Origin of the sequence: Pedobacter lusitanus (assembly GCF_040026395.1) — a bacterium.
Classification (GTDB): Bacteria; Bacteroidota; Bacteroidia; order Sphingobacteriales; family Sphingobacteriaceae; genus Pedobacter; species Pedobacter lusitanus.
Genome location: NZ_CP157278.1, coordinates 4,383,027 through 4,440,697, shown reverse-complemented (window position 1 = coordinate 4,440,697; position 57,671 = coordinate 4,383,027). Strand labels below are relative to the sequence as shown.

Here is a 57,671-nt window from a genome sequence, read left to right as displayed (position 1 = left end):
AGATACTCAAAATGATAATTTAAACCTTCAAGACCAGTTTCCAGATTATCTTTTAATACATCAAAAGATAATTTATCATTTGCACTCAGGTCATCACGCTTGTATTTACCTAAACTGTCCAGGTATTGTCTGTAAAATTTTTTAGTGGTATTCAGATAAGCAGCAGAGCCATCATTTGGCAGTTCACCATTATACCTTTCATCACCTGCATAGGTAGCAGAAATGGGATTCAACTTTAAATAATCCTGGTAATACTGATCGCACAGCTTTCCAAATTGCGCATTAGCGTTGCTTTTTTTGTCTTCTTGTTTACAAGCCGCAATAGTGCTGACAAGCAGGAAGGCAAAGGCTATTCTTTTCATAAATTTTGGGTTTAGAAAATAAAGCTAAGGAATATTTATCAGGATATATCTATTCAATCAGGGTATTAAATCTGGACTCAATATGACTTCTGGCCTGCTTTTGAAAGTCTTCAGGAGATTGCCCCGTCTGCTTTTTAAAAAACCTGCTGAAATAAGACCGGTCTGTAAAATTCAGGTTCCAGGCAATTTCTTTAAGCGTGTTTTCACTGTGAATAATTTGTCTTTTAGCTTCCAGAATAATGCGGTCGTGAATCAGCTGCATACCCGTTTTATCCAGTTTGTCTTTTAAAATCTGGTTAAGACGTTTGGCACTCAGCCCCAGTTCCCCGGCATAAAAATCAGCATTGCGCTGTTGCTGATAGTTCTCTTCAAGCAACATCATAAACTCATATACTCTTTTCTGATTTACATCCTGAGTAGTAAAAACATGTTCCTTGATACGAATCAGTTTTAGTAAAAACACTTTTAACAATGCTTTTAAAATCAGGAAGCTGTTGGTCTGCTCTTTATATTCTTCTTCCAGTAACTGATAAATTTTATCGAGCTCAGCAGCATTTTCAAGAGTTAAAGGCAAACAGGAAAACTCCCCCTGTATGTTAAAAATCTTAAAGATATCCAGATAGAACTCCTTATCTTCTTCATCCAGAAAATCTCTTTTAAAAGAGAGCAGAATACCATTTTTCCCGGCTTTATTCAATTGATGCACACGATACGGCGGAATCAGGTAAATCCAGTCTCCCCTGCCCGGGTCTTCCTCGTCTCTGACAGCATGCAGTGGAAATTCCTGCTGTAACCAGACAATTTCAAAGAAGTCTTTCCTGCCTGGATCGTTTAGGTAACTGGGCGGACAATTTTCAAGATTCCTGATATAAATCAATGATTTTTCTAATCCAACGCTCGTATTTTCTTCCATCTGCTGATTTTTCTTTTATTGACCTCCTGAAATTATCCGGATCAGGGATTAAGGGGCAAAGATAAAAGATAAATCAGAGATATGTTAAAGGTCGGGGTTGGTATAGGGTTGGTATACCCCGGGGGTATACCAACCCTATACCAACCCCGACCCCTGAGCGATCCACTACCTATTTCCAAATAGTCCCATACTATGCGCATATAGTGTAACAGCTTGCCTCTGCCCTTCAATTACCTTTGACCACACACAAAAACCAGAGATGAGCAGTCCAGACATCAATCAGCAGGCCATCAGTTTAAAGACAAATCTTGAACTGATATTACAGGAAAACCAGAAATTAGCAGCGCAGATAGATTTTGTTCAGCTAGCCGCCGTAATCCCTCATTTACAGCGGGCAGACCGTCTGTTTATCATTGGTGCAGGGCGTACTGGTCTGGCTTTAAAAGCTGCCGCCATGCGGTTGATGCATTTTGGTTTTACAGTCTTCGTCGCAGGAGAAACAACTACCCCGGCTATCAGAAAAGGAGATCTCCTGATTGCTGGTTCAGGCTCAGGAACAACAGCAACAATTGTCAGGGCAGCTGAAAAAGCTGTTGCCGAAGGTGCAGAAGTAATTGCATTTTCTACCAGCAGCGATTCCCCGCTGGCCAATCTGGCAAACCTGGTATTGATCATACCTGCGGCACAAAAACAAGATCATGGAAAAACCATTTCCGGACAATATGCAGGCAGCCTGTTTGAACAGGCATTACTATTACTGACAGATGCTGTTTTTCAAACCCTGTGGGCTGCAGATGGCACAGCTGCAGAAAAACTCTGGGAAAGACACGCCAATCTTGAATAAATACAATCAGATAAAATAACCGATTAAAAATAAAAACAAATACATGGCAAAGTTACAGGTAGCAATAGATTTATTAACTACAAAAGACGCATTGGCACTAGCTGCTAAAATCGCTCCTTATATTGATATTATTGAACTGGGTACCCCATTAATTAAAAATGAAGGTATCGCGGTAGTCACTGCAATGAAACAGGCGCATCCTGATAAACTGGTTTTCGCAGATCTGAAAACTATGGATGCAGGTGAACTGGAAGCAGATATTGCTTTTAAGGCAGGTGCCGACTTGGTAACCGTATTGGGTGCAGCAGGTAATGCAACAATTGCCGGCGCAATTAAAGCAGGAAAAACACATGGTAAAGGCGTGGTAGTGGATACAATTGGCGTGGCTGACCGTGTTAAACGTGCTCAGGAAGTCATCGGATTAGGTGCTGAATTCGTAGAACTACATGCTGGTTTAGATGAGCAATGGACTGACGGATACTCTATCCAGGTTTTAATTGACGAGGCCGCGCGTGCAGGTGTACCGGTTTCCATAGCAGGTGGTGTAAATATCACCAACATTGACGCTGTGATTAAAGCCGGCGTAAAAGTAGCCGTTGCCGGAGCTGCGATATATGGAGCCCAGGACCCCGCAACAGCTGCAAAGGCTTTACGCGAAGCAATTGATGCTGCATAATTAAAATATTTCACCTTAAAAGGCAGATCGGTATCGTTGATCTGCCTTTTTTATTTAAACGAATAATTTTAGCACATTGTTATGTAATATTTAACCCGACACCGTTGTTTATCGCTATTATGGAACACTATTTGTTGAAGTTGCGGACATAAATAGCCCAACATAATTAATTATGATCAAAAGGATACACGTACTTGAAGATGACAGTGATATCAGGTATATCATTGAATATTTATTGAAGGATGAAGGTTATGAATTACAACTTTCTTCGTCAGTTAGTGAACTTAAAAGTAAACTAAGAGACTCCTTACCTGATCTGTTTATTATCGATGTAATGTTACCTGACGGAAATGGTATTGAAATTTGCGATGACCTTAAAAATGATATGTTCACCAAACATATTCCGGTTATTGTGATGTCTGCCAATCCAAGAAGTAAACAAATGAGTACGCAGGCTTGTGCTGATGACTATATCAGCAAACCATTTGATCTGGACGATGTAGTGAAAAGAATCAATAATCTGCTGGTTAAAAAAACAGCCTAGAAAATGACGGAATGTCTGCCCTGTACTGAACAAGGCAGACATTTAGTTTTTTTGCAGATACTTTAATATCAGTGATGCTGTCCGGGCAGATGCTCCTGGTTTACCCATGATTTTCGCTAAATCATTATAGTCACTCAGCATTTTCTCTCTCCAGGGACCATCAATCAGCCTGGTCAGATTATCCGTAATATTTAGGGTATTGCAATCCTCCTGAATCAGTTCGGTAACAACCTCTTTATTCATAATCAGATTGACAAGAGATATAAATTTAATCTTTACCAGCATCCTTGCAATGGCTATAGAAATTGTACCTCCTTTATAAACAACAACCTGCGGTACATGAAACAAGGCAGTTTCCAATGTTGCCGTACCTGAAGCCACAATCGCTGCTGTAGCCACATTCAGCAGATCATAAGTCTGTCCGAAAACCAGTCTGACATTTTTTGCCCCGATAAACTGCTGGTAATAAACAACCGGGAACCCTGGTGCAGCTGCAACAACAAACTGCTGCCCGGTAAATTGTGCGGTCACACTAAGCATAGCTGGCAACAGCCTTTCAATTTCCTGTTTACGACTTCCCGGAAGCAGTGCAATTAACTGACCTTCGTGCAGGCCATTTTTAGTACGGAAATCCGGATCTGGCACAAAAGAGGCTTTCTCATCCAGTAAAGGATTACCCACATAATCGACTTCCATCCCCCATTCTCTGTAAAAATCAACTTCAAAAGGCAATATGCAGAACAGATGATCAACTATCTTTTTAATTTTAAGTACCCTTTTCTGATTCCATGCCCAGACTTTGGGAGAAATATAATAGCATACTTTAATCCCGTTCTCTTTACCAAAGCTGGCAATTTTCAAGTTAAATCCGGGAAAGTCAATCAGGATCAGTACATCAGGAGCATAGGCCCGGATATCCTCTTTACAGGTTTTCAGATTTCTGAATATCGTGCGCAGATTAAGCAATACTTCGGTGAATCCCATAAATGCCATCTCAGCATAATGCTTTGCCAGCACTCCGCCTTCAGCCTTCATTTTATCTCCACCAAAATATCTGAATTCAGCATCCGGATCCTGATCTTTCAGTGCCTTCATTAAGTTAGCCCCATGAAGATCACCGGAGGCCTCACCTGCTACAAGATAATACCTCATGTTTGTGATAATTTATAGAAAAAGAACAGCAGGCCCCAGATAAAAGTGGCTCCCAGTATTCCCCTTCCGGTATTCTCTTTATTAATCTTAAAAAAATATTTCAGCAGCAAAGCATTCACACCAATACAGCCGATAAGCAACAGATCGGCCTTTGCCAGCCAGGCAACTTTATGCATGATAAACCATACAGCAGCAAGCAGTATCCCTGGTAACAGGATACCAATACCAAAACCTGTCCAGACTTCGTTTTTAATTTGCTTAATCATTCAGTGTCCACGAATTTAATATTGGAATAGCATGATGGGCAGTTAAATCAAACTGTACCGGAACTACGGATACGAAACCATTTTCCAATGCCCATACATCCGTATCTTCTCCTTTATCATTATTCTGAAATACACCTGACAACCAATAATAAGGACGACCATAAGGATCTTTACGCTCATCAAATTCTTCTGCCCATTTTGCATTGGCCTGTCTGCAGATTTTAATTCCTTTTAAATCGGCCCCTTTAGGGAAGTTCACATTCAGCAGAGTTGCCTGCGGCAGGCCATGTTCCAATACCTGACGTACAATAGTTTTAATAAATTTATAACAGTGGCTGAAATCCGCTTCTTCAGAGAAATCATCCAGAGAAAAACCTACAGAAGGAATACCTTCAATAGCTCCTTCTACCGCAGCCGACATCGTTCCTGAATAAATTACATTGATTGAATTATTGAGTCCGTGGTTAATACCAGAAACACATAAATCAGGTTTTTTACCTTTAAATATTCTATTTACAGCCAGTTTCACACAATCTACCGGTGTACCTGAGCATTTATACATTTCCACACCTTCATATAGATGCACCCGGTCAAAACGCAGGGGCTTTCCAATGGTAATTGCATGTCCCATACCTGACTGCGGACCATCTGGTGCCACAACGACTACATTGCCAAATTCTTTAACTGCTTCAATCAGATTCCTGATACCTGGTGCAGTAACACCATCATCATTTACTACTAAAATATTGGGTCTGGATTGCTCTTTCTTCATGGCAGTAAAAGTACAAGATTATAGGATATATATAACTAGTTTCTCATATTTCAAAAGTATATTTGATCATAACTTATTTAATATGAAAAAAAAATTATTTCTTTTATCCTGCTTTATTCTTGCCGGGTCATCTCTGATGGCACAGGTGGGATATCAGTGGAAAACGGCCTCCTCGGGCGGATATACCTACAAGTATGTCACTAATGATCCTACCAAATCACGCTTTTATACGCTTCCAAACGGTCTTACTGTAATTCTCTCTGAGAATGCCAAAGAACCAAGTATTGAGTTCCGTATGGCTGTAAGAGCAGGTAGTAATACTGATCCGCGCACTTCTACCGGTCTGGCACATTATCTTGAGCATCTTCTTTTTAAAGGAACTGATCGTTTTGGTACTTTAAACTATGCTAAAGAGAAACCCCTGCTGGATAAAATAGAGGCCCTGTATGAGAAATATCACGCAACAACTGATCCGGCTAAACGTAAAGAAATCTATGCCCTGATTGATAAAACTTCTGGTGAAGCTTCTAATTATTCTATCGCCAATGAGTATGATAAAATGATTAAATCTATTGGCGGGCAATCTACCAATGCCCATACCTGGTATGAAGAAACTGTTTACAATGAAGATTTACCTTCTAATGCCGTAGATAAATTTCTTGCCATACAATCTGAACGTTTCCGTAACCCGGTATTCCGCATTTTCCATACCGAACTGGAAGCCGTTTATGAAGAGAAAAACCGCGGGCTTGATAATGACTCCTGGAAAGTAGAAGAGAAATTGAACGATCTGCTGTACCCTACACATAATTACGGTCAGCAGACTACTATCGGAACTATTGAACATTTAAAAAACCCATCCCTGGTAGAAATACGCAAATACTATAACAAGTATTATGTCCCTAATAATATGGCAGTCGTTTTATCGGGTGATTTTAAAGCTGATGAAATGATCAAAAAGGTAGATCATGCTTTCTCTTATATGAAAGCGAAACCTTTCGGTCTGTATGCTCCGGCTCCCGAAAAACCGTTGACTAAAATTCAGACTGCTGATATTAACGGACCAAGTGCTGAAGCTGTAAAAATTGGTTACAGAGGATATGCTGAAAGTACAAGGGAAAGTATGATGCTTGACCTGATCGCAAGAATTCTTGCCAATGGTAAAGCTGGTCTGATAGATATTAATTTAAACAAACAGCAGAAAGTATTAAGTGCAGGTGCAAACTACGAGCAGATGAAAGATTATGGAACTTTCGTACTGACTGCACAACCTAAACAGGGGCAATCGCTGGAACAGGCCAAACAATTAGTACTTGATCAGCTGACTGCACTGAAAAAAGGTGATTTTGATGAAAGCCTGATTAAAGCTACGGTAGCTAACAGCAAACTGAGTTTACTGGAATCTTTTGATAAAAATGATTTCCGTGTAGAGGCTGCTACAAATGAATTTATCTTAAACCGTGCAACAAAATGGGATAAATCATTAAGCAACCCGGATGATATGGCTAAAATCAGTAAGAAAGAGATAGTTGATTTTGCGAATAAATTCTTCAAAGACAATTATGTAGTTATTTTAAAGCATAAAGGTGAGGATAAAAATATTCAGAAAGTTGACAAGCCCTTAATTACCCCGGTTAAAACCAATACCAATGAAACGTCTGCTTTTACTAAAAATTTACTTTCGGCGCCTTCAAAACCTATTGAAGCAAAATTCCTGGATTACCAGAAAGATCTGAATTTTAATAAAGCGGGCATTGCCGATGTAGTCACTGTCCAGAATAAAGAAAACAGTATTTTCAATCTGACTTATCGTTTTGAGATGGGTTCCTGGAATAATAAATTACTGCCTTATGCTACAAAATACCTGACTTATTTAAGTACGGATAAATATTCAGCAGAAGAGATCAGTAAACAGTTCTACAATATTGCCTGTACTTATTCAGTATCGGTTAAAAGCGACGTGACTACCATTGAAATCAGTGGTTTACAGGAAAACTTTGATCAGGCTGTCAGTTTAGTGGAACATGTATTTGCCAATTGCAAAGCCAATGAGGAAGCTTTGAAAGAGATGAAAAGCAGCATTCTTAAATCAAGGGAAAATACAAAACTGAACAAAGCATCGATTCTTACCGGGCTCATGAACTATGCACAGTTCGGACCTAAAAATCCAACTAATTTTGTATTGAGTAATGAAGAGGTCAAACAAATAACTTCAGCGCAATTACTGGATATTTTACATCACATCAATGATTTCAGACATTCGATTAATTATTATGGTCCTGAAACTGTTGATGCCTTTGTTAAAAACATAGATAAAGTGCATGTACTGCCGCAGACATTCACTGAAATACCTGCAGCTCTTAAATTCAATTATACAGACAACAAAGACAATCAGGTTTATTTTGCCAACTATGATATGGTACAGTCAGAAATCCGCTGGGTAAGAAACGACGGTATTTATAAGCCGGCAGATATAGCTAAAATCAGTCTGTTTAACAGCTATTTTGGTGGCGGAATGGGATCTATAGTTTTCCAGACTATCAGAGAATCCAAAGCACTGGCCTATTCAACCTATGCGTTCTATTCTGCTCCTGATAAGAAAGAAAAAGATAATTCAATGATGGCTTATGTAGGTAGTCAGGCTGATAAAATGAATGATGCAGTTGGTGCAATGAATGAGCTGCTGAATGTTTTACCTGAATCTGAGAAAAACTTTCAGTCTTCGAAGGCGAATTCCTTAAACTCACTGGAGACCTCAAGGATTACTAAAAAAGCCATTATTAACAGTTATTATGCAGATAAAAGATTAGGTCTTGATCATGATTCAAGAATTGATGAATACAAAGGACTACAGCCTTTGACCTTTGCAGATATCAAAGCTTTCCATGCTGGTAATGTGGCTAACAAGCCTTATAATTATTGTATTGTAGCTTCTGATAAAAAAGTAAAAACAGAGGATATGGAGAAATTTGGTAAACTGAACACGCTTACACTGGAGCAGATATTCGGTTATTAATTTTTTGTATTCCAGCAAAAAAAAAGGCCCCGGACTAATTCCGGGGCCTTTTTTTTACTCCTATAATCCGACTTATAACGATTTTAACCAGTTGATTACTTCGTCACGTGTCTTACCTGTTTTTTGCTGTAATTTACCGTAAAGCTCATCTTCTTTACCTTCTTCATGTTTAAGATCATCTTCAGTAAGTTCTGCATATGCCTGCTTAACTTTACCTTTCAACTCATTCCATTTTCCTTTTAACTCTAAACTGTCCATAGTATCTGTTTTAAATTAATGTTTGTTTCGGTTAAAGAACAGCAGGAAATTAAAATTGTTTTCGGGTTTTTATCTTAAAACTGTTTTATTCCATACAGCTCTGCTATTAAACAGGAAAAGCTCAGACTAATAATTCGGGGTCATATGTCACCGGCTGACCCCAGCAGAAAAAGGCAAATTGGTACTATCAATGGATATCCGAAATTGATAAAGGAGAAGCTGAAAACCTTAAAGAGTAAGCTCAATTTAAAGTTTTTAACACTTTTTGATGGATAAAAGTATTTCGATTATGGCTAATTGCTGGTATGCTTATAATGGTGTTGGTGATCCCACCCAGGCTGTGAGTTATTCTTTAGCCAGTTCACTTCCGTCATGTCTTAACGGCTGTGCTCTCTGTGCTATTTTTGCACCGAACTGTGCTGCGATTCCTGCGTCACCTTTTTCAGACGATTTAAAAACTGCTATTGCTAATGCACTCTCTACCTGTATGCACCAAACGTTGAATGGCGTAACAGTTGTTGCAATGAAAGCTAGTTAAAGACTGATTGAATGGGATAAAAAACAGGTGTAAGTCTTGAGGCTTACACCTGTTTTTTATAGCCCTGCCTGTTTATAACTTCTGCGCAGAACCGATAATTTCCTCTACGACTCCCGGATCAAGTAAAGTACTGGTATCTCCAAGATTAGATGTTTCTCCTTCAGCAATCTTGCGAAGAATCCTGCGCATAATCTTTCCTGAGCGTGTTTTTGGCAGACCGCTTACAAATAGTATTTTATCTGGTTTGGCTATTGCACCAATTACACGGGTTACGGTCTGCAGTATATCTTTTTTGGTTAATTCAGGCTCATCATGCATTTTAGGATAAATAACAAAGGCATAAATCCCCTGTCCTTTTACTTCATGCGGATAACCTACTACAGCACTTTCTACAACACCTGCATGCATATTAATTGCATTTTCTACCTCGGCTGTGCCAATTCTGTGTCCTGAAACATTGATCACATCATCTACCCTGCCGGTAATTTTATAATAACCGTCTTCGTCACGCATACAGCCATCTCCTGTAAAATAAAGATTCGGATAGGTAGAGAAATATGTCTGTTTGCAACGTTCATGATCACCATAGGTGGTTCTCAATATACCCGGCCACGGGAATTTGATACACAGGTTACCGTTTACCCCGTTTCCTTCAATCTCCTTACCGTTCTCATCAACCAGTACAGGCTGAATCCCGGGTAAAGGTAAAGTAGCACAGGCCGGTTTTAAAGGAGTTACGAATGCAATCGGGGAAATCATTAATCCTCCGGTTTCCGTTTGCCACCAGGTGTCTACAATAGGGCAGTTTTTATGACCTACTTCTTCATCAAACCAATGCCATGCTTCTTCATTGATCGGTTCTCCGACTGAGCCTAAAACACGCAGACTGCTCATGTCTATTCCTTTCAGCGGTTCTTTACCATAACTCATCAGCGAACGGATGGCTGTAGGTGCTGTATAAAGAATATTAACTTTATGTTTTTCTACAATCTCCCATAACCTTGATGGTGTGGGATAAGTAGGAATTCCTTCAAATATCAGTGTGGTTGCGCCCTGAGAAAGCGGCCCGTATACTATATAGGAGTGCCCGGTAATCCAGCCAATATCAGCCGTACAGAAAAACACTTCATCAGGCTGATAGTTAAATGCATTGGCAAAGGTATATCCTGCATAAACCATATAACCGCCTACGGTATGAACCACACCTTTTGGCTTACCGGTAGAACCTGATGTATATAAGATAAACAACATGTCTTCTGCATCCATTTCTTCTGCAGGACAGATGGTATCTACCAGTTTAATTTCATCTTCGTACCATAAATCACGACCTTTTAACATAGAAACCGGTGTACGGGTATGTGTCAGTACAATCACTTTCTCTACAGTCGGACAACCGATCAGCGCATCATCAATAACTTCTTTAAGCTGGATCTGTTTATTCCCGCGGAAAGAGCCATCTGCTGTGATAACCAGTTTACAGGCCGAATCGTTTATTCTGTCAGCTATCGATTTAGCTGAAAAACCACCGAATATAACCGAATGTACTGCTCCGATACGTGCACAGGCCAGTACGGCAATAGCCAGTTCTGGTACCATCGGCATATATATACAGATACGATCGCCTTTTTTTACCCCATTTTTCTTTAACACATTAGCAAAACGGCAGACCTGTTCGTGAAGGATTTTATAAGTTAAGGTAACACTTGGTTTCTCCGGATCATTGGATTCCCAGATAATTGCAGGTTTATCTCCATTTTTTTCCAGATGACGATCAAGACAATTCTCCGTAATATTCAGCTTTGCACCTTCAAACCATTTAATCTGCGGATCAGTGAAATTCCAGGATAAGACCTTATCCCATTTCTTTTTCCATTGAAATTTTTCTGCTATTCCAGCCCAGAATTCTTCTGGCTGCTCGACACTGAACTTGTAGGTTTCTTCGTACTCGGCTAAAGATTTAATTTGCATAATATATTTGGTGATAATTTTAAGCTAATATAATTTTTTGAAAGGTATTAAAAGATTCTTACAGCAAAATATGTATAGTCAGTTTATTACAATCAGTCCTAATAGCACAATGAAGTGGCCAAGATTCGTATTTATGGGGTATTTGTGTATCTTTGCCCACAGAGCAGCAGGAAAGAATCCGTAAATTTTTAAAAATAATCACATGGACTCTTGATCGTTACAAATATTTTCATGATATTTGCACACTCTTAAAAAATTAAGCGAAGAACAATTTAACAATATATATTAAAGGCATGTCTAGAGTTTGTGATTTAACCGGAAAAAAGGCTATGAGTGGTTTTAATGTTTCTCACTCAAACGTTAAAACTAAACGTAAGTTTTATCCCAACTTACAACTTCAGAAATTTTATATTCCTGATGAAGACCGTTGGATAACACTGAAAGTTTCTACTTCAGCTATCAAAACCATCAATAAAGTTGGTATTACTGAAGCTATTAACCGTTTCGTAAAAAAAGGATTTTTGTAAAAACATTGTTGATGTGAATCAACTAAATTATTAATAAAATGGCAAAAAAAGGTAACAGAGTACAAGTTATTCTAGAATGTACAGAGCATAAAACTAGCGGCATGCCTGGTATGTCTAGATATATCTCTACAAAAAACCGTAAAAATACTACAGAGAGATTAGAATTGAAAAAATTCAATCCGGTATTGAAGAAAGTAACTGTACATAAAGAAATTAAGTAATACATTTCCAATCTATTTAGATCATGGCAAAAAAGGTAGTTGCAACCCTTAAAACGGGTAAAGGTAAAGAATATTCAAAAGTTATCACGATGACTAAATCACCAAAATCTGGTGCTTATTCTTTCAAAGAAGTTATCGTTCATAACGATCACGTTAAAGATGCTATTGCTGGACAAGGCAAGTAATTTTAATATTTAATGATATTAAAGCCGTCCCTATATTTATGGGAGGGCTTTTTTTGTTTTCATCTACATTTCTATGGGACTATTCGATTTTTTCAAGAAAAAGGAAACTGCTCCTGAAGCTCAGGAAGTATTAAATAAAGGGTTAGAGAAAACTAAAACCGGATTTCTGAATAAAATCACCAAGGCTGTTGCCGGAAAATCAACAGTGGATGATGATGTACTGGACAATCTGGAAGAAGTACTGGTTACCTCGGATGTTGGGGTAACAACAACCCTTAAAATCATTGACAGAATTCAGGACAGGGTGGCAAAAGACAAATACTTGTCTACCTCAGAATTGAATCTGATCCTCCGTGATGAAATCCAGTTATTACTGGCTGAGAATAACAGCAATGATTTCCGCAATTTTGAATACGGAGACCATAAACCCTATGTAATCATGGTAGTCGGTGTCAACGGTGTGGGTAAAACAACGACCATTGGCAAGCTTGCGAACAAACTTAAAGCTGAAGGGCTGAAAGTAGTTCTCGGTGCAGCGGATACCTTCAGGGCAGCAGCCGTTGAACAGATTAAATTATGGGGTGAACGTATTGACGTCAGAGTTGTTGCCCAGGCTATGGGTTCTGATCCTGCGTCTGTCGCATTTGACACGATACAATCGGCAGTTGCCAACGGAGAAGATGTAGTTATCATTGATACTGCAGGCAGACTGCATAATAAAATTGGTCTGATGAACGAACTGGGAAAAATCAAAAAGGTGATGGAAAAGGTAATTCCTGGTGCACCACATGAGATTTTACTGGTACTCGACGGATCAACCGGTCAGAATGCTTTTGAGCAATGTAAACAATTTACAGAAGCTACAGATGTAAATGCACTGGCGATTACCAAACTGGACGGCACAGCCAAAGGTGGTGTAGTCATTGGTATTTCTGACCAGTTTAAAATCCCTGTAAAATACATCGGGGTAGGTGAAGGTGTAAATGACCTTCAATTATTTGATAAAAAATCTTTTGTTGACGGCCTGTTCAAATAAGCCTTCTTTAAGAGTATATATACATACGAAATGAACACAAAAACGACTTCTAAAATTATCCCTGTTAAAAAACCGAAAATCAATGTAATTACGCTTGGTTGTTCCAAAAATATTTACGACTCGGAGGTTTTAATGGGACAATTAAGAGGGAATAGCTTAAATGTGGTTCATGAAGCTAACGACATCAATAAGGATGATATTATCGTAATCAATACCTGCGGCTTCATTGACAATGCTAAACAGGAATCTATTGATACCATCCTTCAGTACAGCCAGTTAAAAGATGAAGGTAAGATCAGTAAAGTAATTGTAACGGGATGTCTTTCTGAACGTTATAAACCTGAACTGGAATCTGAAATCAAAAACGTTGATGCTTTTTTTGGCACAAACGATCTGCAGAATATCTTACACTCACTTGGTGCTAATTACAAACATGAGCTGATTGGCGAAAGATTGCTAACTACTCCATCGCACTTTGCTTATTTCAAAATTGCGGAAGGTTGTAACCGTCCCTGCTCTTTCTGTGCAATTCCGCTAATGCGTGGTAAACATGTATCAACTGAAATGGAAGCTCTGGTAAAAGAGGCTAAAATTTTAGCTGCAAACGGAACTAAAGAACTAATTCTGATTGCACAGGATCTGACTTATTACGGTCTTGACATTTATGGAAAACGTAATCTGGATGAGTTATTAAGACGTCTTTCTGATATCAATGGTATTGAATGGATCAGATTACAATATGCTTATCCTTCAGGATTCCCAATGGAAATTCTGGATGCCATGAACGAAAGAGAAAACATCTGTAAATATCTGGATATGCCTTTACAGCATATCACGGACAATATGTTAAAGTCAATGCGACGTGGAATCACTAAACAAAAGACTATTGACATTGTGAACCAGATCAGAGATAAAGTTCCTGGAATCGCTATGCGTACTACATTGATCTGTGGCTATCCTGGTGAAACTGAACGTGATTTTGAAGAGATGTTACGCTGGGTAGAGGATACCCGTTTTGACAGACTGGGCTGTTTCACCTATTCTCATGAAGAAAAAACACATGCACATAACCTGGTAGATGATGTTCCTGATGAAGTTAAACAGGAACGTGTTGACGCAATCATGGAGCTGCAACAGGGAATTTCATATGAAATCAATCAGGAAAAAGTAGGTCAGACCTATAAAGTTCTGGTAGATCGTAAAGAGGGTGATTTCTTTATCGGACGTACTGAATTTGACTCTCCGGAGGTTGATAATGAGGTTCTGATCGAAGCTTCTACTGGTTACGCCGCAAATGGCAGTTTTGTGAATGTAGAGATTGACCGCGCCGAAGATTTCGATCTATATGGACGGATTGTAAAATAATATGGTGATTTGCTGAATTATGGTTTATTAGCTTAATTTCGTAGCAATGCAGGCCAAGTACATCTCTTATCAGCAAACACACGCTTTTTCGTCCATTGTATTGGATTACATAGATGGAAAAGATAACCTGGAGTCTTTTTATAAGTACTCCCCTACTTTAGAGGGTTTTAAAAAAGCAATCGGAGACCGGAAGTATTCTGGTGACCGCAGCTTATTAGTAAACAGCCTGCACCAGCAGTATCAGCATTTACAGCCTTCTGCTTCAGTTCTTAAAAACATCAGTTTATTGGCTGATGACCGGACATTTACCATAACGACCGGTCATCAGCTGAATATATTTACAGGTCCCCTTTATTTCATCTATAAGATAGTTACTGCTATTAAACTGGCAGCTGATCTACAGCAGCGTTTTCCTGACTTTAATTTTGTTCCTGTCTACTGGATGGCTACTGAAGATCATGATTTTGAAGAAATCAATCATGTCAAAGTAGAGGATAAAATGCTGACCTGGCAAAAAAATGCTGCAGGTGCAACCGGCCGTTTAACTACTGCTGATATCAACGATGCACTTGTGGGTTATAAGGGTTATCTGGGTATCAGCGATAATGGTACTGAGTTTTCACAAATTGTAGAAAAAGCATATACGACCAACAAAACGCTTACTGCTGCCACACGTGAGCTGGTAGATGCGTTATTTGGCAAAAAAGGACTGGTCTGTGTGGATGCAGATGATGCTGCGCTGAAAAAGCAGTTTGCACCTGTTATCTATCGTGATATTACCGAGCAGAATAGTTTTGCGCAGATTAATACCAGCAGTGAGGCTTTAGAGAAAAAAGGTTATAAGCCACAGGTAAATCCAAGAGAGATTAATTTCTTTTATATGGATGACCAGCTTCGTGAGCGTCTGGTGGAAGAGCATGGGGAGTATAAGGTATTGAATACTTCTATCAGCTTCACCAAAGAGACGTTAAAACAGGAAATTGATAATCATCCTGAACGCTTTAGCCCCAATGTGGTTATGCGCCCGGTATACCAGGAGCTGATCTTACCTAATCTGGCTTATATAGGTGGCGGCGCTGAAGTAACTTACTGGCTGCAGCTTAAAGCTAATTTTGATTTTTATACTATTCCATATCCGATACTGATTCTGAGGAATTCTGCATTAGTCATCGATGAAAGAAGTGCAAGAAAAATGCAGATCCTGGATATCAGCCCCATCACTTTGTTTAATAGTGACGAGCAGTTGAAAAATCAGTGGATTAAAGCGCATGTTGGCGATTCGCTTTGTCTTGATGACGAGCAACGCGCCATAAGAGCAGTTTTTGATCAGATCAAACTGAATTCTTATAAAATAGATAAAACACTTTCTATGTCTGCTGAAGCAGCCAAAACAAAAGCACTGAAACTGGTCACTAACCTGGAGAAGAAGCTTCTAAGGGCCGAAAAACGAAAACATACGACTTCTCTGCAGCAAATTGACGCCTTGAAGAATAAGTTATTTCCATCTGGTGTTTTACAGGAGCGTGTGCTGAACATCGCACCAATGTATGTGCTTTACGGGGATGACTTTATTGAAAGTCTTTTAGCTGCATTCAAACCTCTTGATTATAAATTTACAGTTCTATACGCTTAATTCATTCAAATGACCTTCCATACTTTTACAGAAACACGTTTAAGAAATTTCACTAAAAGCGTCTTTTTGAAGATGGGATGCTCTGAAACGGATGCAGATTTAGCTACTGATGTTTTAATACGTTCTGATCTCAGAGGTATCGATTCTCATGGGGTAGCGCGCCTGAGTGGCTATATCCGTCTCTGGGAGAAAGAAAGAATCAATGCGACACCAAACATCAGGGTAGTACATGAAACTCCAACTACAGCTACTATAGATGGTGATGCGGGGCTCGGCCTGGTAGTAGCACCTTTCGCCATGAAAGTGGCCATGGAAAAGGCTGCTGTCTATGGCAGCGGATGGGTTGCTGTCAAAAATTCCAATCACTTTGGCATCGCTGGTTATCATGCACTGCTGGCTGTTGAAAAGGATATGATCGGAATCAGCATGACTAATGCCAGTCCGTTAGTTACGCCTACTTATGCGAATGAAAGATTACTGGGCACCAACCCTATGTGTTACGCGTTTCCAGCAGGGAAATACCCTCCTGTAGTTGTTGATATGGCCACCGCCGCTGCTGCAAATGGTAAACTGGAAATTGCTCAGCGGGCAAACCTGCCAATTCCTGAGGGATGGGCACAGGATAAAGATGGTAAAACAACCACTGATGCGAATGCATTGAAAGATGGAGGATCTTTACTTCCTCTGGGCAGCGATAAAGACCATGGAAGTCACAAGGGCTACGGCCTGAGTGCAACTGTCGATATCCTGACTGCAGTACTTTCGGGAGCCAATTACGGCCCGTGGGTCCCTCCTTTTGTCGCTTTCCTTGAACCTTCTGCAAATCCTGTTGGTGAAGGCCTGGGACACTTCTTTGGCGCCATGCGCATAGATGGCTTCCGCCCCGCAACAGATTTTAAAAATCATCTTGACAACTGGATCGAACGCTTCCAAAATGCAAGAACTATTGATCCTGACAAAAAAGTAATTATACCAGGCGAACCGGAATATGCATTTGAACTGGAACGCAAAGTGAAAGGTATTCCACTGGTGGAAGCAGTGGTAAAGGATTTGGATACCCTCGCTAAGAAGCTCCGGATTAGCGGCATCTAAGGGATTTTAAAAAAATACATGCTATGTTCAGGCTGCATTCTCTTTTGCCCTTCGGGGCAACGGAACGCTAGGCCTTTCACATTAGCATATATTTTTTTAAAATAGTATAGAGTGCATCCAAATCCTACGCCATTTGGGAAAAATGTTTAAGTATTACTCTTTACTTGAATTTTAGATTTACAACGCTTAGAAACACTCTTGAAGACCTCGGTTCATTAGTTTTCCGGTGATGCCTATTCAGAAATGTTTTTTAAGTATTTCTCTTTACTGGAATTTCAGATTTACAATGCTTAGAAATACTTTTGAAGACCTCGGTTCATTAGTTTTCCGGTGATGCCTATTCAGAAATGTTTTTTAAGTATTTCTCTTTACTTGAATTTTAGATTTACAACACTTAGAAACACTCTTGAAGACCTCGGTTCATTAGTTTTCCGGTGATGCCTATTCAGAAATGTTTTTTAAGTATTACTCTTTACTTGAATTTTAGATTTACAACACTTAGAAACACTCTTGAAGACCTCGGTTCATTAGTTTTCCGGTGATGCCTATTCAGAAATGTTTTTTAAGTATTTCTCTTTACTGGAATTTCAGATTTACAATGCTTAGAAATACTTTTGAAGACCTCGGTTCACTAGTTTTCCGGTGATGCGATTCAGAAATGTTTTTAAGTATTTCTCTTTACTGGAATTTCAGATTTACAATGCTTAGAAATACTTTTGAAGACCTCGGTTCACTAGTTTTCCGGTGATGCGATTCAGAAATGTTTTTAAGTATTTCTCTTTACTGGAATTTCAGATTTACAATGCTTAGAAATACTTTTGAAGACCTCGGTTCACTAGTTTTCCGGAGATGCCTATTCAGAAATGTTTTTTAAGTATTTCTCTTTACTGGAATTTCAGATTTACAATGCTTAGAAATACTTTTGAAGACCTCGGTTCATTAGTTTTCCGGAGATGCCTATTCAGAAATGTTTTTTAAGTATTTCTCTTTACTGGAATTTCAGATTTACAATGCTTAGAAATACTTTTGAGGACCTCGGTTCATTAGTTTTCCGGTGATGCGATTCAGAAATGTTTTTTAAGTATTGCTCTTTACTGGAATTTCAGATTTACAATGCTTAGAAATACTTTTGAAGACCTCGGTTCATTAGTTTTCCAGTGATCCCGCTCCAAAAGAAGACTTTTGAGGGTATTTAATAATGTCCGGTCATATGTACTGATTCGGATATATGACCGGACATTTTCTAGAAGGTACCGCTGAAAGCTAATCCTACGGCCTTTTGCTGGTAAGTTGGCATCAGAGAATATTTCACGGCCCGGTTACCTACAACCAGCTTTTTCAAACTGGGATAAATCAGATAAGCCAGCTTGGTCGAAGCTATACCAACTCCGGCACCTGCAATGACATCACTTAGCCAATGTTTGTTGTTGTACATTCTTAACACACCGGTTGCTGTAGCTACAGTATAACCTGCATAACCTATCCAGGGTGATACATCCCGGTATTCCTGATTTAGAAACTCAGCATTGGCAAATGCACTGGCAGCATGTCCTGAAGGGAAAGACTTCGTATCTGCAAAATCCGGACGCTCCCTGGCAAACCCATACTTACCTGAATAGGTCGCAACTCCCATTATGGCCTTGGATAAAATATAAATAGCCGTACCATCAACCAAACTGTGTTTACTTTTCACACCAGCCAGATTCAGAGCATAAAAAGCAACCCCAGGCGCAAACTGAAGATAATCATCTATACGGACTGAAAAACCAGGATGTTTCTTTTGCAAATTCGCCTGGATATTAAAATCCAATCTTCTGACTGCATTGTTCCCCAGAGAAACCAAACCATAACTGAATAAAACTGCCGGGATAATAAATGATCTCATCTCCGGAGGATCTACTCCCCGGATATTCATCGTAGTTATTTCTTTGTTTATTTTAATCGAATCCTTATTCTGGATATTATATTGTGCGCACACCACCCCTGGCAAACATACCATGGCGATAAGTCTTAAAAAATTCATAGGATAATTCTATAGCTGACAGAGGACAACAATCCCCACTAGATTAATCTATACGTGTAATTTATACCGCGTTTCTAAAAAAAACATTCAATTATCCATACATATTCATCCCCACCTCATAATGAATACTTCACTTACTGGGTATACGTGAAAAAATGAAGATAATCAGGAGATTAACCTTGGAGGCTGCCAGAACGAAAGATCTATAGTCTTAAATTCTCCAGTCAAATGAGCCGAAAGCTCAGGAATATAATAAACGGATGAAATTGTAAGCACCATCACTTCTTTAGTCACAGAAGCTATAGAACAACACGAACAATTACAAAAAAAGTACAATCATCATTATCCTGCCGGGCATGAGAAGAAAACTCAATCTTAACTCCCCCACCCAACGACGATAAAGCATCATCACCACATGGTACAAAACTTAGTACCACCACCAACACAATCCCTATGAATGCCAATAATCATCATATAATTCTGATGAAGATAACAAAGAAATTACCAGAATCCCTAATCTACTAATACAGCACTCATAATTGAAGACACGAACTGAGCCACAGATAATCAATCCATAAACAGAAGTGCAATTAAATTACTCCCTGTTTGTTGGACAAGCTTTGACCAAACTCAAGATAATTATGACACTTTCTTATGAGTTTGATAGAATAAGTAACAAAATATCTCTGCAATACTCCAAGGTCATCGCACTAGAAACACCCTAGCCCACGATCTTTTGGCTGTAGATATCAATAAAAAAGGCAAACATGAACATGAAGCTTCTGAATATCAGCATATAGGTGATGTCAGCCTGCTACACCTGCCCTGGATGGACCATTTTCAGTCCTTTGGTTTGTCTGATAGTCAAAAATTATTAATCAGCATAACTAAAAACTAACTAACTAACTAACTAACTAACTAACTAACTAACTAACTAACTAACTAACTAACTAACTAACTAACTAAAAACCAACAAACACTCTCCCCCCCAACAATGAGATAGGTCTTGGAGAGTCATCCTTCTGGGGTGCTAAAAAAAAGCGTGTCCTGTCTTTCCAGGCATCATTCCCCCTTCAGGGAATGCCAGCCGGAAAGACAGGACACGCTTTTTTTTTAGAGCCAGCCTATGCTAACACAGACCTAATGAATACTATTGAATAGTCTGCCCCACCTGATCTTACTAAAGAATGACCCATTCGTATCATAACTCATCCAGATGAACAAAGCCTTTCCAACGACATGGTCTTCAGGCACAAACCCCCAATATCTTGAATCCAGTGAATTATGCCTGTTATCTCCCATCATCCAGTAATAATCCATCTTAAAGGTATAAGTCGAAGCTGGTTTACCATTAATCAACCATCCGCCAGCAACCTTCTCTACTTTATTACCTTCATAGATAGCTATTGCACGCTGATACAAAGGCATAGAAACACTATCCAGTTTTACAGTCCACCCCTTTTTAGGAACCTGAATAGGACCCCAGTTATCAGCATTCCATTTTCTGTTAGGATCCTGAGGGAAGACGTTCGCTTCCACCGCTCCGGGAGCAGCAGTACGGGTAACCACCGAAGCAACAAAGTCCAGCTTCTTTACCTTTTCCATCATTACTGGTGTACCTACAAAATTATAGCTATCCTGAGATAAAGCACTGATATCCCTGTCTATCACAAAACCCATATCTTCAAATAACTGGAAATTAACGTCACTGGATTTAAATTTCACCAGGTAATCAATCTGTCCGGTATTTTTCATTGGCTCAGGCTTTCCATTGATTGTAACCAAACCGTTCGACATACTTAATACATCACCACTAATTCCGATACAACGCTTAATATAGTTTTCTCTTTTATCAACAGGCCTGCTTACAATGGTATACTGACTCTGAATCGCCTGCCTGCCAACTGCACGCACCATATCATAATAATCTCTGTCCTGAGCTTCAAGCGCTACGGTATCTCCATCCGGAAAATTAAAAACGACAACATCATTTCTTTTGATATCCTGCATTCCAGGTAATCTGCGATATTTCCATTGTATTCCATCGTAATATGCTTTTGTACCGGTAACAGGCATGGTATGATGCGCAAAAGGGAAAGCAACAGGAGTCATTGGTATTCTCGCTCCGTAATTTACCTTACTCACAAATAAAAAATCGCCTATCAACAGCGACTTCTCCATAGAGCCCGTAGGAATTGTATAGGCCTCGATAAAAAATACACGGATAACCGTGGCGGCAATTACTGCAAAAACAACAGCATCAAACCATTCTCTGCTTCTTGTCTTTTTCTTTTTTGGTGCAGCATCATTATTTTTTTGCCAGAACTTCCAATTCATATGTTTTGTTATTTTAAATTAAATATATCAGATATATTATAGAATCCCTGCTTATTTTGTAACCACTCAGCTGCGACAACCGCACCTAAAGCAAAACCAGCACGGTTATGAGCAGTATGCTTCAATTCTATTTCATCTACTTCTGAACTATATATCACAGTATGTGTACCTGGTATATTCTCTATTCGCTGCGAAGCAATTAAAACCTGCTCCTGCTTAAGCACATCTATAGTCGGATTTCCATCCAGTTCATTTACCCACTCCGACTTACGATCCAGATTTTCTATTATTCCCTCCGCAAGTGTCATAGCTGTACCGCTTGGCGAATCGAGCTTCTGTGTATGATGAATCTCTTCTACCTGTACATCATATACCGGATAGTTATTCATCACCTTTGCCAGCACTTCATTAATATGAAAAAACAGGTTTACTCCAATACTGAAATTAGATCCATATAACAGCGTATTATTACCACGCAGACATTCGTCTTTAATTTCCTGCAATTGTCCATACCAGCCAGTTGTACCTACAACCAATGGCACATTTGCCTCAAAGCAGGTATATATGTTATTTATAGCGGCATCAGGTGTACTGAAATCTATCGCTACATCTGCTTTTCTTAAGTTAGAAACAGTTAGGTCGGCCAAGTTATCTCTACCGATTTTCAGGACAACTTCATGTCCTCTTTCTATAGCAAAACGTTCAATAATCTGACCCATTTTACCGTAACCGATTAAAGCTATATTCATTTATATGTATTTTAAAAAAGATGGTTGATCAATCATATGGAAATCTAGAATCTAAAGGCAATCTTTAAGCCCGGATTAAAAGCATTATAGCCATATAGGGTTTGTGAGCCAATTACTGTAGGCGAAATTCTGATAGCCAGGTTATCTCCCACATCAAAATAGGAAAGTCTTGCATCAACGTAAGCCTCAACAATATTCACCACATATAATCCTACGAAAGAAAAAAGGACAACCTCTCTGTTTCTTCTGTAAATTTCTTTGGCCGTGGTTAATCCCTGAGTACTGATATTTGCCAACGGACTTCCCTGGGTAGGGCTACCAGTCCTGGCTCTTTCCTGAAGCTCAGTAAGATATTCTTTATACTTGTTGTTATTCTGAATATAAGACATAGCCAGCAGCGTTCCCCCGGTATAAATAGCAGCAATCTTAATTCCACGGTAAACAGTAAGTCCATTTCCATACTGCCCCCATCCCGGAATCATTGCAGATCTGAGTGCTGCCCTTCTGCCAGCAATACGCCCCAGATTAACATAGCCTGTATCTGCTTTCACAGGAGCGCGTTTAAGACTATCGCCTTTAACAGTAAATTTTTCCTGTCCGCTAACTGCAAAAAAAGTACAGCAGAACAAAACCGATAACAGTAAGTTTTTTGGCATTACCAATCTAATAATTCTAATATTCTGCTCAGATCGTCATCAGATACAAACGGAATTTCAATTGCACCTTTACCATTTTCACCTACCTTAAGTTTCACTTTAGTCGCAAATCTTGAAGCCAGATCCTTTTGTAATTTCTGATATTCGAAAGACACACCTACCGGCTGTTTTGTGCTTTTAGGTTTCAGCTGAAGACTATTGATACTTCTTACCAGCTCTTCTACTTTACGAACTGACAACCCCTTGTCTATAATTTCCTGATGAATAAATAATTGTTTATCCGTCTCTTCCACATTAATCAGTGCACGGGCATGACCCATAGAGATTTTCTGATCACGAATAGAAACCTGTATTGCCGGAGGTAATTTAAGTAAACGCAGATAATTGGTAACAGTGGAACGGTTTTTACCTACCCGCTCACCCAACTGTTCCTGTTTCAGATTACACTCTTCAAGCATCCGCTGAAAACTCAAAGCAACCTCAATCGCATTTAAATTCTCCCGCTGAATATTTTCAATCAGAGCCATTTCCAGCATCTGCTGGTCATTAGCCTCCCGGACATAAGCAGGGATTTCTGTTAATCCCGCTAACTTAGATGCCCGCAGACGTCTCTCTCCTGAAATTAACTGATATGTACCACCTTCAGCTTTTCTGACAGTAATAGGCTGGATTAACCCCTGCACTCTGATGGAATCAGCCAGCTCATTTAAAGCTACCTGATCAAATTCAGAACGTGGCTGATAAGGATTAGTTGTAATATCATTGATTTTGATATTACCAATATTATTTGATGGCGTTTTCTGTTCAGTTTCACTGACCGGATTAATCACATTCTTTGGCGGATGAGCCGAATCTGAATCATCCAAAAGCGCACTTAATCCTCTGCCTAAACCTGTTTTTCGCTGAAACGATGTCATTAAATTATATTTAAATAGTTGCCGAAGTCAAACCCTGGCTTTCTTTGACTAATCCGTTTTTGCGGACAATCTCCCGGGCAAGGTTCAGATAATTTATTGCTCCCTTACAATTTGCATCATGCATGATGACCGAAATCCCATAACTTGGTGCTTCACTTAAACGGGTATTTCTTTGTATGATCGTATCAAAAACAAGTTCCTGGAAGTGTGTTCTTACCTCTTCAACAACCTGATTGGATAAACGTAAACGCACATCGTACATGGTAAGTAAAATACCTTCAATTTCCAGTTCAGGATTCAACCTGTTCTGTACTATTTTTATAGTATTTAATAATTTACCTAATCCTTCCAATGCAAAGTATTCACACTGAACAGGAATAATGACAGAATCTGCAGCGGTTAAAGCATTGATTGTAATCAAACCAAGAGAAGGAGAACAATCAATAATAATGAAATCATACTGGTCTTTGATTTTTTCCAGAACTGCCTTCATTTTATATTCCCTGTTGGTCAGATTGATCATCTCTATTTCTGCTCCAACCAGGTCAATATGCGCTGGTAATAAATCAAGATTAGGCGTTTCGGTCTTTTGAATAGCTTCAGAAGGTTCTACATCATTAATGATGCATTCATAAATGCTATTTTTGATGCTTCTGGGATCAAATCCAATTCCAGACGTCGAATTGGCCTGAGGGTCTGCGTCTACTAATAAAGTTTTATATTCTAACACGGCCAGGCTGGCGGCTAAATTTATAGACGAAGTTGTTTTACCTACTCCACCTTTCTGATTTGCCAATGCAATAATTTTACTCATTTATCTTTTTAATAATTACCAATTATTTCCTGAGAATTTGTGAATTAGATCCTTTATGTAAAAAACGCTATTTTTACCTACATTTAGGGGCTTTTTAACAATTAGCTAAGATACAAACTAAATAACAATATTAGCGTTAAACAATAGAGTGTTTTAAACATCTTATTAACAATTTTTACATGATTACGATCATTTCCGGCACAAACAGACTTGAAAGCAATACGCTGAAAGTAGCAAAATATTATCAGAACTCACTTACTAAAAAGGGACAAAAGGCTAATATACTGAGCCTGACAGATCTCCCGGGAGACTTAATTATCTCGGATTTATACGGAAAAAGATCCCCCGGATTTAAAAAAATACAGGAGCAGATTACCGCAACTGAAAAATTCGTGTTCATCATTCCTGAATATAACGGAAGCTTCCCCGGTGTTCTCAAAGCACTCATAGATGCATGCGATTTCCCCGACAGCTTTTATGATAAAAAAGCATGCCTTGTAGGAATTTCTTCAGGTAAATATGGAAACATCCGCGGGATTGACCATTTTGGTGGGGTTTGCAGTTACCTGCATCTGCATGTACTCCCTTTACGCCTGCATATTCCTGCGATTAAAACAGAACTGGATGAACAGGGTAATTTCTATAAGGAGGATACAGTCAGATTTACCGGACAGCAGATGGATAAGTTTATCGCTTACTAAACCGCAAAGGTCGTCCAGTTTTTACCTTCATTACCAAAAATAAAATAACCGGGATAAAGCATTTCTGCCATGTCTTCCATTGCCTCTACAAAGGATAAGGGATCACTTAAAAAGGCAGAAGTGTCTTCCATCAGATAAACTCTGTTATAAGCTACTGCAGGCCATTCCTTTTCCAGAAGAGAAGGGATAAGACCCATCATTTGCCCAATTCCCATATTGGTCTGATGATAGATCAGGACTTTTGCCTGCTGCACAATCTCAACAATTTCTCCACCCACACATTCAATCAGCACATTTAAAACACCATTGGGTGTATTATGCGTATCCAGACAGGTCACTGGCACCTTGTCCATAAACTTAATCTTATGCAGAATGATATCCACACGCTCTTGCAGATCTTCGCGTAGCGCTTCATCCTCAACATTATTTATAACTGCATTTAAAAAAGACATACCGATTAATTTATTACTTTGTGCAAAAGTAATATTCCTGACCTGATGCCCCGAATTATAAAAAATATTTTTTACACTTTATGCGTTATTGCAGTCTATGGCTGTCATTTTGAGGTTAAAGACAAGGACAAAAAAGTTTTTAATCTGAACTTTGATCAAAGCCTGACTTCTTTAGATCCTGCATTTGCACGTAATCAACCTGCAATATGGATGATGAATCAGCTGTATAACGGACTGGTCCAGGCAGACAGTCAGCTAAACACTGTTCCTGCTATAGCCAAATCTTGGGAAGTGTCTGCAGATGGTCAGCAATACACTTTTCATCTCCGGAATGACGTGTTTTTTCATAATGATCCGCTTTTTTTAAACGGAAAAGGCAGAAAAGTAATCGCATCAGATTTCGCATACAGCTTTAACCGCCTGTCTGATCCCAAAGTAGCTTCTTCCGGAGGATGGATTTTCAGTGATAAAGTAAAGGACGCACATAGCTTTGAAGCACCTGATGACAGCACTTTAATTATTCATTTAACCAAACCATTCCCCGCCTTTCTTAACCTTTTGACTACACAATACTGTGTAGTTGTCCCTCATGAAGTGGCAGATCATTATGGAAAAGACTTCAGAAGCCATCCTATAGGAACCGGCCCTTTCCGTTTTAAATACTGGAAAGAAGAAGAAATACTCGTACTGCTGAAAAATGAAAATTACTGGGAGAAAGAAAATGGCAGAAAACTACCTTATCTGGATGCTGTTAAGGTTTCTTTTATCACTGATAAACAAAGTGCCTTTATGTCTTTTATCAAAAAAGATCTCGATTTTTTTTACAGTGTGGATGGAAGTTACCGCGATGATATTCTGACAAAAAGCGGTCATATGACCAGCAAATACAAAGGAAAATTTCAGTTGATCAAAGGGGCTTATCTATGTACAGAATATGTAGGGATATTAGTTGACACCTCAAAGGCTATAGTCAGAAACTCTCCGCTAAGATTCAAAAAAGTACGTCAGGCAATCAATTATGGAATAGATAAACCAAAACTGATCAAATATCTGCGAAACAGCACTGGCACCCCGGCTACTTCGGGTTTTGTACCCAAAGGTATGCCCGGATTTGATAGCCTCAAAGTAAAGGGCTATCACTATGACCCTGTTAAAGCGGCAAAATTACTTGCTGAAGCAGGTTTTCCCCATGGAAAGGGAATGTCTGAATTAACATTGAGCACCTCTACCACTTATAAAGACCTGATTGAGTTTATTCAGGGAGAGCTCAATGCCCTGGGTATTAAAGTCAAAGTAGATGTAACTCCAAGCTCCAGCCTGCGTGAATTAATGTCTAAAAATGAGGTTAATTTTTTCAGGGGCTCCTGGATTGCTGATTATCCTGACGCTGAAAATTATCTCTCGGTTTTCTACTCCAAAAACCGGGTGCCGTATGGACCGAATTACACAGGTTATTTTAACAAAGAATTTGACAGGCTGTTTGAACAGAGTTATTTCGAAAAGGATGCAAAAAAACGATATGCGCTTTACCAGAAAATGGATAATATGGTAACAGAAAATGCTTCTATTGTACCTATTTTATATGACCAGTCTGTTACGATGCTGCAAAATAATATCAGCGGTTACCCTATTAATCCTTTAAGTATAATGATCCTGAAAAGAGTTAAAAAGAAATAATCTCCGTCTCTGCAGCTCAGACAAATTTTACAGCAAAAAAAACACGTTTTGTTTTTGGGCTTGTATTTCCCTGTCAGAGAAAAGCATTCAAAAACAAAACGTGTTTTTTTATATTAAAGGTTTACTGTTTCGGGGTTCCGCCAGCTCCTCCTCCAAGCCCTCCGGCACCTTCATCCTGTTTTAAGTCATCGTTATTAATCCCTTTTTTCTTTTTAGGCCCCGTAAAGGTTACTTTTCCAAATTTATAGCTGAAATTAACTCCAAAAGATCTTAACGGGTAATAGATATTCATATTCTGGCGGAAATCATCTCCTTTATTCTCATTATGAATATGCAGATCTCTTGAAAACACATTCAGCACATTGATACCTACAGTAGCTTTCTTTTTCATGATATCTTTCTTAAACGCACCTCCGTAAAAAGCCATCGGCCCTGAAGTTCCCTGAAAAGTTCTTCTTGAAGCATTATACACCCCAAAAAGTTCTGTATTCCAACCGCCCTTGAATGAAATTGCAGACCTGGCAAACACAGAATAGTTAACATATACACCAGTGCGCTGATTAGTTTGAAAGTTATTCAAATCATAAGTATTTAAACTAAAATTCCCCATCAGAGTCCATTTAGGCAATGGATTATATGTAGCAAACACGTTAGCTCCAAATGACTTATTTCTGCCTACGTTAAAATAGGTAGTCAGCTTTTGCTCAGGAATAAACAGACTCTCAATCACATCCTGCGTATTACGATAAAATACAGAAGCGTTAATCACCGATCCCTTAATAAAGGTTGAATAACCCAGCTCTATGATATCACTTATCTCAGGACTCAGATTTGGATTACCCTGTTGCTGATTCTCCGGATCATTCCTGTTTAAGAAAGGATTCAGATAAGATAAACTCGGTCTTTGCATCCTTCTGTTATAACTCAGTTTCAAGGTTGAATTTCCTTTCAGCGTTTTTGAAATAATCGCACTTGGGAATAGGTTAAAGTAGTTATTGTTAAAATTCAGAGAAGAACCGGATACACCACTGATATCAGTGTATTCAGCTCTCAGACCACCTTTCACGTCAAGCGTTTTTGCCAGTTTAAAACTCAGAACACCATAGGCAGCACCTACATCCTGTTTGTAATCAAAGTCCTGCTCACTACTCTCATATTTACTTTTTATGTTTCTTAAGATCCCCTTAACACCTGTTTCCAGAGTCATAGTTTTAGAGAAAGGATATACATAATCAGTTTGTAAAGTATACTCGTTATTTTTACCTGTATTATCCCCGATAACAGTCGGAGCTAATGGCGATCCGTCAGGGTTAATCAGCCTGGTATTAAATTCTGCAGTATTTCTGCCAAAACTAGCTTGTCCGGAAACCGTAAACTCTTCTCCTTCTTTCTTTGTTGTTTTTCTATAGTCAGCACTCCAGTCTATATTTTTAAAACTATTATTGTTATCTGAAGCACGTACATAATTCGTGGTTTTCAGTATAGCATTCTCCAAAAGGGTACTGGTTACGTCAGAACTACCATTTGATCCATTTGTAAAATTATTATACTTGATATTGGTAGAAAGACTGTTATATCCGTTTATATCATAATCCAGCCCAACACTTCCATTATAGCCGTATCGTTTTGCCCTGGTAAATCCATCCTGAAAAATATGAGATTGTTTGCTATAAACATCATTTTCCAGAACAACTCTTGTGTCCTGCGGAATAGCATACTGACCACCAAAATTAGAACTGATTCCCAAACGTCCCTGTTTGGCATTCAGACTAAAGTTTCCATTATTCTGACGGGTACCAACAGATACTGCTGCATTTCCATTTATACCCTGAGCAGTTTTCTTTTTAGTAATAATATTAATAATCCCACCAGCACCTTCTGCATCATATTTTGCTGATGGACTCGTAATTACCTCAACACTTTTAATCTCTTCGGCAGGAATCATTTTTAAAGCATCGGCCACACTGTTTGACATGGTTCCCGATGGCTTTCCGTTAATCAGCACTCTCACAGCTGAACTTCCGCGAAGTGATGGATTGCCATCAATATCCACAGAAACCATAGGTACTTTGCGCATGACATCACTCGCATTACCGCCTGCAGTAGTCACATCCTGTTCTGCATTGTAAACCAGTTTATCAATTTTGGTTTCTACCATCGGAGTTTTACCGACAATAGCAACTTCTTTTAAGTTACTTTCGGTACCACTCAGATAAATATTACCTAAATTCAAATCTGGTTTTTCCTGGCTGGTCTTCACCTGTATCGTTTTACTTTTATAGCCCATAAAGCCAATCAGTAATTTATACTGCTCAGGTGATACATTTTGGAGAACAACTTTTCCTTTAGCATCAGTTACCCCCCCATTAACTGATTTATTATCCTTAATTCTTATCAGTGATACTGTCGCATAATCAACAGGTTGTTTTGTAGCAGAGTCAATAATTACTGCACTTATCCTGCCCGTTATAGTTACCTTCTGTGCTCCCCCACCCAGATTGAACTGTGCGTTCACCTGTTGCATCAATCCCAGAAAGGCAAATAATAGTAATAGTCTTTTCATAATTTGTAATAGTGTGATTCGGTTATTTCATCATTAGTCAGCACAAATCTAACTTTGTTACAGGCTATTTAAAATAGTTTTCGTCCTTCAGGGGATTATAACCGGTGAATCACTGGAATTTGCCGGTGAAGCATCCGGCCAGAATTTCCCGATTCAATTATGAATTTCACAGGGTGCTTTTCTGTTTCAAATAGGTTAATTCAGACCTTTCCATTCTGAAATTTTAATTCGCTTAACTGTATAATAAATTTATTACAATCTCTATTAAACCCGGATAAAAAAAATGGTTATTAAGGATTTTACTCCTTAATAACCACTCCGGATTAAAATATGCTTATGGGGTATTAAACCACAATATTAACAATACGGCCTTTAACTATAATTACCTTTTTAGGTGTTTTACCTTCAAGATATTTTTGAACCTGCTCATCTGCGAGTACAATTTCTTCAATCTCTCTGGCTTCAAGAGTCAAACTCAGATTTAAGTTTAATCTTGTTTTTCCATTTACAGAAACCGGATAGCTGAATTCATCTTCTACTAAATGAGCTGGATTAAACTCAGGATAAGTAGCATAAGACAAACTTTCCTTATTACCCAGTAATGACCACAACTCTTCAGTAATGTGCGGCGCATATGGGGAAAGTACAATAACCAATTCCTGCAGGATACTGCGTTTATTACATTTAAGATCTGTTAATTCATTCACAGCAATCATAAAACTGGATACTGAAGTATTGAAAGAGAAACGTTCAATATCATCCTGTACTTTTTTAATAATTTTATGCAAAGCTTTCAATTCTGCTTTTGTAGGTTCGGCATCCGACAAAGTAAATTCCCAGGAGTCATTATGGAATAAGCGCCAGAATTTACGAAGGAATTTAAACACGCCCTCAATACCATTCGTATTCCATGGTTTACTTTGTTCAAGTGGCCCCAGGAACATCTCATACATCCTTAAGGTATCGGCTCCATAACTGGCAATCAATACATCCGGATTAACAACATTAAACTTGGATTTAGACATTTTCTCTACCTCTACACCACAGATATACTTTCCGTTTTCCAGGATAAATTCTGCTTCAGCAAATTCAGGTCTGAATAATTTGAACTTTTCAATACTCAGAATCTCATTCTCCACAATATTTACATCCACATGCAATGCAGATGTTTTATAATTGTTTTTCAATCCATGAGAAACCAGGGTATTTGTACCTCTTCCGCTTTCGTCAACTACACGATAAACAAAATTACTTCTACCCTGAATCATACCCTGATTGATTAATTTTCTGAAAGGCTCTTCTTCATTTACATAACCAAGATCTTTCAAAAACTTATTCCAGAAACGGCTGTAAAGCAGGTGACCGGTAGCATGTTCAGCACCTCCAATATATAAATCTACATCCTTCCAGTACTCAATTGCTTCTTTACCGGCAAATGCTGCAGAATTATGGGCATCCATATAACGATACCAATACCAGCTTGAACCAGCCCATCCTGGCATTGTACTCAGCTCATAGGTATACTGATGCTCATAAGTCCAGTTTTCTGCTCTACCCAATGGCGGCTCACCTGTTTCAGTCGGGAGATATTTGTCAACCTCTGGCAACAGCAAAGGCAGCTCTTCTTCTTTAATCAGATAAGGTAATCCATTTTTAAAGTAAACAGGAATTGGTTCTCCCCAGTAACGCTGACGACCAAAAATAGCATCACGCATTCGGAAATTAACTTTAGCTTTTCCTACCTTCTGATCTTCCAGCCACTTATTTAAAGTTGCAGTTGCCTCTGTATAGGTCATTCCGTTAATGAAACCGGAGTTGATATATTTTCCTTCTTTGGTTGGGTCTGCCTGTACTTCAATTTCCTGCTGTGCATCAAGAATCTGAACAATTGGCAAATTGAAATGTGTGGCGAACAACCAGTCACGCTGATCCCCGCTCGGCACTCCCATTACTGCACCTGTACCATAACCGGCAAGTACATAGTCAGCAATCCATAACTGAATACGCTCACCACTTACAGGATTAACTACATAAGTACCTGTAAAAGCACCGGAAACTGTTTTAGTATCCGCCATGCGGTCTAATTCAGATTTCTTTTTTGTTTGCTCTATATAATCCTTAACACTGTTTTGCTGTTCAGGAGTAGTCAATGCTGACACCAGCTCATGTTCCGGAGCTAATACCACATAAGAAACACCAAATATTGTATCCACACGGGTGGTAAAAACCTCAATATAGTCAGTATTTACAGCCGCTTCAGTTTCAATTTTGAAGCGAACGCTTGCTCCAACACTTTTACCAATCCAGTTACGCTGCATTTCTTTAACCGGCTCAGGCCAGTCAATAGTATTCAGTCCTTGTAACAAACGTTCTGCATAAGCAGAGATACGCATGCTCCACTGCATCATTTTTTTCTGTTCTACGGGATGTCCGCCACGCTCAGAAAAACCATCTTTCACTTCATCATTAGCTAATACAGTTCCTAGCGCGGCACACCAGTTCACCGTACTTTCTTTCAAAAATGTCAAACGGTATTTCAGCAGTTCTTCCTGTTTTTCTTCGGCAGTCATAGCCGCCCAGTCGCTTGGCATAAAACTTTTTACATCTTCATCACTGACTGCTTTTACATCAGCACTACCCGCAGCATTGAACTTTTCAATTAAAGTAGTGATATCTTCTGCACGATCTGTTTCCAGATTATACCAGGAATTGAATAACTGCATGAAGATCCACTGCGTCCATTTATAATATTCGGGTTCACTGGTGCGCACCTCACGACTCCAGTCAAATGAAAAACCAATCTGATCTAACTGACGACGGTAAGTACTGATATTTGCCTCTGTAGTTACCGCCGGATGCTGACCGGTTTGTATCGCATATTGTTCTGCCGGCAGTCCGAATGAGTCATACCCCATAGGATGCAGGACATTGTACCCCTTTAATCTTTTGTATCTTGAAAATATATCGGAGGCTATATAGCCCAGTGGGTGGCCAACATGTAAACCTGCACCCGATGGGTAAGGAAACATATCAAGCACATAAAATTTAGGTTTGGCTGATGTCGCCTCTGCTTTAAACGTTTGGTGTGCCGCCCAAAACCCCTGCCACTTCTGTTCTATTTCTTTAAATTGGTAATCCATTACAAAAATCCTTTATATACGGCGAAAATAAAGAAATTAAGGAGGTTTTAGAAGCCTTATCAAAAGAACTTTAGCGATATAAACGATATTCATACCAAACAAGATATTTTACCCGTTTAAAAGGTATCTTTTTGCATATATTTTTTTATTTTCGCAGAACATAAAATACACCCAACACATAAAATATGGAAGAATTTGAAGTTAGTGATGCTTCTAAGAAGACGAAAACCATTTATATCTCTACTATATTTAGTATAACCCTGGTTTTGTTAATGCTTGGCGTATTGGGACTCATACTGGTACATGCCAAGAATCTTTCTAACTACGTAAAAGAAAATATTGTATTAAATATTATAGTTGACGAAGGCGCGAAGGAAGCGGATGTATTGCAATTCAAAAAGGAACTGGATGCCAATCCTGCTATTAAACAGACGCAATATGTCAATAAAGAGCTGGCTGCAAAAAATCTTACTCAGGATTTAGGAGAAGATTTTGTTAATTTCCTGGGCTATAACCCGCTTTTATCAACCGTAGACGTTTACCTCAAAGCTGATTATGCCAACAATAAAAGTATTGATGCATTAAAAGCTACCATCAGTAAAAATCCTGTTGTCAAAGAAGTAATCTACCAGAGTTCATTAATTGATATGGTCAACAAAAACATCAATACAATTGGTTTAATTGTATTGGGATTTGCAGCCATCTTACTGGTAATCTCCATTGCATTAATTAATAACACGATCAGGCTGGCCATTTATTCTCAGCGTTTCCTGATCAAAAGTATGCAACTGGTTGGTGCTACGAAGAACTTCATCCGCAAGCCCTTTATTTTCTGGGCAATGCTGCATGGTTTGATTGCTTCTTTTATTGCCATCCTTATTCTGCTTGGACTTTTATACTATGCTCAGAAAGAAATTCCTGAAATCATTATTCTAAGAAATTATACCGAATTTGGTATTGTTCTTCTTGGTCTGATAGGAATGGGAATCTTCCTGACAGCGCTGAGTACAACCTTTGCAGTAAGCAGATATTTACGTTTAAAAATTTACGACCTTTACAGATAATAGCAAATGATTGAGAAAAAAACTAGTCCGGCAACGCAGGACGCCAAAAATGAAATGGTTTTTACCAAAAAAAATTATCAATTGCTGTTAATCAGCATTGCCATTGTTGTAGTTGGATTTATGTTAATGATAGGCAAAACTGATATCTATGATGTTAGAAAAACTCTTCTGGCTCCAATGGTAGTACTTTTTGGATTTGGATTTGGTATTTACGCAATCCTGAAAAAGTAACCTGTTCATGAATTTCTTACATGCTATTATTCTCGCTGTTATAGAGGGGCTGACGGAGTTTTTACCTGTTTCTTCTACCGGTCACATGATCCTTGCCTCTTCCTTTATGGGAATCGCATCTGATCCTTTTGTTAAATTATTTACTATTGTAATTCAGCTGGGAGCTATTCTTTCTGTGCTGGTTCTGTATTTCAAACGTTTTTTTAAGTCTGTAAATTTTTACTTTAAACTGCTGGTTGCTTTTATTCCCGCAGCTGTATTTGGCTTATTGCTAAGTAAAAAGATTGACGAAATGCTGGAAAGCCCGATGACAGTTGCTGTTTCACTGGTAGTTGGAGGGGTTATTCTTCTTTTTGTGGACAAATGGTTTAACAAGCCGGTAATTCATGAAGAGGAAGAGATTAATTACCTGACTGCTTTAAAAATTGGCTTTTTTCAATGCCTTGCAATGATTCCTGGTGTTTCAAGATCTGGCGCGAGTATCGTAGGTGGTATGTCGATGAAATTAAGTAGAAAAGTAGCTGCAGAATTCTCTTTCTTTTTAGCCGTACCAACAATGTTTGCTGCTACAGCCAAGAAGTTACTGGATTTCTATAAAGCCGGATACCAGATTACACCTAAAGAATTACAGCTTTTAGCTGTTGGTAATATCATTGCATTTATCGTAGCCCTGTTGGCTATTAAAAGTTTTATTGGTTACCTGAACAAACACGGCTTCAAAGTGTTTGGCTGGTATCGTATCATTGCTGGATTGATCATCATTGTATTAATATATAGCGGGCATAACCTGCAAATAATTTAATGTGTAAATTGCAGCTTAATTTAGATTACCATTTTGAGCGCAGAAAAGTTACTGGAAAGAACCTTCAATTTTGCTGAAGGAGAGTTATTACTCATCAATAAACCCTATAAGTGGACAAGTTTTGATGTAGTAGGAAAGATCAGGAATTCGTTAAAACCCCTGAAATTAAAAGTTGGTCATGCGGGTACATTAGATCCCCTGGCTACTGGTTTGCTGATTTTATGTACAGGAAAGCTGACAAAACAGATTGACACCTTTCAGGCAGAAGATAAAGAATATACCGGAACTATGATTCTTGGGGCAACGACTCCTTCCTTTGATATGGAAACAGAAGTTGATCAGGAATATCCGCTTACAAATTTAACGGAAGAAGCAATTTATGCTGCAACCTCACCATTTACCGGCGATATACAACAATACCCACCTGCCCACTCTGCAGTGAAAGTAAATGGGGAGCGCTTATATGTCAAAGCACGCAGAGGCGAAGAACAGGAATTAAGACTCCGTTTTGTTTCTGTACCCGTTTTTGAAATTACCCGTATTGCTTTACCGGAAGTTGACTTCAGAATAGTTTGCAGCAAAGGCACCTATATCAGATCATTAGTATCTGATTTTGGAAAACATCTGGACAATGGTGCGTATCTGTCTAAACTAACGCGCACCAGGAGTGGCAGTTTTCTTTTGGAAGATGCATTTGAAGTCACAGATCTGGTTGAGTATCTTAAAAATAAAAGAGAAAAGCTCTCAGCTGAACAACCGACCTCACAAAGTTAATATATATGCACAATCACCTGAAAAACTCTTATTTGCGTCATCTAAAAGATTTTATCCTGATTGGACTGGGCATTGTTTCTGCCTGTTTCGGTCTTAAAAGTTTTCTGATGCCAAGTGAGTTTATTGATGGTGGAGTAACGGGCATATCCCTGCTGATCAGTACGCTAACAGGATTTAAACTTTCTTATCTGATTCTGCTGATTAATATCCCATTTGTAATTCTGGGTTATTCGCAGATAGGAAAAGCTTTTGCTATAAAAACGGCCTTTGCAATTATTATACTGGCAATATTTCTGATTATCCTGCCTTTTCAACCTATTACTCATGATAAATTACTGATTGCTTTTTTTGGTGGTTTGTTCTTAGGGGGTGGTATTGGTCTGGCTATGCGTGGCGGCTGTGTAATTGACGGGACTGAAGTATTGGCGCTATATATCAGTAAAAACAGTATGCTGACTGTAGGAAATATTATTCTGATCCTCAATATCCTCATTTTTGGAGTAGCGGCAACTTTACTGGATATAGAAACTGCGATGTACGCGATTCTGACCTATTTATCGGCCTCTAAAACCATTGATTTTGTAGTAAATGGGTTAGAGCAATATATTGGGGTAACTATTATATCTGAAAAGAAAGAAGACATTAAACTGTTCCTGATCAATGACATGAAAAGGGGCGTGACTATCTATAAAGGAGAAGGCGGATATGGAGAGAAGAAAAAAATAGATATTTTATATACAGTAGTAACTAAACTTGAAATGGGTAAACTGCAAAATGAAATCCGCCAGATTGATCCGGATGCTTTTATCGTGCAGCAACAAATTTCTGACATCAAGGGCGGAGTAGTAAAACGACATGCCCTGCATTAATTTTAAAGATTTTGAAACCATCATGTGCTGCAGAACACAAACCGGAATGAACAGGAACCAGGTAGCACGTGATAGCTTCATCATCAATAAATAACAATTATATTCTGATGAAAATATATAATCACCTTTCTGAATTTAAAAGGTTGAACAATGCGGTTGCAACCATAGGCACTTTTGATGGCGTACATTTTGGGCATCAGAAAATCATTAACAGACTTTGCGAGCTTGCAAAAACCAGCGGAGGAGAAAGTGTAATTCTTACTTTTTTCCCTCATCCCAGACTGATTATTGACCCCGAAAATCAGGATCTGAAAATGATCAATACGATTGAAGAAAAAGCCGAAATCTTAGCTGGTTTAGGAGTTGATCATTTAATCATTACTCCTTTTACGCGTGATTTTTCTAATCTCAGCCCTGCTGAATATATTAAGAATATTCTGGTAGATACCATAGGAATCAAGCAACTGATAGTAGGTTACGATCATAGGTTTGGGAAAGACCGTTCTGGTGGCATGACAGATCTGGTTGCCTTTTCCGGTCCTTATGGCTATGAGATTGAGGAAATCAAAGAACAGGACATCAACGATGTTGCTGTAAGTTCTACAAAAATCAGAAAATCCCTGCTGGAAGGACAGGTAGGCCTCGCAGCAAAATATCTTGGTTATCATTTTTCATTATACGGGCCGGTTATTAAAGGTGATAAGATAGGCAGGACCATTGGTTTTCCAACGGCAAACATATTTATTGAGCAGCCTTATAAGCTGATCCCTTCGGACGGGATCTATGCGGTAACTGTAGAGATGGAAAATGAATCTTATAAAGGAATGGCTTATATAGGTCAGCGTCCAACAATTAACGGAATGACCAGAAATATAGAAGTTAATATCTTCGATTTTAATAAAGAAATATACGGCCAATACATCAAAATGAACTTTATGGAGTTTTTGAGACATGATGTAAAATTCACTGGTCTGGAAGCTCTTAAGCTGCAACTTCAAAAAGACAAAGAAGATACACTGGCCTATTTTGAAGGCATCAGCTAATTAAGATAGCTATCTCTGGTTATCGAAATAAACGTCATTTTTCTAAAATAAACGCCTCTTTTTTTGTATATTTACGATAATGAGGCGTTTTTTAATGATTATCACAATCTTTTTCATAACGAATTCATGCTTTGCCTTAAAGCCTGAGCCTGCTCTCACTGCCAGTCTGCGGGGTTTGGAAATTAAACCAGTTTCTCTTCATAATCTGTTTAATAAAACACAACAGGAAGACGTATCTAATCTGAATGAAGATGATACAACGTATCCTACGCTGATCCAGCAGAGTCTGAATAAACAATATATAGTTAGTCTGCAGTTACTCCGTCTGCCTGAGAATAAAACAGTCAGTAATACTCCATTCAAAATTTACAATGCACAAACGCATTTCTTTTATAATTTCATACACGATTTTTTGTATCCTAAGCATGTTTTCTGGTAATGTAGTAATGCAAATCCATTAACCCGTTTTTTTACAATTAAATATTACGTATGCTTCACCTACCCGTATTAATAACTGATTTAGGTTTAATACTCGCTGCAGCTGGAATTACAACCCTGCTTTTCAAAAAAATCAAACAACCACTGGTATTAGGTTATATCCTGGCCGGTTTACTGGTTGGCCCACATATTAAATTTGTCCCTACAGTTACAGACAATGACAGCATTCATATCTGGGCCGAAATAGGAGTTATTTTCCTGCTATTTAGTCTTGGACTGGAATTCAGTTTTAAGAAACTGGTTAAAGTTGGCGGTTCAGCTTCCATAACCGCTATTGTAGAAGTTGTCTGCATGCTTCTGATTGGCTTTGTTGCCGGAAAGGCAATGGGCTGGGCAACTATGGACAGTATATTTCTTGGAGGTATTCTATCTGTATCTTCTACCACAATTATTATACGCGCCTTTGAAGAATTAGGTGTCAAACACAAGAAGTTTGCTGGTCTGGTTTTCGGTGTTCTTATTGTCGAAGATCTTGTAGCTATTTTACTTTTGGTCCTGCTTTCTACATTAGCGGTAAGTCAGCAATTTGCCGGAACAGAAATGTTCCTCTCTATTCTCAAACTCTTTTTCTTCCTGATTTTATGGTTTATAGGTGGTATTTTCCTTGTTCCATCCTTTCTTAAGGCCACAAAGAAATTAATGAACGACGAGACCATGCTGATTGTCTCTATTGCTTTATGTCTGTTAATGGTATTATTAGCTGTAAAAGTAGGTTTCTCTCCTGCACTCGGGGCTTTTATTATGGGTTCAATTCTTGCAGAAACCACACAGGCAGAAAAAATCGAGCATCTTACTAAATCAGTAAAAGACCTATTTGCTGCTATATTCTTTGTTTCAGTAGGGATGTTAATTGATCCGAGCATCCTTATAGATTATGCAGTCCCAATTCTGGTGATCACTATAGCCACAATTCTGGGTAAGTTTCTGAGTTCAGGTTTAGGTGCTCTGGTATCGGGTCAGCCGCTAAAAACCTCTGTTCAAACCGGGATGAGTTTAGCCCAGATCGGGGAGTTTTCGTTTATTATTGCTACCCTTGGTCTGACACTGAAGGTAACCAGTGATTTCCTGTATCCGATTGCTGTAGCTGTTTCTGCAATTACCACTTTTACTACCCCCTATCTGATTAAAGCATCAGAACCATTTTATCTTTTTCTGGAACGTACCCTTCCAAAAAGCTGGGTTGCTGCAATTAACAGATACAGCTCCAGTACCGCAGGGATTACGGCAATGAGTGATTGGAAAACACTGCTAAAATCCTATACTTTCAATACCATTATTCATTCGGTAATCCTGATTGCGATTATTTTTTTAGGTTCACGTTATCTGCACCCGTTTATTACAAAAAATCTGGTTAATGGCAATAATGGAATTATTATCAGTCTGATAGTTTCGCTGATTATTATGGCTCCTTTTTTATGGGCACTGGCCATCAGAAGAATTGAGAGGAAAGCCCATTCCCATTTATGGCTGAATAAAAAATATACCCGGGGGCCACTAATCGCTCTTGAGGTACTGAGAGTAGCCTTAGCCTTATTTGCTGTATGTTTTCTGATCTTCCAGTTTTACAATACCTGGATCGCTATTGTCATCGCGCTTGCCTTAATTATTAGCGGGATGATTATTTTCTCCAGGAAACTACAGGCATTTTATGACAGACTGGAACATCGCTTTCTCTATAATCTGAATGCGCGCGAAGAGCAGAACAAACAACCAGAGATATTACCCTGGGATACCCACCTAACAGAATTGACTATTGCTCCTGAATCATCACTTGTCGGAAAGTCTCTGATAGAACTGGCCGTCAGAGAAAAATACGGAGTTAATATTGCTCTTATTGAAAGAGGAAATATGATGATCCCTACTCCCGGACGTGATGAAAGGTTATATCCCAATGATAAAGTAATGCTGATCGGGACAGATGATCAACTGGCAGCAGTTGGTGAACTCTTTAAAGGAACTACAAACGAAAACCAGGAGAGTACATTTCCTAAAAAGGATATGACATTACAAAAGATCGTTATAAACGCCTCTTCACCTGTATTTGGCCAGACCATTCGCGGATCCGGAATCAGAGAGAAAACACAAGGATTAGTTGTTGGTATTGAACGAAATGGCGTGCGTATCCTCAACCCTGATTCTGATCTCATTTTTGAAAATGAAGATATCGTCTGGATTGTGGGCAATATTAAAAAGATCCCGGATCTGCTAAAGAAAAGCTGAAAATGCTTAAGCAAACTGAATCCCTGAACTTTATAGTCTCTGGCCTGTCCTAAATTATTTTTTTGTTTATTCAATTAAACCAGTAGCTTCGTTAAGCCTGAATCGTATTAAAATTATGGTTCAGGCTCAACCAGCCAGTTAATGAAGATAGACCAGGAAAAGAGTGATTTTTTAGATGAAATGTTGGAGCATTGGAAGGAAGAAAACCTGCTCACCTCCAGTGATGTTGAGAAATTAAAAGCAAGTTATGAGGCCAAGTCCTTCGACTGGCGCCGGCTTGCCCAGTATTCTTTTTGGGTGGCAATGGCTTGTGGTGTAATCTCTCTTGGTGCATTACTGATCGACAATAAATTCCTCGATTATCTAAAGAATCTTTATGATACTCCCAACAGTATTATAAGCTTAATCTCTGCAGTCGCAGCTGGTATACTTTACAAAATAAGCTTTACCCGAAAAAAGACTCTGCCTATGCAGGTATTCAGTAACGATGCTATTATTTTTACTGCTGTAATGCTTACTGCAAATGCTATAGCCTATATGGGGAAGGCTTTTGATAAAGGAGACGGGCATTTCTCTATACTTATCCTGCTCTCTGTAATAATCTATGGAATATTAGCCTATATCTTTAATTCACGCCTCATCTGGATCTTTGTTCTGATTTCCCTTGGAGCATGGTTTGGGACAGAGACTGGCTATCTTTCCCGTGATAATCTATATTTTCTGGGGATGAATTATCCTTTAAGATTCGTCGCCTTTGGCTTCGTCCTAACTGCTTTATCCCTTTCTTTGAAAAAGGTTAAAGTCTTTACCTACTTTTATGATACTACCTATATCTGCGGAATGATTTATCTTTTCGTTTCCCTGTGGTTAATCTCTGTATTTGGTAATTTCGGCACGCTGGACAAATGGTATACCATCAAGCAGATAAGTCTTTTCTACTGGGCTATTATTTCGGCAGTTGCTTGTGTAACCAGTATTTTTATTGGATTAAAGTATAGGGATGATATAGCCAGAGAATTCGGAATTACCTTTCTTTTCATCAATCTCTATACCCGTTATTTTGAATATTTTTGGGACAGCTGGCATAAAGCCCTTTTCTTTAGTGTGCTGGCAGCTTCCTTCTGGCTTATCGGACGTAAGGCTGAAAAGATCTGGAATGTAGAATTCCTTAAAAAATAGGGAGTCCTTTTATTTCAGATAAACGAGTCCCAGCTTGATCACATGATAAATAGAAAGTGCAAAAAATAGAATTGCAATGGCTCTGTTAACGACATAACTGCTTAGTGCAAACTTTGTCTGAATGTACTGTGCAAATCTGGCAAAACCATATAAGGCTACCCCTGCACCAATTCCTGACCCAATGCTGAACACTGTCAAAGAAAGATAGCCAATATCAATCCACTCATGAGAAATCAGATAGGTTCCTACAAATAACCAATAAGGGATCTGCATCGGATTAAGCACACCTAGTAACATACCATAACGGATACTGTCCTTCTTCGAATAATCAGCCTTAGGCATTTCCTTTCTGGATCTCCAGGTAATTATTCCTAATACTGTGAACATCACAATCATGACAACATCAATATAATTACCGACCTTAATTTCACTCGATAACCATTGTACAAACCTCATTACACCGAATGTAAACAGCACCTCAATACAGGAGAATGCCAGAATGAAATATAAAGCTTGTTTTATTCCACGGGTGATGGTAATCTGTACAACCGTAAGGTTAATGTTTCCGGGAGGAATATAACCTATCGAATTAAGAATTATTCCTAGGAATAGGGTTAGAAAAAGCATGCGCTAATATAAAGATTTAATTGATCTGTAGTATTGGTCATTGTCTGGCTAATGATACCTTCATTAGCCAGACATGATATTACACGTTAATTATCAGCCAAAGATGGCTTCAGATGCGGCAGTAAATATTTTGCTGTATACGAATCTTTTGCGTGAATAAGATCTTCAGGTGTCCCTTCAAAAACGACATTCCCTCCTTTATCACCACCTTCCGGTCCAATATCAATCACCCAATCCGCAGATTTGATCATATCCATATTATGCTCAATTACTAAAATAGTATTCCCCTGTTCAATCAGCGTATTCAATGCAATCAGTAATTTTTTGATGTCATGAAAGTGAAGCCCAGTAGTAGGTTCATCAAAAATGAACATCGTTTTACTTGCACTGTTTCCTTTAATTAAGAACGATGCCAGTTTAATCCTTTGTGCCTCACCACCTGACAATGTATTGGAAGACTGCCCTAAATGGACATATCCCAATCCCACATCAACCAGTGGTTGCAGTTTATTTAAAATTTTAGGATCATTCTTAAAAAATTCTACTGCTTCATCAATGGTCAGATCCAGGATATCAGCAACATTTTTATCCTGATAGGTTACATCCAGAATCTGTTGTTTAAATCTGCGGCCACCACAAGCCTCACAAGGCAGATAAATATCCGCCATGAATTGCATTTCTATTTTCACTTCACCTTCCCCCTGACAGACGTCACAACGTCCGCCTTCTACATTGAAAGAAAAAGCAGCTGGCTTTAATCCCGCAGCTTTAGCGACAGGTAAAGCAGAGAACAATGCACGAACATCATCCCATGCCTTTACATAGGTAACCGGATTTGATCTCGAAGAACGCCCTATAGGATTCTGATCTACCATTTCTACCTGACTGATCAGCTCATAGTTACCAAATATACCATCATATAATCCTGTCTGCTCTCCAGCATAATTACCTATTGCTTTTTGCAGTGCAGGATAAAGTATTTTCTTAACCAGACTCGTTTTACCAGATCCGGAAACACCACTCACAACAGTAAAGACACCCAATGGAAATTTCACCTCTATATTCTTAAGGTTATTCTCTCTGGCTCCTTTAATCAGAATATGGTCAGCCCATTTTCTGCGCTTTACAGGAATTGCTATACTTTCTTCGCCTGACAGGTATTTTCCAGTCAGACTCTTGTTGTCCTTAATAATTTCTTCATAGGTACCTGTGAAAACCAGATTCCCTCCTAAAGTTCCAGCTTCAGGACCAATATCTATAATATGATCTGCAGCACGCATCATCTCCTCCTCATGCTCAACCACGATTACCGTATTGCCTACATTACGTAAAGACTCCAGTACACCAATCAGCTTATTGGTATCCCTGGGATGCAGACCAATACTGGGTTCATCCAACACATAAATAGATCCAACCAGGCTACTGCCTAATGAAGTTGCGAGGTTAATACGTTGCGACTCACCACCAGAAAGTGTATTTGATAACCTGTTCAGTGTCAGATATCCTAATCCTACATTATTCAGGTAAAGTACCCGGCTGGTAACTTCGGCCAGTAAACGTTTTGATATCTTTTCGTCTGTTTCAGAAAGCTCCAGATTATCAAAGAAATCCTGTATAACAGACAAAGGCATTAATACCACGTCCACTATAGATTTCCCACCGATCTTTACATAGGAAGCATCTTTACGCAGTCTTGATCCTTTACAGTCAGGGCAAATAGTTTTTCCGCGGTAACGTGATAACATGACTCTGTACTGAATTTTGAAAGTTTGTTCTTCTAATTCTTTAAAGAAAGCATCCAGTCCTTCAAAATATTTATTTCCGGTCCAGATTAACCGTTGTTCTTTTTCAGTAAGTTCATTAAAAGGTCTGTGAATAGGAAAGTCAAACTTCGCTGCATTTTTGATCAGTTTATTTAACCATTCCCGCATTTTCTCTCCGCGCCATGGAGCAATAGCGTTATCGTAAAGGCTTTTACTTTTATCAGGTACAACAAGATCTTCATCTATGCCGATTACATTTCCATAACCTTCACATCGTTTACAGGCACCATAAGGATTATTGAAACTGAAGAAATTTGGGGTTGGTTCCTCAAAACGGATACCATCCAGTTCAAAACGATCGCAGAAATGTGTGATTTTCCCTTCATGTTCTACATAACAATCACCCTTACCTTCAAAGAAGGCAGTCTGAACGGAATCCGCCAGTCTGCTCATCGTTTCATCATCCTCATGAAAAACGATGCGGTCTATCAGAATCTTAATCGTATCAGCGTCTTTAAGTTCAGTATCCTTAAATTCCACATCCTCCAGAACAGTTTCTATTTTATGCACAGTATCACCGATATAAACTCTCAGGAATCCTTTTTGCAGTAAAACAGCAAGTTCTTCTTTAATTGACCGGTTATTATGCGGATGAAGCGGACAAAAAATCGTCGCTACACTATCCTCACCCAGCCGGGATACAAAATCAACGACAGTACTTACGGTATCTTTCTTAACAATTTCACCCGATTCCGGGGAAATGGTTTTGCCAATTCTGGAAAAAAGCAATTTAAGATAATCATAAATCTCCGTTGAGGTTCCGACAGTAGATCTTGGATTGGAGGTAATTACCTTTTGTTCAATCGCAATTGCAGGGGCAATACCTTTAATGTAATCAACATCCGGCTTATTCATCCTGCCCATAAACTGACGGGCATAAGAAGAAAGGCTTTCGACGTATCTTCTTTGTCCTTCAGCATAAAGCGTGTCAAAAGCCAGGGAAGATTTCCCAGAGCCGGACATTCCAGTGATGACAACCAGTTTATTTTTAGGTATTGCAACATCAATATTTTTGAGGTTATGTACCCTGGCGCCCTTTATAATAATGTTTTTATGTGGATCTTTCTCCGTTTCCTTACTCATTTACTTCCTTATAGGATTTGCTAATATAACCCAAAAAACACAAAATTAGTTTGTAGGGAGGGTGCAAAAATACGGCTCTTTGAACTAATTTAATTTTTTTTACTACTTTTATTCTTGTAATCTGATAAAAAAATGCTTCTTTTGAACTTGTAAGCCAATCAATTAAATCACCAACTTAAAAAATCATAGGAGAACCACTATAGCAAAAACATCTACTCAATCTTTTTTAGCACACCAAAGCAAAGGAATTTAGTTTAGATAATCCTATGAAGTTACAATCATATAGTGATCAGGAGTTAGTGAAGTTATACCTAAAAGGAAATGAATCCGTTCTCGAAGAACTGTTGAACAGGTACAAATCCAAAATATACACTTCCATATATTTATTAGTCAAAGACCAGTACTTAGCAGAAGACATTTTTCAGGATGCCTTCATCAAAGTAATCAATACACTCCGTTCAGGAAGATACAATGAAGAGGGTAAATTCTTACCCTGGGTAATGCGTATTGCGCATAATTTAGTCATCGATTATTTCAGACGTGAAAAACGCGCACCGGTTATCACCAGTGCAGACGGCACTGATGTGCTTAATATGCTGCAGATCCATGAGGAGAATGCAGAAGATAAATTATTAAGAGAGCAGACACATACCGATCTTAGGGTATTGATCCAGCTTCTTCCCGATGAACAGAAAGAAGTACTCATCATGCGTCATTATGCAGATCTTAGTTTTAAAGAAATAGCAGACCTTACAGATGTCAGTATTAATACAGCATTGGGAAGGATGAGATATGCACTGAGTAATCTTCGCAAAATGATGAAAGTGAAGGAAGTAACCTAAATACGGGTTTATCACTCATCAGGGATATATTTTTATAATTGTAGTGCGCCTGAGTACAAGAAAAACAGGCATCACGAAAAAACAATATGTTCTGATGAAAATAAATGTTGAATTGTTTCGTTAAATTAGAAAACAAAAACAGTTTAATGCTTATGATAACAACCTCTACTCCTATTTCAAATTCACACTACTTAAATCAGCATGCTGAAAATATAAGTAGTGAGTATTTCAACGACCTGGATTTAATGTTTTACGAAAGCATTAAATCACAGATGGACTTGTTGAATAAGAACCCTGATGAGGAAACTATTTCCAAAATCCTGGCTTACTCCAAGTCACTGTAATTGACTTAAAAAAAAATTAAGCTGCCTTCAGGGCAGCTTTTTTTGTTTTATCTTTGTCCCACTATGCTCAAAAAAGAAAGATATAAACAATTTGTAGCCTATTTTTCTGCTAAACAGCCTGATGCTGAAACAGAACTCCATTACAACAATCCTTTTCAATTACTGGTAGCCGTCATTTTATCTGCTCAGTGCACTGATAAAAGAATCAACCAGGTTACACCGGCCTTATTTCAGCGTTTTCCTGATGCAAAGGCACTGGCCGAAGTAACCCCCGACATTGTTTTTGATTATATAAGGAGTGTAAGTTATCCGAATAACAAGGCAAAGCACCTGGTAGGCATGGCAAACATCCTGTTAAATGAATTCAACAATGTGGTTCCTTCGGATATTGACCAGTTACAGAAAATGCCGGGAGTAGGCCGTAAAACAGCCAACGTTATTGCATCTGTAATTTACAATGCACCGGCAATGGCAGTAGACACCCATGTATTCCGTGTAGCTAACCGTATTGGGCTTACCAACGGAAAAACCCCACTTGCTGTAGAAAAAGATCTGGTTAAATATTTACCGGAAGAAACTATCCACGTGGCACACCACTGGCTGATACTTCATGGAAGATATGTGTGTGTTGCACGCTCACCAAAATGCAATATTTGCGAAATCACTTCGATCTGCAGATACTACGAGAAGTTAAACAAACCGGCTAAAGCTATTAGCCAGACTGAACACTAAATTCAATATTTTTAGATATTTTATTATTTATTGAAAAATATTACTTAATATTGCTAAATAAATTAGTATAATTACTACGATATATAGTTTTAAATATTTTATATTTACGACCTAATTAAATAAGATGATCCCAAACCCAGATAAATTAAAAGCATTACAACTTACACTAGATAAGTTAGAAAAATCTTACGGTAAAGGTGCCGTGATGAAATTAGGTGATACTCCTACTGAATCTATTGAGTCTATCTCAACCGGCTCTATCAGTTTAGATATTGCTTTAGGTATTGGTGGTGTACCAAAAGGACGAGTAATTGAAATTTACGGTCCTGAATCTTCAGGTAAAACAACTTTGGCAACCCATATCATAGCCGAAGCACAGAAACAGGGCGGTGTGGCAGCATTTGTTGATGCAGAACATGCTTTTGATAAATTCTATGCTAAAAAGCTGGGTGTAGATGTAGACAATCTGTTGATTGCACAACCAGACAATGGTGAGCAGGCATTAGAGATTGCAGACAATCTGATCAGATCAGGAGCTATTGACGTAATCGTTATTGACTCTGTTGCTGCTTTAGTACCAAAAGCTGAGATTGAAGGTGAAATGGGTGATTCTAAAATGGGTCTTCAGGCACGTTTAATGTCACAGGCATTGAGAAAGTTAACAGGAACAATTGCTAAAACAGGATGCTGCTGTATTTTCATCAACCAGTTACGTGAAAAAATTGGAGTGATGTTCGGTAACCCGGAAACAACAACCGGTGGTAACGCATTAAAATTCTACGCGTCAGTACGTCTTGATATTCGCAGAACATCTCAGATTAAAGATTCTGATGAGGTTTCAGGTAACAGGGTAAAAGTAAAAATCGTTAAAAACAAAGTTGCACCTCCTTTCCGTATTGCTGAATTCGATATCATGTTTGGTCAGGGAATCTCTAAAGTTGGTGAAATCATTGACTTGGGTGTAGACTTCAACATTATCAAGAAAGCAGGTTCATGGTTCTCTTATGGAGAGACCAAATTAGGACAGGGAAGAGATGCTGTCAAGCAATTATTACTGGATAACCCTGAATTAGCTGATGAGATCGAAGCTAAAATCAGACAAGAAGTAACTGGTGAGAAACTGGAAGAATTATTATAATTCAACGGGCTGCAGATAAAAACAGCTTCAAATAAATAAAAAGCGGCATACCTTATTGATAAACCCCAAAAGTTTTTGTCCAACTTTTGGGGTTCACTTCATATCGGTATGCCGCTTTTTATTTATAGGCTATTCACCATGTACATAATGATGATTACCTGCTCCATCATCAAATTACCAGGGCATTATCCCCAATCCTATTAGTCTCAGCAGAACCTATGGATTCATAAACTTCATATCAACATTAACCGCCACATAAGCAGCGATAAATATAGCAGCTACTAATACGACAAGACCGATATAATTCTTATTCTTATCCTGCTTAATCATCCAGATCAAAAGCAAAATAAAGGGGATCAACATCATGCCAAAAAACAAAAAACTCATTGAACTCATAACAAAAAATTAGTATGATTAATATTTAAAACTCCATCCTTGATGCAGGAGCAATGTCCTGACCAACAAATTCCTTATTTATAAATTTGTAATGTCCTGCAATCGCAATCATCGCAGCATTATCCGTACAATACTCAAATGCCGGAATAAAAACCTTCCAGCCCAGCTCTACTGATTTCTCTTCAAGCGCTTTCCGTAATCCAGTATTCGCGGAAACACCACCAGCAATAGCAATCTCTTTAATATGATATTGCTTCGCAGCTTTTTTCACTTTATTTAACAGAATCTGGACTATACTATGCTGTACAGATGCACAAATATCGTTCAGATTTTCTTTTATGAAATCAGGATTTTCCTTTTCCCGAGCCCTGATAAAATATAATATTGCCGTCTTTAAACCACTAAAACTATAATTGAGATCTTTAATCTGAGGTTCAGGAAATTTATAGGCCAGCGGATTCCCAAGAGCAGCGTGCTTGTCAATAAGCGGACCGCCCGGATAAGGGAGATTTAAGATCTTGGCCGTTTTATCAAAAGCTTCTCCGGCGGCATCATCCAGAGATTCCCCTACGATCTCCATATCAAAGAAATCTTTGACTAGAACAATCTGCGTGTGCCCACCTGAAACTGTTAAGCACAAAAATGGAAATGAAGGCTTTGGGTCATCAATAAAATGAGCAAGAATATGCGCATGCATATGATTCACAGCTATAAGAGGTAAATCCAGAGCCAGGGCAAATGATTTGGCAAATGACACACCTACCAATAAAGACCCCAATAGTCCTGGTCCTCTGGTAAAAGCTATGGCATTTATATCCTTTTTACTAACTTTAGCATCGATTAATGCTTGTTGAATAACCGGTACAATATTTTGCTGATGTACTCTTGAAGCTAATTCAGGAATTACACCACCATAATTTTGATGAATAGTTTGGTTTGCAATAACATTGGCAGTAATTTTGCCGTTAGTACAAATAGCAACAGAAGTTTCATCACAAGAGGATTCGATAGCAAGTATTACTGACACGTTGATTATTATTAAGCTACAAAACTATCAAAAAACTATTAAAAATACTTCTTTGGTTTATTGCATCGATTCTGCTGCTGCTCGCGATTATCATATTTTCGCTTCAGTTTCGTCCTGTGCAGACATTTGTAGCAAAAAAAGCAGCCGCTTATCTCTCCAAAGAATTAAATACGACGATTTCTTTACATGGCATTTACGTTAAGCCGTTTAAATCTGTGGTTATCGAAGACCTTCTGGTTCTCGATCAGCAAAAAGACACTCTACTGAGTACCCCTAAATTTATTGTCGATCTTAACCTGTTGTCTCTGGACAGACGGATTATCGATGTCAATACAGTACAGGTAAACAATGGCACTTTCTTCCTGAAAAAGTATAAAGGAAAAGATAAAGGAACAAATCTTGACTTTATTATCGATTACTTTGACTCCGGCACAACCACAACAGCTAAAAAGAAAAAACCATATAAAATATCTTTTAACCGGGTAATTCTTAACAATCTTCAGCTAAAATATAAAAACCTCAACGTAGATACAGTCATCAATGGTGTAAACTTCGAAGATGTAGAATTAACCAGCCTCAATGGTATTTTTGAAAAACTGAACACTTCAGACCATCTTTTACAGGCAGATATAAAAAATCTCACGTTCAAAGAGAAAAGCGGTTTTTATCTAAAAAATCTTACTGCTTTTACTACGATAGATACCAACCGTATAGAACTTAAAAAGCTATTACTTAATACCAACAGAAGTCATCTTACAGACTACTTCGAAATGAAGTTCCATGACTATGATGACTTTAATGATTATGTCAATAAAGTGAGAATGAAAGCTCATTTTAAAAACAGTCACCTGGAGTCAAAGGATGTTGCATATTTCACTTCTGAGGTAGCCCACATGAACCTCAACATTGATATAGATGGGCAGATTACCGGATTAGTAAACAACCTGAAAGCAAAAAAACTAGCGGTAAAAGCAGGAAAGGCCACTTATGTCAAAGGGGACTTCAATCTTAAAGGCTTACCTAACCTGGACGAAACTTTTATGGAGATGAAAGTTGACATGGCTTCTACTAATAAAAAGGATTTAGATGAACTTGTGACTAACATTACCGGAAATCGCAAAAAGGTAATTCCTGTTATTGTACAGAAGTTCGGAGACATCTATTTTAACGGGAATTTCACTGGTTTCCAGAATGACTTTATAGCCTATGGAGAGTTTAAGACAAAATTAGGAAGGGTTGTTTCTGATGTAAACATGAAAATCAGTAAAAAAGGTGTCCCTTCCTATTCAGGAAATGTTAAAACATATGACTTTAATCTGGGTAACCTGATCGATGAGAGCAGTCTTGGACGTATAACTGCATCCGCCTATGTTAAAGGTAGAGGAACAGAGCTGAATGAATTATCCGAACAAATCAATGGTGACATAAAATATATAGATTTCAATGATTACCGTTATTCCAATGTTAAAATCGATGGTACTTTTGATAAAAAATACTTCGATGGCAAACTGAATATAAATGATAAAAATATACAGCTCGCCTTTGACGGAGGAGTAAATTTAAATCCTAAACTTCCCGTATTCGACTTTAAAGCCTCCATTAAAAAGGCCAAACTCCGTAACCTTCATTTATTTAAGGATTCACTGATGGTTGATGCAGAATTCAGCACCAATTTCTCAGGAACCAACCTCAATAATATCCAGGGAAATCTCCTGATAGAAAAGATAAAACTCAATAATGTTAAAGGCATATACAATATAGATTCAGTACAGCTGCAGGCCAAAGGAATTGGAGCCGACAGAACGCTGAGAGTCAATTCTGATGTCCTTGAAGCAAGTATCCAGGGACAATATGATTTGAATACCCTGCCATCCTATTATAAATCACTGGCTAAAACCTACATCCCTTCGCTCAAGGCCGATATCGTAAATTTCAAAAACCAGATCTTCAGGTTCCAGCTTAAGATCAAGCGGTTTGAACCTGTAGCCCAATTAATTGCTCCTGGTCTGGAGATAGAGGATCAGGCAGAATTAATAGGAAATTTCGATTCCGAAAAGAAAATAGCCACTCTGAATGGTTTTATCAAAAAACTGAAATATAAAGGTGTGGTTGCAAACAATATAATTATTGATGAGAACACAACTACCAATCAGCTTCAGGCGATTATAACCTCAGACCGGGTAGACCTGAATGATAGTCTGTATATCAAAAATATCAATATTTCAAATGTTTTACGTAACGATAGTCTTGCGCTCAACGTGAAACTCTCAAATGCTGACGATGCAAATCAGCTGGATTTAAACGGTCTGGTTGAATTTGGAAAAGACAGTACACGTATCAGTGTACTTCCTTCTTTACTTAAAATAAACAGCCAGGATTGGGCCGTACAGGATAAAGTAAGAATCAGTTTCAAAAGCGGAAAAACAGAGATCAGTAATTTTGACTTGCGAAATGGCAACCAGCTGTTAACCGTTGATGGTATCTTATCTGAAGATCCCAAAGATGCCTTAAAAGTCGGGTTTAAGGCATTCAGTTTAACCACGCTTAACCCATTCCTTAAAACTGTAGGGGTGCAGTTATCAGGAAATGTAAACGGACAGACAAAACTTTACGGGCTGCTTAAATCACCAAAAATAAACGACGACATTAAAATCGACTCTTTGAATTTTAATGATACTTATATAGGCTCATTGATAGACACCTCATCTTACAATCAGGAGTCCAATCGTGCCAATGTATTCATGCGCATTAACAGAGAAGGAAAAGAAACCCTTAAAGTCAATGGAAATCTGGATCTGAAAGAGAAAAACATAGACCTGACAGTTAAAATGGATGAAAGTGAGCTTACCGTATTATCCCCATTCGTAAGTGACCTGGTATCTAATCTTAAAGGACATATTTCTACTGATCTGACTATAAAAGGAGCCTTCAACGCACCTAAAATAGATGGAGATATCACCCTGGACAAAGCACAGCTTACCGTTAATTATCTGCAAACGTCCTATACTATAACCAATAAAGTAATTGTTGAAAACAGCGTTTTAATGATTGAGGATCTCGATTTAAAAGATTCCGGAGGAAATATTGCCAATGCTCACGGAACAGTAGATCTGAACAATATCAATACACCCACCCTTGATATAAATATTAAAGCCAGGGACTTCATGGCCCTGAACACAACAATAAAAGATAATGAACTTTACTTTGGTCAGGCATATGCCACTGGTACTTTCATCTTTCGCGGGCCAACAAACAAGCTTTTCATTGGTATAGATGCAAAAACAGAAAAAGGGACCGTATTTAATCTCCCTTTAAACAGTTCAGAAACCGTATCAAGTAAAGACTTTATCACGTTCCTGAACAAGGATACTACAGCAAATGTTAAAAAGGCAATCAATTTTGATGGTATAACCATGAGCTTTAAGCTGCAGGTAGACCCGCAAAGTACGGCCAATCTGTTTACCAGTCTGGGGAATTTAAGCGGAAAAGGAAATGCAGATCTCAATCTGGAGATTAACAGCCTTGGAGATTTCGAGATGTCAGGTGACTATATTATCGAATCCGGTAGTTTTGACTTTACCGCTCAGGAGATTATTAATAAAAAGTTTAACATCAGACAAGGCGGTACAATCAGATGGACCGGTAATCCTACCCAGGCACAGATACAGCTTAAGGCTATCTACGAGCTCAGAGCAGGACTGAATGATCTATATGGTGCTGCTAACAGAGACTTCAGCAGCAACGCTAATTTAAGGGTTCCTGTAGAAGTTGAAATGGGACTGAGTGGTTTGTTATTGCAACCAGACATCAAACTTGATATTTTCTTTCCTTCAAATCCATCTATCAAAGAAGAATTACAGGCTTATTTCAGTGATCCTAACAACCTGAATCTGCAGGCTTTCAGTTTAATTATCAGGAGAAGCTTTGCACCAGGATCAGGTAAAGAAGATTTTGGTAAACAGGTCACCTCAGGTGTAGCCAGTACAGCAACGGAGCTGCTTTTCAATCAGTTTAACAATGTACTCTCTTCACTGAATCTTGATTTTGTGGATATCAACATCCGTTCACTGAGTGAAGCCAGTGCATCATTCAAGTTCTTCAATAACCGGATTATTGTAAATGCGGGTGTCATTGACAACAGAAGTACGAGTGATCTTTCACCTATTGGATTTTCAAGAAACAGTGTAGGCAGTGAGGTTGAGGTTCTGGCGTTGATCCGTAAAGATGGTACACTCATTGGTAAGCTGGCCAATAAACCACCTACCCAGCAAAGTATTTTTGTAAATACCGGAATAAATCAGAACATGAATGTAACTTCATTTGGTCTGATTTATTCACAGCAATTTGATAATTTCAGAGAGTTTGTTCAAAAGGTTACCGGAAAATACCGCAAAAACCAGAAGAAAAAACTGGATGACATGCATCAGCATAAAGAGACTAAACAGTCTGTAAATAAAGATGCCGTAACCGAAGAGCAGAAAAGATTACTACAAAAAGTAACTCCTCCTAGCCCTTCATTATAGTATGACCCATTTTATCTCTTTTGGTTTTCAGGTAAGTCTCATTATGTGAGTTACTCACTATCTCAATAGGAATATTCTCTACAACTTCTAAACCATAGCCAATCAGGCCAGCTCTTTTTGTCGGGTTATTGGACATCAGGCGCATTTTACGCACACCCTGAGCTCTTAAAATCTGAGCACCAACACCATAATCGCGTTCATCACCTTTAAAGCCCAGTTTTATGTTTGCTTCAACAGTGTCAAAACCAGCATCCTGAAGATTATAAGACAATAATTTATTGACAAGACCAATACCACGGCCCTCCTGATTCATGTAAACCACAATTCCTTTACCCTCCTTTTCGATCATCTCCAAAGCCTTATGAAGCTGAGGGCCGCAATCGCACCGGCAGGAGCCAAAAATATCACCAGTAACACAAGAACTGTGGACTCTGACTAAGATAGCTTCATCCGCTGTCCACTCCCCTTTACTAAGCGCAAGGTGTGTTGCATTGTTTTCCAGCTGAGTATAAGCCGTCATTTTGAAATTGCCCCATTCGGTAGGTAAATTAATAGTCACCTCTTCTTTAATCAGACTATCATTTTTCAGACGATAAGCAATCAGGTCTTTAATTGATATTATTTTCAGCTGATGCTGAGCAGCTATTTTGATCAGATCCGGCAGTCTTGCCATCTCCCCATCTTCTTTCATAATCTCTACAAGGACACCTGCAGGCACCATTCCTGCTAAACGGGCTAAATCTACAGCAGCCTCGGTATGGCCTGCACGTCTCAGTACACCACCATCTTTGGCACGTAAAGGGAATATATGACCAGGTCTGCCCAGTTCATCAGGATTTGTGTCCGGGTTAATCAGTGCCTGTATAGTTTTAGAACGATCCGACGCAGAAATACCAGTGGTACAACCATGACCGATCAGATCAACAGAAACTGTAAAATTAGTTTCATAAGCAGCGGTATTTTTACCTACCATCAGCTCCAGATTCAATTCATCACATCTTTCTTCAGTAATTGCCGCACAAATAAGCCCTCTTCCGTGAGTGGCCATAAAGTTGATTACTTCGGGAGTTGCATTGCCAGCAGCAGTAAGGAAGTCACCCTCATTTTCACGATCTTCATCGTCTACAACAATCACAACTTTACCGGCTTTTATATCTGCAACAGCATCTTCTATTGCGTTCAGTTTAATTTCCATTTTTTATCAAACCACTTAAACGAAGGACATATCATTAAATCCAGTTTAAGATCATAAACAAAGTTACAACCTTCCCCGGATAATATATATTATAAAATATCATCATTAAGTAAGAGTCTGTTTAATGGATACAGATTTCAGAAAATATTACTTTCCGACTGCTTTTTTCTTTTTGAACAGGTTCGTGATTAAAGACTTATAATAAGTAATATCAAAAAGAGCAGAATCCACCGTTGCCTTATAAGTCAGGAATGCCCCGACCGGTGAAAGTACAATAATAGCCATCCAGATACCCACGACAGGATTGATATTGCCCTGATTAGCAGCCTTCTCTGCTACAGTAGAAATGATGTGATAAAACAGGAAGAAAATAATAGCCATCACGACCGGTAAACCCAGTCCGCCTTTCCTGATAATTGCCCCCAGAGGTGCACCGATAAAGAACAGCATCAGACAAGAGAAGGCAAGCGTAAATTTCCGCTGATATTCAACTCTGATCCTGATCAGGTTTACTACCCTGTCTTCATGATCAGGAATCCTTCCCTCTACCGTTTGTTTGATAGAATTAGCCTGGTCCAGAGCAGCCTGAACTGTATTCGCCCTTTTATCTTCCGGTATATTATTCAGGATAGCCGCATCAATCTTAACCGGTTTAACCTGACGTTTTGTATAGCCTTTAGTATAATTATTCTGCTTATAATAACTACTCACAGTAGCTCTTGCATAACGGTTTACACTATCGAGTTCTTTAGTTAAAGAATCTCCCTTATGGGTCAGTCCTTTAAGATTGAGCATCTGGTTATTTGACCTGAAACTGTTTTCATCAGTCCTGTTCATTTTGAAACTGGATAAATCAAACTTCTGTTCCGTCTGTCCGAAACGCATTCTGGTTAACTGTTGTCTTGGATCATAACCCGAGTTCTGTCCGCTGGATTCTTCATATCTAACCCCGTCATTGAGTTTCAGAATCAGATATTGTTTATCCTTGGTCGTGTTCATTGTACCATCCCTGGCCACAATAATTTTTGCGACACCGTTATTTCCGGTATGATCATAAATCATGATCCCTTTTAACGTAGTACCATCTTTACCCTTTTGATCCACACGGATTGAATATCCGGGGATACTATTATTAAATACCCCTTCCTTAATCAGAAAAGAGAGTTTTTTATTTCTCACATCCCATAACAGAGAGCCAAACTTAAGATTGGCTTTAGGTAACATATATTCAGAGAACAGAAATGAAGAAAAAGCTATTCCTATAATCAGAACCAGCAACGGTCGCATAGCTTTTTGAAGAGATATTCCTGCAGACTTGATAGCCACCAGTTCATAGTTCTCCCCTAATGTCCCGAAGGTCATGATAGAAGACAACAATATTGCCAGTGGCAAAGCCATGGACACATTCGCAGCCGAAGCATAAAACATCAGCTCGACTATAGTGTACCATTCAAATCCTTTTCCTATGAGATCGTCAACATATTTGAACAGGAAAAACATCAGCAAAATAAACATCACTATAAAAAACGTGACGATAAATGGTCTTATGAATGCTTTAAGAAGCAGTATGTGGATCTTTTTCAATGTACAAATGTAGGCAATGCAACTGAAATACTATGCACCAATTACAATACTATGCACCAATTACGCTATGCAGGTAGGTAATTTGATTATCCCAAATCTGTGTTCTTTCTTTAAGTGTTTCTTCAGTGGCGAAGTCAGTGATAGACAAAGCTACATCATTAGTCAGTTCGTCCTGTACAATTTCCATTTCAAAATAACAATGAGGTTCGTCGTCAATCCATTTGAACTTAACCATTTTATTCTCTTTAAAACTTAACATTTTCGCTTTTTGGACTTCATC

Annotated in this window: 51 protein-coding genes (2 of these 51 cut by a window edge); 28 read left to right on the top strand and 23 right to left on the bottom strand. The window is 38.6% G+C overall.

The features are described from left to right. Together PL_RS19030 and PL_RS19025 are read right to left on the bottom strand one after the other, a co-directional pair. Positions 1-362 carry the 5' end (the start) of a DUF885 domain-containing protein gene (locus tag PL_RS19030; RefSeq protein WP_348620109.1) on the bottom strand. The gene continues 1,411 nt to the left of window position 1, outside the view, so only the first 362 of its 1,773 coding nucleotides appear in the window; it begins with the start codon at positions 360-362; the stop codon falls past the left edge of the window. Between the two features lie 49 nt (positions 363-411). Then, positions 412-1,275 (bottom strand): helix-turn-helix domain-containing protein, encoded by an 864-nt coding sequence (locus tag PL_RS19025; protein WP_041887211.1) that lies wholly within the window; start codon positions 1,273-1,275, stop codon positions 412-414. A 259-nt stretch (positions 1,276-1,534) separates the two neighbouring features. On the opposite strand from PL_RS19025, the gene hxlB reads away from it, so the two are divergent. The 3 genes from hxlB (at position 1,535) to PL_RS19010 (ending at position 3,339) form a co-directional block, all read left to right on the top strand. After that, positions 1,535-2,119, top strand: a complete 585-nt coding sequence (gene hxlB / locus PL_RS19020; protein ID WP_041887239.1) for a 6-phospho-3-hexuloisomerase — start codon at positions 1,535-1,537, stop codon at positions 2,117-2,119. A gap of 43 nt (positions 2,120-2,162) precedes the next feature. Then, positions 2,163-2,795, top strand: coding sequence for a 3-hexulose-6-phosphate synthase (gene hxlA / locus PL_RS19015; RefSeq protein WP_041887240.1), 633 nt, complete (start codon positions 2,163-2,165; stop codon positions 2,793-2,795). Between the two features lie 172 nt (positions 2,796-2,967). Then, on the top strand, positions 2,968-3,339 hold the full coding sequence (locus PL_RS19010) for a response regulator transcription factor (protein WP_041887241.1): 372 nt from the start codon (positions 2,968-2,970) through the stop codon (positions 3,337-3,339). 42 nt (positions 3,340-3,381) lie between these two features. Here PL_RS19010 and lpxB read toward each other — a convergent pair whose 3' ends face one another. Genes lpxB through surE form a run of 3 tightly spaced genes read right to left on the bottom strand, consistent with a single transcriptional unit; the run spans position 3,382 to position 5,529 of the window. After that, positions 3,382-4,491 carry a lipid-A-disaccharide synthase gene (gene lpxB / locus PL_RS19005; RefSeq protein WP_041887242.1) on the bottom strand — a complete coding sequence of 370 codons (1,110 nt, stop codon included), beginning with the start codon at positions 4,489-4,491 and terminating at the stop codon, positions 3,382-3,384. Continuing rightward, entirely contained in the window at positions 4,488-4,757 is a 270-nt protein-coding gene (locus PL_RS19000) for a hypothetical protein (protein WP_041887243.1), read from the bottom strand. Before PL_RS19000 ends, lpxB begins: the two co-directional genes overlap by 4 nt. Continuing rightward, complete coding sequence (gene surE, locus PL_RS18995; RefSeq protein ID WP_041887244.1) at positions 4,750-5,529, bottom strand: 5'/3'-nucleotidase SurE; 780 nt, start codon at positions 5,527-5,529, stop codon at positions 4,750-4,752. The genes PL_RS19000 and surE overlap by 8 nt, the downstream gene beginning before the upstream one ends. Positions 5,530-5,611: 82 nt before the next feature. Between surE and PL_RS18990 the strand changes: the two genes are divergently transcribed. Beyond that, positions 5,612-8,545 (top strand): M16 family metallopeptidase, encoded by a 2,934-nt coding sequence (locus PL_RS18990; protein WP_348620105.1) that lies wholly within the window; start codon positions 5,612-5,614, stop codon positions 8,543-8,545. 72 nt (positions 8,546-8,617) lie between these two features. On the opposite strand, the gene PL_RS18985 is transcribed toward PL_RS18990, so the two are convergent. After that, positions 8,618-8,803, bottom strand: a complete 186-nt coding sequence (locus PL_RS18985; protein WP_041887246.1) for a CsbD family protein — start codon at positions 8,801-8,803, stop codon at positions 8,618-8,620. Positions 8,804-9,092: 289 nt separating this feature from the next. On the opposite strand from PL_RS18985, the gene PL_RS18980 reads away from it, so the two are divergent. Further along, on the top strand, positions 9,093-9,341 hold the full coding sequence (locus PL_RS18980) for a hypothetical protein (protein ID WP_152620411.1): 249 nt from the start codon (positions 9,093-9,095) through the stop codon (positions 9,339-9,341). 72 nt (positions 9,342-9,413) lie between these two features. Here PL_RS18980 and acs read toward each other — a convergent pair whose 3' ends face one another. Further along, the gene (gene acs, locus PL_RS18975) at positions 9,414-11,309 is read right to left on the bottom strand and encodes an acetate--CoA ligase (RefSeq protein ID WP_041887248.1); all 1,896 of its coding nucleotides are present in this window, start codon (positions 11,307-11,309) and stop codon (positions 9,414-9,416) included. A 293-nt stretch (positions 11,310-11,602) separates the two neighbouring features. Here acs and rpmB point away from each other — a divergent pair, with 293 nt between their 5' ends. The 7 genes from rpmB (at position 11,603) to PL_RS18940 (ending at position 17,368) form a co-directional block, all read left to right on the top strand. Next, entirely contained in the window at positions 11,603-11,836 is a 234-nt protein-coding gene (rpmB, locus tag PL_RS18970) for a 50S ribosomal protein L28 (RefSeq protein ID WP_041887249.1), read from the top strand. A gap of 38 nt (positions 11,837-11,874) precedes the next feature. Beyond that, positions 11,875-12,057: a 50S ribosomal protein L33 gene (gene rpmG, locus PL_RS18965; RefSeq protein WP_008242799.1), complete on the top strand. Its 183-nt coding sequence runs from the start codon at positions 11,875-11,877 to the stop codon at positions 12,055-12,057. 23 nt (positions 12,058-12,080) lie between these two features. Beyond that, the gene (locus PL_RS18960; RefSeq protein WP_082036098.1) at positions 12,081-12,242 is read left to right on the top strand and encodes a DUF4295 domain-containing protein; all 162 of its coding nucleotides are present in this window, start codon (positions 12,081-12,083) and stop codon (positions 12,240-12,242) included. 73 nt (positions 12,243-12,315) lie between these two features. Continuing rightward, on the top strand, positions 12,316-13,278 hold the full coding sequence (ftsY, locus tag PL_RS18955) for a signal recognition particle-docking protein FtsY (RefSeq protein WP_041887250.1): 963 nt from the start codon (positions 12,316-12,318) through the stop codon (positions 13,276-13,278). 30 nt (positions 13,279-13,308) lie between these two features. Continuing rightward, a complete protein-coding gene (gene rimO / locus PL_RS18950; protein ID WP_041887251.1) occupies positions 13,309-14,643 on the top strand; it encodes a 30S ribosomal protein S12 methylthiotransferase RimO in 1,335 nt (444 codons plus the stop codon). 46 nt (positions 14,644-14,689) lie between these two features. Beyond that, positions 14,690-16,276, top strand: a complete 1,587-nt coding sequence (gene bshC / locus PL_RS18945; protein ID WP_041887252.1) for a bacillithiol biosynthesis cysteine-adding enzyme BshC — start codon at positions 14,690-14,692, stop codon at positions 16,274-16,276. A 9-nt stretch (positions 16,277-16,285) separates the two neighbouring features. After that, positions 16,286-17,368 (top strand): Ldh family oxidoreductase, encoded by a 1,083-nt coding sequence (locus tag PL_RS18940; RefSeq protein WP_041887253.1) that lies wholly within the window; start codon positions 16,286-16,288, stop codon positions 17,366-17,368. A 1,243-nt stretch (positions 17,369-18,611) separates the two neighbouring features. On the opposite strand, the gene PL_RS18935 is transcribed toward PL_RS18940, so the two are convergent. From PL_RS18935 to PL_RS18910, 6 genes are all read right to left on the bottom strand, one after another. Next, positions 18,612-19,391 carry a phosphatase PAP2 family protein gene (locus tag PL_RS18935; RefSeq protein ID WP_087149118.1) on the bottom strand — a complete coding sequence of 260 codons (780 nt, stop codon included), beginning with the start codon at positions 19,389-19,391 and terminating at the stop codon, positions 18,612-18,614. A 1,140-nt stretch (positions 19,392-20,531) separates the two neighbouring features. Then, a complete protein-coding gene (lepB, locus tag PL_RS18930; RefSeq protein WP_041882292.1) occupies positions 20,532-21,728 on the bottom strand; it encodes a signal peptidase I in 1,197 nt (398 codons plus the stop codon). A gap of 8 nt (positions 21,729-21,736) precedes the next feature. Next, positions 21,737-22,477 carry a 4-hydroxy-tetrahydrodipicolinate reductase gene (gene dapB / locus PL_RS18925; RefSeq protein WP_041882295.1) on the bottom strand — a complete coding sequence of 247 codons (741 nt, stop codon included), beginning with the start codon at positions 22,475-22,477 and terminating at the stop codon, positions 21,737-21,739. A 44-nt stretch (positions 22,478-22,521) separates the two neighbouring features. Further along, positions 22,522-23,133 carry a DUF5683 domain-containing protein gene (locus PL_RS18920; protein WP_041882297.1) on the bottom strand — a complete coding sequence of 204 codons (612 nt, stop codon included), beginning with the start codon at positions 23,131-23,133 and terminating at the stop codon, positions 22,522-22,524. Next, on the bottom strand, positions 23,133-24,050 hold the full coding sequence (locus PL_RS18915) for a ParB/RepB/Spo0J family partition protein (RefSeq protein ID WP_041882299.1): 918 nt from the start codon (positions 24,048-24,050) through the stop codon (positions 23,133-23,135). Before PL_RS18915 ends, PL_RS18920 begins: the two co-directional genes overlap by 1 nt. 10 nt (positions 24,051-24,060) lie before the next feature. After that, complete coding sequence (locus tag PL_RS18910; RefSeq protein WP_041882301.1) at positions 24,061-24,864, bottom strand: ParA family protein; 804 nt, start codon at positions 24,862-24,864, stop codon at positions 24,061-24,063. Between the two features lie 179 nt (positions 24,865-25,043). On the opposite strand from PL_RS18910, the gene PL_RS18905 reads away from it, so the two are divergent. Beyond that, positions 25,044-25,565, top strand: a complete 522-nt coding sequence (locus PL_RS18905) for an NADPH-dependent FMN reductase (RefSeq protein ID WP_041882303.1) — start codon at positions 25,044-25,046, stop codon at positions 25,563-25,565. Here PL_RS18905 and PL_RS18900 read toward each other — a convergent pair. After that, the gene (locus PL_RS18900) at positions 25,562-26,017 is read right to left on the bottom strand and encodes a hypothetical protein (RefSeq protein ID WP_041882305.1); all 456 of its coding nucleotides are present in this window, start codon (positions 26,015-26,017) and stop codon (positions 25,562-25,564) included. The genes PL_RS18905 and PL_RS18900 overlap by 4 nt on opposite strands. 45 nt (positions 26,018-26,062) lie before the next feature. On the opposite strand from PL_RS18900, the gene PL_RS18895 reads away from it, so the two are divergent. Further along, the gene (locus tag PL_RS18895) at positions 26,063-27,694 is read left to right on the top strand and encodes an ABC transporter substrate-binding protein (protein ID WP_041882307.1); all 1,632 of its coding nucleotides are present in this window, start codon (positions 26,063-26,065) and stop codon (positions 27,692-27,694) included. A gap of 121 nt (positions 27,695-27,815) precedes the next feature. Here the strand turns inward: PL_RS18895 and PL_RS18890 are convergent, their stop codons facing one another. Together PL_RS18890 and leuS are read right to left on the bottom strand one after the other, a co-directional pair. Beyond that, on the bottom strand, positions 27,816-30,257 hold the full coding sequence (locus PL_RS18890; RefSeq protein WP_041882309.1) for a TonB-dependent receptor domain-containing protein: 2,442 nt from the start codon (positions 30,255-30,257) through the stop codon (positions 27,816-27,818). Positions 30,258-30,601: 344 nt separating this feature from the next. Continuing rightward, entirely contained in the window at positions 30,602-33,397 is a 2,796-nt protein-coding gene (leuS, locus tag PL_RS18885; RefSeq protein WP_041882311.1) for a leucine--tRNA ligase, read from the bottom strand. Positions 33,398-33,582: 185 nt separating this feature from the next. Here leuS and PL_RS18880 point away from each other — a divergent pair, with 185 nt between their 5' ends. The 9 genes from PL_RS18880 to PL_RS18840 all read left to right on the top strand — a co-directional run bounded on the left by PL_RS18880 (position 33,583) and on the right by PL_RS18840 (position 42,077). Next, the gene (locus PL_RS18880) at positions 33,583-34,461 is read left to right on the top strand and encodes a cell division protein FtsX (protein ID WP_041882313.1); all 879 of its coding nucleotides are present in this window, start codon (positions 33,583-33,585) and stop codon (positions 34,459-34,461) included. Between the two features lie 6 nt (positions 34,462-34,467). Continuing rightward, positions 34,468-34,692, top strand: a complete 225-nt coding sequence (locus PL_RS18875) for a DUF3098 domain-containing protein (RefSeq protein WP_041882316.1) — start codon at positions 34,468-34,470, stop codon at positions 34,690-34,692. A 7-nt stretch (positions 34,693-34,699) separates the two neighbouring features. Next, positions 34,700-35,494: an undecaprenyl-diphosphate phosphatase gene (locus PL_RS18870; protein ID WP_348620100.1), complete on the top strand. Its 795-nt coding sequence runs from the start codon at positions 34,700-34,702 to the stop codon at positions 35,492-35,494. 24 nt (positions 35,495-35,518) lie between these two features. Continuing rightward, complete coding sequence (gene truB, locus PL_RS18865) at positions 35,519-36,268, top strand: tRNA pseudouridine(55) synthase TruB (RefSeq protein ID WP_410429554.1); 750 nt, start codon at positions 35,519-35,521, stop codon at positions 36,266-36,268. 5 nt (positions 36,269-36,273) lie between these two features. Continuing rightward, on the top strand, positions 36,274-37,137 hold the full coding sequence (locus tag PL_RS18860; RefSeq protein ID WP_041882321.1) for a YitT family protein: 864 nt from the start codon (positions 36,274-36,276) through the stop codon (positions 37,135-37,137). A 107-nt stretch (positions 37,138-37,244) separates the two neighbouring features. Beyond that, positions 37,245-38,180, top strand: coding sequence for a bifunctional riboflavin kinase/FAD synthetase (locus PL_RS18855; protein ID WP_041882322.1), 936 nt, complete (start codon positions 37,245-37,247; stop codon positions 38,178-38,180). Between the two features lie 175 nt (positions 38,181-38,355). Next, entirely contained in the window at positions 38,356-38,619 is a 264-nt protein-coding gene (locus PL_RS18850) for a hypothetical protein (RefSeq protein WP_160292101.1), read from the top strand. 50 nt (positions 38,620-38,669) lie between these two features. After that, positions 38,670-40,898 carry a cation:proton antiporter gene (locus PL_RS18845; protein WP_041882325.1) on the top strand — a complete coding sequence of 743 codons (2,229 nt, stop codon included), beginning with the start codon at positions 38,670-38,672 and terminating at the stop codon, positions 40,896-40,898. A 141-nt stretch (positions 40,899-41,039) separates the two neighbouring features. Continuing rightward, a complete protein-coding gene (locus PL_RS18840; RefSeq protein WP_041882328.1) occupies positions 41,040-42,077 on the top strand; it encodes a hypothetical protein in 1,038 nt (345 codons plus the stop codon). 9 nt (positions 42,078-42,086) lie between these two features. Here PL_RS18840 and PL_RS18835 read toward each other — a convergent pair whose 3' ends face one another. Both PL_RS18835 and uvrA read right to left on the bottom strand, forming a co-directional pair. Then, on the bottom strand, positions 42,087-42,704 hold the full coding sequence (locus tag PL_RS18835; protein WP_041882329.1) for a LysE family transporter: 618 nt from the start codon (positions 42,702-42,704) through the stop codon (positions 42,087-42,089). An 86-nt stretch (positions 42,705-42,790) separates the two neighbouring features. Then, complete coding sequence (gene uvrA / locus PL_RS18830) at positions 42,791-45,610, bottom strand: excinuclease ABC subunit UvrA (RefSeq protein ID WP_041882331.1); 2,820 nt, start codon at positions 45,608-45,610, stop codon at positions 42,791-42,793. Between the two features lie 266 nt (positions 45,611-45,876). Between uvrA and PL_RS18825 the strand changes: the two genes are divergently transcribed. The 4 genes from PL_RS18825 to recA all read left to right on the top strand — a co-directional run bounded on the left by PL_RS18825 (position 45,877) and on the right by recA (position 48,666). After that, positions 45,877-46,452: an RNA polymerase sigma factor gene (locus PL_RS18825; RefSeq protein WP_041882334.1), complete on the top strand. Its 576-nt coding sequence runs from the start codon at positions 45,877-45,879 to the stop codon at positions 46,450-46,452. 146 nt (positions 46,453-46,598) lie between these two features. Next, on the top strand, positions 46,599-46,796 hold the full coding sequence (locus PL_RS18820; RefSeq protein ID WP_160292102.1) for a hypothetical protein: 198 nt from the start codon (positions 46,599-46,601) through the stop codon (positions 46,794-46,796). 63 nt (positions 46,797-46,859) lie between these two features. After that, complete coding sequence (gene nth / locus PL_RS18815; protein ID WP_041882339.1) at positions 46,860-47,528, top strand: endonuclease III; 669 nt, start codon at positions 46,860-46,862, stop codon at positions 47,526-47,528. A gap of 124 nt (positions 47,529-47,652) precedes the next feature. Continuing rightward, a complete protein-coding gene (gene recA, locus PL_RS18810; protein WP_200890736.1) occupies positions 47,653-48,666 on the top strand; it encodes a recombinase RecA in 1,014 nt (337 codons plus the stop codon). Positions 48,667-48,882: 216 nt separating this feature from the next. On the opposite strand, the gene PL_RS18805 is transcribed toward recA, so the two are convergent. Continuing rightward, positions 48,883-49,062, bottom strand: a complete 180-nt coding sequence (locus PL_RS18805; RefSeq protein WP_041882340.1) for a hypothetical protein — start codon at positions 49,060-49,062, stop codon at positions 48,883-48,885. Positions 49,063-49,087: 25 nt separating this feature from the next. Continuing rightward, the gene (gene tsaD / locus PL_RS18800) at positions 49,088-50,089 is read right to left on the bottom strand and encodes a tRNA (adenosine(37)-N6)-threonylcarbamoyltransferase complex transferase subunit TsaD (protein WP_041882343.1); all 1,002 of its coding nucleotides are present in this window, start codon (positions 50,087-50,089) and stop codon (positions 49,088-49,090) included. Between the two features lie 116 nt (positions 50,090-50,205). On the opposite strand from tsaD, the gene PL_RS18795 reads away from it, so the two are divergent. After that, complete coding sequence (locus PL_RS18795) at positions 50,206-54,612, top strand: translocation/assembly module TamB domain-containing protein (protein WP_082035923.1); 4,407 nt, start codon at positions 50,206-50,208, stop codon at positions 54,610-54,612. Here the strand turns inward: PL_RS18795 and PL_RS18790 are convergent. The 3 genes from PL_RS18790 to PL_RS18780 all read right to left on the bottom strand — a co-directional run. Next, on the bottom strand, positions 54,596-55,807 hold the full coding sequence (locus PL_RS18790; protein ID WP_041882348.1) for a bifunctional 3,4-dihydroxy-2-butanone-4-phosphate synthase/GTP cyclohydrolase II: 1,212 nt from the start codon (positions 55,805-55,807) through the stop codon (positions 54,596-54,598). The two genes, PL_RS18795 and PL_RS18790, sit on opposite strands and share 17 nt — an antisense overlap. Positions 55,808-55,954: 147 nt before the next feature. Beyond that, the gene (locus PL_RS18785; RefSeq protein ID WP_348620095.1) at positions 55,955-57,391 is read right to left on the bottom strand and encodes an LptF/LptG family permease; all 1,437 of its coding nucleotides are present in this window, start codon (positions 57,389-57,391) and stop codon (positions 55,955-55,957) included. 49 nt (positions 57,392-57,440) lie between these two features. Further along, positions 57,441-57,671: the 3' portion of an START-like domain-containing protein gene (locus PL_RS18780; protein ID WP_041882351.1), read on the bottom strand. 150 nt of this gene lie beyond the right edge of the window; the window shows 231 of its 381 coding nt (coding positions 151-381); the start codon falls outside the window, past its right edge; it ends in the stop codon at positions 57,441-57,443.

What these genes read in the sequence shown, in the direction of transcription:
- PL_RS18875 (WP_041882316.1), top strand. Translation starts at nt 34,468, where the DNA reads ATGATTGAGAAAAAAACTAGTCCGGCAACGCAGGACGCCAAAAATGAA.
- PL_RS18940 (WP_041887253.1), top strand. Translation starts at nt 16,286, where the DNA reads ATGACCTTCCATACTTTTACAGAAACACGTTTAAGAAATTTCACTAAA.
- PL_RS18890 (WP_041882309.1), bottom strand. Translation starts at nt 30,257, where the DNA reads ATGAAAAGACTATTACTATTATTTGCCTTTCTGGGATTGATGCAACAG.
- PL_RS18935 (WP_087149118.1), bottom strand. Translation starts at nt 19,391, where the DNA reads ATGAATTTTTTAAGACTTATCGCCATGGTATGTTTGCCAGGGGTGGTG.
- acs (WP_041887248.1), bottom strand. Translation starts at nt 11,309, where the DNA reads ATGCAAATTAAATCTTTAGCCGAGTACGAAGAAACCTACAAGTTCAGT.
- hxlA (WP_041887240.1), top strand. Translation starts at nt 2,163, where the DNA reads ATGGCAAAGTTACAGGTAGCAATAGATTTATTAACTACAAAAGACGCA.
- uvrA (WP_041882331.1), bottom strand. Translation starts at nt 45,610, where the DNA reads ATGAGTAAGGAAACGGAGAAAGATCCACATAAAAACATTATTATAAAG.
- PL_RS18985 (WP_041887246.1), bottom strand. Translation starts at nt 8,803, where the DNA reads ATGGACAGTTTAGAGTTAAAAGGAAAATGGAATGAGTTGAAAGGTAAA.
- PL_RS18820 (WP_160292102.1), top strand. Translation starts at nt 46,599, where the DNA reads ATGCTTATGATAACAACCTCTACTCCTATTTCAAATTCACACTACTTA.
- PL_RS18855 (WP_041882322.1), top strand. Translation starts at nt 37,245, where the DNA reads ATGAAAATATATAATCACCTTTCTGAATTTAAAAGGTTGAACAATGCG.
- PL_RS18825 (WP_041882334.1), top strand. Translation starts at nt 45,877, where the DNA reads ATGAAGTTACAATCATATAGTGATCAGGAGTTAGTGAAGTTATACCTA.
- surE (WP_041887244.1), bottom strand. Translation starts at nt 5,529, where the DNA reads ATGAAGAAAGAGCAATCCAGACCCAATATTTTAGTAGTAAATGATGAT.
- PL_RS18790 (WP_041882348.1), bottom strand. Translation starts at nt 55,807, where the DNA reads ATGGAAATTAAACTGAACGCAATAGAAGATGCTGTTGCAGATATAAAA.
- recA (WP_200890736.1), top strand. Translation starts at nt 47,653, where the DNA reads ATGATCCCAAACCCAGATAAATTAAAAGCATTACAACTTACACTAGAT.
- rpmB (WP_041887249.1), top strand. Translation starts at nt 11,603, where the DNA reads ATGTCTAGAGTTTGTGATTTAACCGGAAAAAAGGCTATGAGTGGTTTT.
- PL_RS18860 (WP_041882321.1), top strand. Translation starts at nt 36,274, where the DNA reads ATGCACAATCACCTGAAAAACTCTTATTTGCGTCATCTAAAAGATTTT.
- PL_RS18805 (WP_041882340.1), bottom strand. Translation starts at nt 49,062, where the DNA reads ATGAGTTCAATGAGTTTTTTGTTTTTTGGCATGATGTTGATCCCCTTT.
- PL_RS18895 (WP_041882307.1), top strand. Translation starts at nt 26,063, where the DNA reads ATGCCCCGAATTATAAAAAATATTTTTTACACTTTATGCGTTATTGCA.
- PL_RS18915 (WP_041882299.1), bottom strand. Translation starts at nt 24,050, where the DNA reads ATGACATCGTTTCAGCGAAAAACAGGTTTAGGCAGAGGATTAAGTGCG.
- bshC (WP_041887252.1), top strand. Translation starts at nt 14,690, where the DNA reads ATGCAGGCCAAGTACATCTCTTATCAGCAAACACACGCTTTTTCGTCC.
- rimO (WP_041887251.1), top strand. Translation starts at nt 13,309, where the DNA reads ATGAACACAAAAACGACTTCTAAAATTATCCCTGTTAAAAAACCGAAA.
- PL_RS18840 (WP_041882328.1), top strand. Translation starts at nt 41,040, where the DNA reads ATGAAGATAGACCAGGAAAAGAGTGATTTTTTAGATGAAATGTTGGAG.
- lepB (WP_041882292.1), bottom strand. Translation starts at nt 21,728, where the DNA reads ATGAATTGGAAGTTCTGGCAAAAAAATAATGATGCTGCACCAAAAAAG.
- leuS (WP_041882311.1), bottom strand. Translation starts at nt 33,397, where the DNA reads ATGGATTACCAATTTAAAGAAATAGAACAGAAGTGGCAGGGGTTTTGG.
- PL_RS18870 (WP_348620100.1), top strand. Translation starts at nt 34,700, where the DNA reads ATGAATTTCTTACATGCTATTATTCTCGCTGTTATAGAGGGGCTGACG.
- lpxB (WP_041887242.1), bottom strand. Translation starts at nt 4,491, where the DNA reads ATGAGGTATTATCTTGTAGCAGGTGAGGCCTCCGGTGATCTTCATGGG.
- PL_RS18990 (WP_348620105.1), top strand. Translation starts at nt 5,612, where the DNA reads ATGAAAAAAAAATTATTTCTTTTATCCTGCTTTATTCTTGCCGGGTCA.
- PL_RS19010 (WP_041887241.1), top strand. Translation starts at nt 2,968, where the DNA reads ATGATCAAAAGGATACACGTACTTGAAGATGACAGTGATATCAGGTAT.
- PL_RS18835 (WP_041882329.1), bottom strand. Translation starts at nt 42,704, where the DNA reads ATGCTTTTTCTAACCCTATTCCTAGGAATAATTCTTAATTCGATAGGT.
- PL_RS18980 (WP_152620411.1), top strand. Translation starts at nt 9,093, where the DNA reads ATGGCTAATTGCTGGTATGCTTATAATGGTGTTGGTGATCCCACCCAG.
- PL_RS18920 (WP_041882297.1), bottom strand. Translation starts at nt 23,133, where the DNA reads ATGCCAAAAAACTTACTGTTATCGGTTTTGTTCTGCTGTACTTTTTTT.
- PL_RS18880 (WP_041882313.1), top strand. Translation starts at nt 33,583, where the DNA reads ATGGAAGAATTTGAAGTTAGTGATGCTTCTAAGAAGACGAAAACCATT.
- PL_RS18900 (WP_041882305.1), bottom strand. Translation starts at nt 26,017, where the DNA reads ATGTCTTTTTTAAATGCAGTTATAAATAATGTTGAGGATGAAGCGCTA.
- PL_RS19000 (WP_041887243.1), bottom strand. Translation starts at nt 4,757, where the DNA reads ATGATTAAGCAAATTAAAAACGAAGTCTGGACAGGTTTTGGTATTGGT.
- PL_RS18910 (WP_041882301.1), bottom strand. Translation starts at nt 24,864, where the DNA reads ATGAGTAAAATTATTGCATTGGCAAATCAGAAAGGTGGAGTAGGTAAA.
- nth (WP_041882339.1), top strand. Translation starts at nt 46,860, where the DNA reads ATGCTCAAAAAAGAAAGATATAAACAATTTGTAGCCTATTTTTCTGCT.
- hxlB (WP_041887239.1), top strand. Translation starts at nt 1,535, where the DNA reads ATGAGCAGTCCAGACATCAATCAGCAGGCCATCAGTTTAAAGACAAAT.
- PL_RS19025 (WP_041887211.1), bottom strand. Translation starts at nt 1,275, where the DNA reads ATGGAAGAAAATACGAGCGTTGGATTAGAAAAATCATTGATTTATATC.
- PL_RS18845 (WP_041882325.1), top strand. Translation starts at nt 38,670, where the DNA reads ATGCTTCACCTACCCGTATTAATAACTGATTTAGGTTTAATACTCGCT.
- dapB (WP_041882295.1), bottom strand. Translation starts at nt 22,477, where the DNA reads ATGAATATAGCTTTAATCGGTTACGGTAAAATGGGTCAGATTATTGAA.
- rpmG (WP_008242799.1), top strand. Translation starts at nt 11,875, where the DNA reads ATGGCAAAAAAAGGTAACAGAGTACAAGTTATTCTAGAATGTACAGAG.
- ftsY (WP_041887250.1), top strand. Translation starts at nt 12,316, where the DNA reads ATGGGACTATTCGATTTTTTCAAGAAAAAGGAAACTGCTCCTGAAGCT.
- PL_RS18960 (WP_082036098.1), top strand. Translation starts at nt 12,081, where the DNA reads ATGGCAAAAAAGGTAGTTGCAACCCTTAAAACGGGTAAAGGTAAAGAA.
- PL_RS18905 (WP_041882303.1), top strand. Translation starts at nt 25,044, where the DNA reads ATGATTACGATCATTTCCGGCACAAACAGACTTGAAAGCAATACGCTG.